This window comes from Pseudidiomarina sp. (assembly GCF_048268165.1).
Taxonomy (GTDB): Bacteria; Pseudomonadota; Gammaproteobacteria; order Enterobacterales; family Alteromonadaceae; genus Pseudidiomarina.
The window spans coordinates 916,619-974,289 of sequence record NZ_JBLWWA010000001.1 but is presented as its reverse complement, the minus strand read 5'-3'; the positions used below and the strand labels follow the sequence as shown (position 1 = coordinate 974,289).

Sequence of the window (57,671 nt, the reverse complement as noted above, 5' to 3'; positions counted from 1 at the left end):
CCAAAGGTAAACACTTCAATACCGGCATGCCCATAATTGCTGCACAAACGCGTGTGATTCGCAGCGCCTTCGTCACCAAAATGTTCGTTGTCAGGTAAATGCAGGTGATGTTCAAAATAGCGGCTATTATTGAACATAGCTTGCAAAATACGTCCACTCGTAAGCGGCTCTAACGAGCGGTGGAATTTGTTGGTCAAGTTGGCCGGGGTAAAGTGTACTTTGCCGTCGGCTGTATCAGCACCAGGCGACACCGTTGCCGCGTTGGCCGTCCACATGCTTGATGCAGAACAAACCGCTTGAAAGATTTCAGGGGCTTGCTGTGCCGCTTTACTCAGTACTTCGCCATCTGATCCACTGAAGCCGAGGCGACGTAACGTTGCAATATCAGGGCGTTCGTGCGGCGCTAACACGCCTTGCACCATACCCATGTCATGCAACGCCTTCATTTTGGCTAAACCTTGCTTGGCAGCAGATTTGGGGCTTGAGCTTGACTTGGCATTGCTTAATGAAGCAACGTTTCCGAACGACAGCCCGGCATAATTGTGGGTTGGGCCAACAAGGCCATCGAAATTAACTTCATAGTGATGGGTGCTCAAACAAACCTCCATTGCAGTTGCAAGCGTTTAATTGTTGGCTATTATACCCACAACTTAGCCTCGGCGTAAGGCCTGAACACCTTGATTTTATTGGTCTGATAACTAGACCTATGAAACAATGCATGGATATGAGGCGAAATCGTATTTTTATGATTTTTGCGTTCGGTGGTTGTTTCGCAGCCGTATAACAGATATATCTAAAAAAAGAATCCCACACCTTACGGATAAAAAGAGAGTCGCATGGCAAAAGCGTTAGTTATTGTCGAGTCGCCCGCCAAGGCGAAGACAATTAATAAATATTTAGGGAATGATTTCGTGGTGAAGTCTAGCGTGGGGCACGTTCGTGACTTGCCAACGCGGTCTACAGCTACTGTCAAAACCAAGCCGCCCGCGGAAGTTCGTAAGATGTCGCCAGAAGCTAAGGAAGCTTACCGCCAAGAGCGTGAGTTCCAGAAACTGGTCGCACGCATGGGCATTGACCCTCAACATGGCTGGGAAGCGCACTACGAAGTGCTGCCCGGCAAAGAAAAGGTTGTCGCTGAGCTACAAAAGTTAGCAGCGAAAGCCGACGCCATTTACCTCGCGACGGATTTGGACCGCGAAGGGGAAGCCATCGCGTGGCATTTACGTGAGCTCATTGGTGGCGACGACAGTCGCTTTCAGCGCGTGGTGTTTAACGAAATCACCAAAAAAGCCATTCAGGAAGCGTTTTCACGCCCAGCCGAACTCAATATCGACCGGGTGAACGCCCAACAAACACGACGCTTTCTTGATCGCGTTGTTGGTTTCATGGTGTCGCCACTGCTGTGGAAGAAGATTGCCCGCGGCTTGTCTGCCGGTCGGGTGCAATCGGTAGCAGTGCGTTTGGTGGTTGAACGTGAGCGTGAAATTAAAGCGTTTGTACCGGAAGAATATTGGGATATTTTCGCCGATTTGAACACCCAAGCCAAAGCTGAATTGCGTATGCAGGTGCAAAAGCATCTCGGCAAGGCATTCAAAGCGGGCGATAAGGGCGCTGCCGAGGCCGCAGTGGCCGCATTGCAGTCAGCCCAGTACAAAGTCATTGATCGGGAAGATAAGCCCACCAGCAGCCGCCCATCGGCTCCGTTTATCACATCAACGTTGCAACAAGCCGCCAGCACCCGTTTAGGGTTTGGCGTTAAAAAAACCATGATGTTGGCACAACGGTTGTATGAAGCGGGGCATATCACCTATATGCGTACCGACTCTACCAACTTAAGCCAAGAAGCCGTTGCTACCTGCCGTGACTATATTGGTAAGAATTTTGGCAATGATTATTTGCCGCCGAAGCCGAATGTTTATGGGTCGAAGCAAAACGCACAAGAAGCGCACGAAGCGATTCGGCCTTCCAGTGTTGGTGTGAAATCTGAACAGTTGCGCGAAATGGAACGTGACGCACAGCGGTTGTATGAGTTGATTTGGCGTCAGTTTGTGGCGTGCCAGATGACACCAGCCCAATACGACGCCAGCACCATTTCCGTGCAGGCTGGCGATTATGAGCTGCGTGCGCGTGGCCGTGTGATGCGCTTTGCCGGTTGGACGAAAGTACAGCCACCGGCAGGTTCAAAGAATGAAGATGCAACCCTGCCTGATGTAAAAAAGGGCGAAGTGCTAAGTTTGCAGCAGTTAGATCCGCAGCAACACTTTACCAAGCCGCCAGCGCGTTTCAGCGAAGCGTCATTGGTGAAAGAGCTGGAAAAGCGCGGCATTGGCCGCCCATCAACCTACGCATCGATTATTTCAACCATTCAAGACCGTGGTTACGTGCGCGTTGAAAGCCGGCGTTTTTATGCAGAAAAAATGGGTGAGATTGTCAACGATCGCTTGGTTGACAACTTCCCACGGTTGTTGAACTACAGCTTCACGGCAGAAATGGAACAGGCACTGGATGACGTTGCCGAAGGTAAACGCAACTGGAAAGCCATGCTGGATCAGTTCTACGAAGAGTTCAGCAAGAAGTTAGCGCAGGCTGAAATGACGCCTGAAGAAGGCGGTATGCGCCCGAACCAAATGGTGCTCACCGATATTAAATGCCCGAAATGTGAGCGCCCGATGGGTATTCGCACCGCATCTACCGGTGTGTTCCTTGGTTGTTCAGGCTATGAGTTACCGCCGAAAGAACGCTGCACACAAACCATGAACCTGTTGCCAGGCGAAGAAGCGGTGCGTGTGAAGGACGATGACGACGAAGCTGAAACGCTTGCGTTGCGCGCGAAGAAGCGTTGTCCGAAGTGTGGCACTGCCATGGACAGCTACTTGATTGACGAAAAACGTAAACTGCATGTGTGTGGTAATAACCCGGCCTGTGATGGCTTTGTGGTTGAGCAGGGCGAGTTCCGCATTAAAGGCTACGACGGCCCAGTACTTGAATGTGACCGTTGCGGCAGTGACATGCAGCTAAAAACAGGGCGTTTTGGTAAGTATTTTGACTGCACCAACAGCGAATGTAAGAACACCCGTAAGCTGTTGAAAAGTGGTCAGCCGGCACCGCCAAAAGAAGACCCCGTGCCGTTCCCAGAGTTACCCTGTGAAGATTCCAATGCGCACTACGTGTTGCGTGACGGAGCTTCAGGTGTGTTCTTGTCGGCTAACACCTTCCCGCGTTCACGTGAAACCCGTGCGGTGAAAGTCAGCGAGCTGAAACGCTTTAAAGATCGGATTCCAGCGAAGTTCCATTACTTAACGGAAGCGCCGGAAAAAGACGACGATGGCAACGAAACCATTGTGCGCTACAGCCGTAAAAACAAAGAACAGTACGTAATTACCGAAGTGAACGGCAAGGCCACCGGTTGGCAAGCGCTGTATCGCGACGGTAAATGGGAAGTACAAGAAGGCAAAAAACGTAAGTAAAAAACCGCCGTTTTATGCTCGATTACCGCCTTGTTAGCAGCCGTGGCTGGGCTAGATTAAATAGTTACTTCAACAATGCTAACAAGGCTCATGGGTGAGTTTGTGGGGCGACCAAAGAAGTCAATTAAGGAAATATACTTGGGCTTGATACTGACAGGGAGTCCACAAGGAAAAGCTGATATCCGCATAGGTATCGGATTGACTAGGCCAGTCATCTAATGGGTGAGTAGCGTGATGGAACAATTTGGGAGACCTAGATTTTCAGGTTGTTGGGACGGAGGCGTTTTAGTAAATTATAACGTTTGCACTGGACTTTCAGTTTTGTGCCAAGAACAGACGGTAACGTCGACAGAATAAACTTGTGACGCGAAGCGTAATAGGTCCTGTATGCCTTCTCTTATTAACTTTCACTTGCTGCCTCGTTTATATATTTCTGTTTTCTTGCCTCTTTTTTCGCATCGAGATCTTCGTAGTATTTACTCTCTCTAATTTCAGGGAAGAAGGTGTTTCTTTTAGCAATGCTTTCTTTTCGGTAAGTTGTCTTAATCTTTTTTGCTTTGGGATATTACCCTCTGGACGCAATGATGTTTGTTCATTGCGGCCTTGACGCAGAGTCGTGCGCGATCGACTGGGTAAGCGTTCAGTGCATTGATATTGGTATAAAAGGTGTTGCCGCACATGGGCTTGAGTGCGATTTATTCACCTGCGCGACATAAATTTCAGCATTATCTCATTCCCAAAGAGGCAATAGCCCTGTGAACTCTAGTAAGTAAATCTTGTAAGTACCTGACACGCTGAGCCTGTGAAGTTGAAGGTAATTCAGCTGAATCACTAGTAAGTCCTGTCTATGATTTTCGATTTCCTTTATAGAGTCGCTGAAAAGTGTCTAGGCAAATAATAATGATTCAGTTCATCTCCGTTTCTTCGGATTCATAGGTGCCACAAGATGAATGATCAGCAAGAGATATCTGAAGTAAAAAGAATTGCGAATTATAATCCAGCAAGGTAAACACCCGCTGTACAGCGTTTGAAAAATCATATACTTTTGTAATTTGTGTGGTTTTTGTAAGTTTTATGATCAGGATTAAAGCTAAGATTATTTATGCATTAAGTTGGTGTTCTACTTTTTAGTCTTCAACTTTCAATGAGTTAGTAGTGTCTTATTAAATAATTAATCCGCTGGATCAGCGTCATCATAACCATACTGAAACTGATGAGAGAGAAGGGATAATTGATGACTGCTAAACGGCAAGAACTTAACGAAACCACGTCATGGAACCTAGTTCCTTTAACTCCTAAATATATAGAAACAGAACATGGGAGTTACGTCGACGCAATAAATCGCGCGCTTGGAGATGAAAAAGTGCGAAATATTGCACTTTCTGGTAGTTATGGAGTTGGTAAAAGTAGCATATTACAAAAAGTGGCTGATCAGCATGGAAAGAAAGCAGTCGAAATATCTTTGTCTACTTTATCTCCTATCAAAGCATCCCAGCTTGATGAAACTGTGCCTAAACAAGCAACAACCTTAACCAATCGCATTCAACAGGAAATAGTTAAGCAACTTCTTTATCTCGAAAAGCCTTATAAAATGCCAAGTTCTCGGTTTCGACGAATTGAGGGACTAAGATTTACCCGTGAGATTGGAATCTCAATTCTTGCGGCCTTGGTGGCGACGATGGTATTTCTTCTCTCTGGATGGACAGATAAAATTGCTTCGGTTTTTATTCCAAGCTTTTACCCAGATTTCTTGGGGCACTTGGCTGTATTCGTTACTTTTATAGTATTAACCATTGGACTGAGATTTCTATCTCATGGGCGAATTCATGTTAGTCAGTTTAGTACAGGCACTGCAACAGTAAAACTTGACGACAAATCTGTGTCTTATTTTGACCAATATTTGGATGAGATACTCTATTTCTTTGAAATGTCAGAGCAAAGTATTGTAATATTTGAAGATATTGACCGCTTTAACGACTCACAAATTTTTGAAACTCTTCGAGCTTTGAATACTCTTTTGAACTCATCTCCGCAAGTTAGTCAAAATGTGCGATTTATATACGCAATTAAAGATAGTATATTTGATCACAGCAGCCTTGCTCGGGAGAACCGCGAGATTCAATCAGAATACTCATCTACGAACGACTCCGCTGAGTCAGAGATTATACGAGCCAATCGAACCAAGTTTTTTGACCTTATAATTCCCGTCGTACCTTTTATCACTCATCGGAGTGCGCGTAATATAGTCGAGCAAATCACGCAGCCTTTGGAACAACGTATCAAGGGCGACCTCATCGATATAGCAAGTCGCTTTGTACCAGATATGAGATTACTCAAGAATGTTCGAAATGAGTTTATAGTGTTTTATAACCGAATTTTTTCTGGCGAGGGTAGGCAGCTCAAACTCTGTGAAACTGAGCTATTTGCAATGATGCTCTATAAGAGTACTTATATATCTGATTTTGAAGCGATACGCACGGGGAAAAGTAACCTAGATAAGCTTTATTATTTAGGTAGACAATTAATTAATCATAACGTTAGATTGTTAGAGCACACGATTCAGAATATGCGGCAGCAGCAGTCTGATGTTAATTCTATAGACATTAATAGTAATAGACTCGGTAAGGCTCTCATAGCACATATCGAGCGCACTGCGACTTCAGCAACCTACAATACCAATAATTACCATTATGCATTCGCAGGTAACGAGATAACCAAGGAAGAACTCTGTCAGGCGAAGTTCTGGGAAGATTTTGTTTCAGCTTCTGAAGAGTCAAAAGTAACCTTTAAATCTGCTTTTGAAAATAAGTCTTTGCAGTTTTCACGTAAACTGGTAGCAGAAGCACTAGATACTAACCTAGATCCAGAACACTGGGATAGAACTAATAAGTTAAAGCTTCAGGAAAAAATTAAAGAGCTAAAAAACAGCTTGATTTTTCTTCGTAGCGCCGACATGGGCGATTTGATTTCAACGCCCGATTTCAAATTTAATTATGAAGGCAATACTTGCACCTTCGATGATGTCGCACGAAAAATACTAAAAGATGGTTTAGCCTATAAGTTACTTAAATCAAAGTTCATTAACCGAAACTTCACATTATATACATCTACATTCCATGGAAATTTAGTTAGTCCTGAAGCCACGAACTTTATAATCCATCATGTAGAACAAAATAAGATGGATGAGCACTTCAAGCTGGACGATGATGATGTAGTGGCGGTTCTTAAGGAATGCGATCCGAAAGCACTAGCGGAGCCAGCTCTTTACAATATTTCGATTCTTGATCAACTTCTGAAAAGCAAGTCAGAACACGCTGTCATTATGGTTAAATCTTTAACAACTCTGGGGCCCGATCAGCGTAGGTTCATTCAAGCTTATCTAAATAATGGGAAAGAACTTTTTGCATTCGTAGCTTTGATGGTTAGGTTCTCTCCCGATACTCTTATTTATCTCAACTCTGATGCGCAACTGGACAATATAAAGCATCTTTCTCTAATGGATCATGCCCTATTAAATCTAAATGGGAATATGGATTACAAAGTTGACTCAGATTTATCTTTATTTATCAAAAATAACTATGACAACCTTACTGCACTTACCTCGGATTCGTTAGATGAATCACAAATAAAAATAATAGCAGAAGTACTCTCGAACTGTGGTATTAAGATCCCGGACTTAAAACTCGTATCAGGGAACGCTAAAAATGTTCTATTAGAAGAAAATTTGTATGAGATTAATCGCTCCAACTTGTTGTTTGCCACCGGACTTGACGAAGATATTTCCTTAGATCTGATGCTTGTGGCTTGTCCAGTCGTGTACCAATATATCCTTGAGAATCTCGACAAATACCTAGAAATACTCGATGATCTAGAAGTAACGATCTCTGATGAGGAATATGTTTATCAGGTGCTTAAGGATGTATTAACTAACGATCCAGAGAAGTTGGAAAAAATAATAGGTAGCGCATCACCAAGTAGCTCGGTTCAGGTTTTAATTGACGCTCCTAAAGAATCATGGCCCTACTTGGCTTCTAACCTTCTATTTCATGAAACGTTAGCTAACATTAAAGATTACTTTGCTCACATCGGTGGCATGGACCACTGCGTTGCCAAACTGCTCGCATCGTCCCAAAAGATTATAGTGTCCGAAGAATCAGATGAAGAGCAAAAAAATGAAATAGCAAAGCAGATATTGACTGCCAATGAATTTTTGCCTTCTGCGTCGATGCGTGTAGCGATTGTATTCAGTATGAACTTAACGTCTTATATAGATGTTGACGAGATCCCTTCAGAGAGGGGGGATTTATTTGCTTTACTTATAAAACACCAAATTATAGAGGATAACGAAGCTGCTTATTCGAAACTAAGCGACACAGACTGGCATACCCGTGAATTATTTATTCAGAACTCTAGTAATTTTAAGCACTATATTTCCCCTAATTTGCTAAAAGACAGTCTCTCAAATATTTTGTTAAGCGAGAAAGTGGACGATGATACGAAATTAATGATAGTAGAGCATGCAGATGATTTCATGCATGGCGCTAGTAAAGAAGATCTAATCCAATTAGCGAGATATACCAATAACTTTCAGCGGCAGGTTTTGGAAGACGTTTTAATACATTTTTCAAATCACGATGTTCCCACACATTTAATTATTAGCCTTCTAGCTAGGTCGTTGCCGTCGCTAGAAAAGGATCAGGTTTTAAGAGTGTTAAATAAACTAGGCGGGAACTACCCGAAAATTACATCAGCTGGGCGAGAGAAGCCGAGAGTTCCAAATACATCGGCGATGCGTTCTATACTGGATAAACTCAAGGAATATGGAGTTGTCAGTAGATATGACGAGGAATTAAAATTTATTAAAGTATTTAAGCATTACCAACCTAGATAATAGTGCGTTTACCAAGCACACTTGTTATGTATTTGTTTAAATGCAAGCATCGATGTAAATCTGTGTTGGTTTTGATATTCCTCCTAAAATAACACCACATTTTCAACGAAGTTTCGGTTTCAATATTCAGTTTTGGCCAGTAGAGTATAAAAAATGATAAAAACACTACTGGGCGTCTAATTGGCTAGAGGCGATTTAGAATTAAGGGACTAATATTATGAGTGCAATCGTAAACCTAGCATTACTTGAGTCATTGAAAGCACATGATTTTAGAGATGAAATTGACCTCTACATACCATTTTTAGCCAATACTATTTTAGATATTGATGAATATCCGTTTAATCCGGCTGCACTCGCCAAGCAGTTCAAAGTAAAGTTTGGTTTTAAACCTCCAGAAGCGGTTATAAAAGTACTATTAGTTAGAGCGAAAAAGAAAAAGCTAGTTAGGGTAGAGAATCATCTGTATGTGCCAGTGTCTGATGCCTTAGCGCCTTACCGCGAAATTTACGAACACAATCGGGAAAAGCTGAAATTAGCACTCGATTCTGTCATCGAAGATCTCATTGAATTTTCTGAGGAGCAGTTTGATAAGAAGATTAGTCAGGTAAAAGCTGAAAGTTTATTGCTTAACTTCATAGAAAAAAACGTATCTTCGTTAATCAACCATAAATCTCCAAAAGAGCGCAATAAGGATGCAATTAAAAATGAAGCGCATCTGATTGCGAGCTATATAGCTTTTGTTTCAAAGTCTAACTCTCGTAACTGGGAGGGCATACAAATACTACTCAAAGGTATCGTGTTAGCAAATTATCTTTTCTTCGCAGACAAAGCGGCTAGCAGTTCAAAAAAGCGCAAGTACTCTAATATATCCGTATACTTAGACACACCATTAATCATCGCTTATTTGGGCTTTAGCGGAAAGCTATCTCAAACAGTTGTACAGGAGCTAATAAGTTTACTCACCAAGCTTGAGGTGAAAATATTTATTTTTGATCGGACGTTGAGAGAGATTGAAAGTTTATTCGACGCATGGATGAGGGATTTAAGCAGAGGGAATACTGATAACTTCAATCCTTCAACGCTGCATCTTTTGATCAGTAAGGGATATGACGCAGCAAGTTTAGAAACAGAGCAAGCTCTTATTGAAAAAAACTTGAAAGAAAGCGGTATTCAAGTTAAGTACAGCAATAGTCTAGATCCGAATTATGTTTGTGACGAAACTGGTTTAGAAAAACACTTAACGAGAAATAAGGCTGTTAGCCAATCCAGAAATGGAATCGAGCATGACGTTATTTGTATTTCAAGGGTTCATAATTCCAGAAAAGGGGAAGTAACAAAATCCCTAAGTGATACGTTTTCGGTGTTTGTTACACCAAATACATCATTGATTAAGTACGCAAACAATTATCTTTCTCCGGATGTTGGAACGGGAATACCAGTTGTTATATCCGAAACTTGGTTAACCACTATATTCTGGTTAAAACATCAGGATGCCTATCGTGACTTACCAACTCAGTCATTAGTTTCTCATGCGTATGCGACTTTAAATAAAGCTGACTCTGTATGGGACAGCTTTTTATCTCGATTTCGTAGGCTTAGCGCCGAAGGAGTTATTGATGACGAAACAGTCGATACAGTTCGTTACCACAAAAACTTATTAAAAGAAGTTAATGATTATTCCGTTGAGATCGGAGATGAATTTACTGATGAAAATGTCTTGGAAATAGTTAAACGCGTTAACGATAAAAATGATCAGGATAAAAAAGATGCAGTAAAACAAGCCGTAAAAGAAGTTGTCGACCAACACGAAATTTCCAAGGCCGAACTTAAACATTTTTCTTCAAAAGTGTCACGTGTTGAGCGAATGATTGAACGAGGTGCTTCAGTATTAGCAGCCATTCTTACAGTAGTGCTAGTTGGTTTCTTTGTGCTAGGCGCTTATTACTCATTGATGGGTATATCCTTTGTTGGCGGGAAAAGCAGTATTGCCTTGCTAATTGCGACTGGAATAACGATTTTAATGAACGTTTTGGGTGCAATATGGGGAATTACATTTATTTCAATATTTAAAAAATCATTTGTGTTTTTTGCCGAAAATTTGAAATCTATGATTCTCGATGAAAAACCAATAGATAAAGCCCGCCTAGAACCGTTTATTGAACCGAAGGATACAGATTAAGAATTAATCGTTTTTCGAAGATTTTCGAAAACGGCGAACAGGAATTAGAAGGAAAAATGGTAGAAAGACATAAAAAAAATACCAGGAAACCAACTACCTAAAATCACTGAATCATTATTTGAATCGCCATTAATTCAGTTTTCAGTTTAGTCTGTGGTCATGTTATGAATGATTTTAATGACTCAATTACTGAGCAGAGAATTAGAAATAGAGCGCTTGGATTATGCATGGGAAGTCCACTTATCAGCGTTAACTTAAAAACGTAGGAGATAGTCACGTAAGCGTGTAGGTTATATCGTAATTTAATACGTAGCGATTTAATTAACTTTGCTTTAGTTATAGTGTTTGAGGGAACCTTTTTTCCGAGAACGAAAATGACACCATACGAAATTAATCGCTGTATCCGTGAGCTAGGGCTCGATCAATCAGTAATTGCGGCAGCATTTGGATGTTCTACAAGCCTTGTATCAAAAACAATTAATAGGACTGCCACTTCTACACCAGTTGCAAGAAAGCTGGCGAAACTAATTCGAGTCCCCTTTTTACAAGTGTTTCCAGATTACGAACATTTACTGAAACATCGGTCGCATTCTAAAGCAGAAAAAATCTTGAAGATAAAGACTTTGCTTGAGGGTGAGGATGACCAATAAAGTTGGATAGATTGAAATTTGGAATCGACCGTTCAACTCGTCATAGCAACATAAATTAGATGTTGATAGAACCATAGTTACGTCTCAATCAATAACCACACATTTCTTATTAATAAAATATCAGAAAATTATAGGGGCGCATGCCACGTATCACAAGCCTGCAAGGTATTTTGCATTAATGTGGCTACGGTCATAGGGCCTACGCCGCCTGGTACTGGGGTAATGTAAGACGCGCGTTGCTCGGCGGCGGCAAATTCAATGTCGCCCACCAGTTGGCCTGATGGTAAACGGTTAATGCCCACATCAATGACCACGGCGCCTGGTTTTACCCAGTCGCCAGGAATAAAGTTTGGTTTGCCAACGGCTACCACGAGAACATCAGCGCGTTGCACGTGTTCTTTGAGGTCACTGGTGAAGCGATGGCATACGGTGGTGGTAGCGCCGGCCAACAACAGCTCAAGGCTCATGGGGCGGCCGACAATGTTTGAGGCGCCAACAACCACGGCATTTTTGCCGTGCAAGTCTAAGCCGATGGAATCAAACAAGGTAATTACGCCGCGCGGGGTGCAAGGGCGCAGGGCTGGGTTACGCTGGGCAAGTCGGCCCATGTTAAACGGGTGAAAGCCATCAACGTCTTTAAACGGATGAATGCGTTCCAGTATGGCCTGTGCGTCAAGCCCTTCTGGCAACGGCAGTTGCACCAAGATGCCGTCAATACTGGTGTCGGCGTTAAGTGTATCGATAAGTGCTTCAAGCTCGGTTTGGGTTGTGCTGGCTGGTAAGTCGAACGCTTGAGAGGTAATGCCTACTTCTTCGCAAGCGCGGCGTTTGCTACCTACGTAAACTTCAGAAGCAGGGTCGCTACCGACCAATACTACCGCTAGGCCCGGTGCACGTGCTCCCGCGGCAAGGCGCTTGGCAACAGCCTGTTTTACTTGATCACGAACTTGTTGAGCTACTTTTTTACCATCGATACGTTGCGCAGTCATTGCTAGGAGCACCCTTAAGATTGATCGCTAAAATAGTGATTTCACAAAGTGCTATTTTCGCATGTTTTTTGCTAAGGTTGTAGCATCTAATGTCGAAGCTCTAAATAACCGTAATGAACAATTTTCCGGCACGCTGTTGGTATTTTCAGCAGTCAGACAATTCGGGCAAAAAAGTGTTTGACGGCATACGGCCCAACAGGTAATATTCGCCCCCGTTGTCAGGCCGCGTCCTGCACCGGTTTTTAGAATTTGTCGGCGAGTAGCGCAGCTTGGTAGCGCACTTGTTTTGGGTACAAGGGGTCGCTGGTTCGAATCCAGTCTCGCCGACCATTTTAAAGCAGGTAAGATATGCGCCCGTAGCTCAGCTGGATAGAGCAACGGCCTTCTAAGCCGTCGGTCGCAGGTTCGAATCCTGCCGGGTGCGCCAATTTAGCCCTGGCAAAACAATGTTGTAAAGTGGTGGCTGTAGCTCAGTTGGTAGAGCCCCGGATTGTGATTCCGGTTGTCGTGGGTTCAAGTCCCATCAGCCACCCCATTTTCTTCGCTGTTCAGCAATATCTCAAAAATAATAATGTCGGCGAGTAGCGCAGCTTGGTAGCGCACTTGTTTTGGGTACAAGGGGTCGCTGGTTCGAATCCAGTCTCGCCGACCATTCTTCATGCAATTTTCCTTTCTGGTCTTTTTCCGTAGATTTCTGGTTCTATATGCGTATACTTTGAGCATCTATTTCAATTGTGCTACATGCTATAACAATTATAAGAGCGTGATTTATGTTAGAGACAACGCCAAACCAGTATGATGCTGTGCACTCTACTTCAACGGATGAAGGGTTTGGGTTGGTGATCTCGGTAATTAGCATGCAGCTGATAAACTCCACACCGGATCAAAGTCAAACACATATTGAGCATGCGTTAGCGTTGTTGGGGCGTGGCGGTAGCAAAGACCGTTGCTATGTTTTTGAGTTTTCCAGTGACCATTCGGAAATGTCAAACACCTACGAATGGACCAACGACGGTATTAAGCCCCATAAAGACGAACTACAAAATATTCCTTCAGAAACCATGCCGTATTTTTTCGAGCGAATGCTTGAAGACGGTCAAGTATTGGTGGATGACGCCTGTAAATTGAGCGATTCAACGGGCGGTTTTCGCGATGAATTATTACGCGAAAACATTCGCTCAATGATGGCTGTTGGTATGTTTTTGGAAGGAAAATTGGTCGGCTTTGTGGGTTGTGATTTGGTGAATCGCCAAACCAATTGGGTTGAACGCGATATTCGACAAATGCGCCTTGTTGCCGACATGATTGCCAACACTATTTCGCGCCACCAAACCGAAGCACGTTTGCGTGCTACTGAAGAAGAATTGTTGCAAGCGAATGCGAAGCTGGCGCAACTTGCGCGGCAAGACAGTTTAACTGACTTAATTAACCGCCGTGGTTTAGATGAATGTTTGGAGCATGAGTTACGTCGAGCGGTACGCGCCAAACATCCGCTAACTTTGATGATGGTTGATGTTGATTATTTTAAGCGGTTGAATGACGAGTATGGTCACTTACATGGCGACGAAGTGTTAAAAGCTGTGGCTGATATTTTACAGAAAAACTTTAAACGCACGGGCGAATATGTGGCCCGTTTCGGTGGCGATGAATTTATGATTGTCTGCCCGCAAACGGAGCTCTCTGAGTTAGCTGCGCAAGCAAAGAAAGTATTAACTGAAGTTCAGAAATTAAAAGGAAAGCTCGGTACACCAGTAACTGTAAGCATCGGTGTTATGTCGAGTATTCCAAAACCAACAACGAATACCGATGATTTAATGCGTGACGTGGATGAAGCTGTTTATTTAGCAAAACAATCCGGACGCAATCGTATGGAATTAAATCCACAACTTTCAACTGACTAATAGAGCGACATCTAAGCAGTCTGTAGCTTAATCGGTGCAAAAGTACCCGTTGACACTCGACGTGAGCCCGTGGCTTCGCTATAATGCGGCGTCATTTTGAAGGGCCCCGTTGGTAGTGGGCTCAGGCCAATAGTGAAGCCGAGGTAACAAAGCAATGCAGGTTTCTGTAGAGACAACCCAAGGATTAGAGCGTCGCGCCACGATCACCGTGCCAGCTGACGTTATCGAAAACGAAGTCAAGCGTCTGTTAAAGGACGAGTACCGTAACCGCCGTATCAACGGTTTCCGTAAAGGCAAAGTTCCACCTAATGTTTTGCAGAAATTGTATGGTAAAGAAGCGCGTGCGCGTGCCGCGTCGAACCTGATGCAAAGCAAATACTTCGAAGCCATGATGCAGGAAAAAATCAACCCAGTGGGTATGCCTGCGATTGAGCCGAAAGTTAACGAAGAAGGCAAAGACCTTGAATTCGTTGCTACGTTCGAAGTGTATCCAGAAGTTAAAGTTGCAGCATTAGATAAGCTGAATGTTGAGAAGCCAGACGTTGAAGTTACTGACAAAGACGTTGACAACATGCTTGATACATTGCGCAAGCAACACGCAACCTGGAAAGAAATTAAGCGTAAGTCGAAAAAAGGTGAGCGTATCACTATCGATTTCACCGGTTCAATTGACGGTGAAGAATTCGAAGGTGGTAAAGCGACTGATTTCGCACTTGAGCTTGGCGAAGGCCGCATGATTCCTGGTTTCGAAGACGAGATTATTGGCATGAAAGCTGGCGAAGAAAGAACCATTAAGGTGACTTTCCCAGACGACTATCATGCTGAAAACCTGAAAGGCAAAGAAGCACAATTCGTTGTGGTTGCGAAGAAGGTTGAAGAACGTGAATTACCAGAGTTAAGTGACGAGTTTGTTACTCAGTTCGGTATTCAAGAAGGCGGCGTTGAAGCGCTTAAAGCTGAAGTTCGTAAGAACATGCAACGCGAATTGAAAAACGCAGTGCAAAGCAAAGTGAAAGAACAAGTACTGAAAGGTCTTGTTGAAAACAACGACGTTAACTTACCGAAAGCAATGATTGACCAGGAAGTAGACGTTCTGCGTCGTCAAGCCATGCAGCGTTTCGGTGGTAACCAAGCACAAATGCCACAATTACCAGCTGATTTGTTTGAAGAACAAGCAAAAGAGCGTGTAAAAGTTGGTTTGTTACTGGGTGAAGTTATCCGTGGCAACGAGCTGAAAGTTGACGAGAAGAAAGTTGACGAGATCATCGAAAACAACGCATCTGCGTACGAAGATCCAGCTGAAGTTATCGCGTATTACAAAGGTAACGAAGAAATGATGCAGCAAATTCGTAACGTTGCATTAGAAGAACAAGCAATTGAGTTCATCCTTGATAACGCAAAAGTTAAAGCGAAGAAAACCAGCTTTGACGAGTTGATGAACCCTAAAAAGTAAAACAGTTGGTGGAACTGTCACAACATCGTTGACGGCGTCCATAACAACTTGGTTTAATGGCTCGTATAACCTTATACGGGCCATTTTTATTTCAGGAGTCGTAAATTATGTCGGATATGGCGCTAGACCCAATGGCACAATTGGTGCCGATGGTAGTGGAACAAACTGCAAAAGGAGAGCGCTCGTACGATATCTACTCGCGCCTACTTAAAGAGCGCGTGATTTTTTGCTGCGGTCAAGTTGAAGACCACATGGCTAACCTGATTGTCGCGCAACTACTATTTTTAGAATCAGACAATCCGGATAAAGACATTTATTTGTACATCAACTCACCAGGTGGTGCAGTGACTGCCGGTATGGCAATTTATGACACCATGCGTTTTATCAAACCGGACGTGAGTACCGTATGTATGGGCCAAGCGGCCAGTATGGGTGCGTTCTTATTAGCGGGTGGCGCGCAAGGTAAGCGTTTTTGTTTGCCAAATTCACGCGTGATGATTCATCAGCCATTAGGCGGGTTCCAGGGGCAGGCGTCTGACTTTGAAATTCATGCACGCCAAATTCTTGATATTAAAGATAAGCTTAACCGTATGTTGGCCGAAAATACCGGCAAGGACATCGAACAAGTGGCAAAAGATACCGACCGTGATTACTTTATGTCTGCGCAAGAAGCTGTAGACTACGGTGTAGTTGATAAGGTGTTGACGCAAAGAGGCGGAGAATAGAATGACTGATAAAACTGAAGGTAACGGCGAAAAGCCGTTGTTTTGTACCTTCTGCGGAAAAAGTCAGCATGAGGTTCGCAAGTTAATTGCCGGGCCGTCGGTATTTATTTGTGATGAATGCGTTGACTTGTGTAACGATATTTTAGAAGAAGAAATTCAGAATATTGCGCCACAAGAAGAGCAGAAGAAGTTACCGAACCCCCATGAAATTCGAGCGCATTTGGATGAGTACGTTATTGGTCAAGATATGGCCAAAAAGGTACTCGCGGTTGCAGTTTATAATCACTACAAGCGTTTATATAACAATGAAGCCACCAGTAAAGACGAAGAGCAGATTGAACTTGGTAAAAGTAATATCCTGCTAATTGGTCCAACGGGTAGTGGTAAAACGTATTTAGCTGAAACGCTTGCGCGTTATTTAGATGTGCCCTTTACCATGGCTGATGCGACCACATTAACTGAAGCTGGTTATGTTGGTGAAGATGTCGAGAATATCATTCAGAAGTTACTGCAAAAGTGCGACTACGATGTAGAAAAAGCACAGCGTGGTATTGTCTACATTGATGAAATTGACAAAATCTCGCGCAAATCGGACAACCCATCCATTACTCGGGATGTGTCGGGTGAAGGCGTACAGCAAGCTTTGTTGAAGCTTATTGAAGGTACGGTAGCAGCGGTGCCGCCGCAAGGTGGACGTAAGCACCCACAACAAGAATTTTTGCAGGTTGATACCTCGAAGATTCTGTTTATTGCCGGCGGTGCATTTGCTGGGCTTGATAAGGTTATCGAGCAACGCATTAGCGTTGGCAGCGGTATCGGTTTTGGCGCTCAGGTGAAAAGTAAAGAACCTAAAGCCGAAGGCCTGACGCTTGCCAGTGTTGAGCCTGAAGATTTAGTTAAATATGGTTTGATTCCCGAGTTTATCGGGCGACTCCCTGTATTAGCAACGTTGACTGAGCTTGATGAAGACGCCTTGGTGCAAATTCTACGTCAGCCAAAGAATGCATTGACCAAACAGTACGGTAAATTATTCTTGATGGAAGATGTTGAACTTGAGTTCCGCGATGATGCACTGCGCGCAATTGCTCGTAAAGCAATGACCCGTAAAACTGGTGCGCGTGGCTTGCGGTCAATCGTTGAAGCTGTGCTACTCGATACCATGTACGACTTACCGACTATTGAGAATGTGGTCAAAGTTGTTATCGACGAGTCGGTTATTAAAGGCGAGTCTGCACCCATTTTGATTTATGCCAACCAACAAGAAGAAAAGCACGCATCGGGTGAGTAATCTTGTTGTTTAGCATGAAATTTATGCAAAAAGGGCCTTTGTGGCCCTTTTTTTGTGCAAAACATTGAACTTTCGCTGGAGAGCCTCATATTAAGAGGTAAGATAGAGTGATTCGAATCACGAACCCGTTACCTGGAGAAGTTTATGAGTGAAGAACGGATTGAACGCTTGAGTATACCGGTGTTGCCGCTACGTGATGTTGTGGTGTACCCCCACATGGTTATTCCGTTATTTGTCGGGCGTGAAAAGTCTATTCGTTGTTTAGAAGCAGCGATGGATAAAAACAAACAAATATTTTTGTCAGCGCAACAAGACGCATCGGTTGATGAACCCGAGCAAGATGACATTCATCGCATAGGTACTGTTGCAACCATTTTGCAGTTATTGAAACTACCTGACGGCACGGTAAAAGTGCTGGTTGAGGGTAGTCAACGCGCCGAAATTGAACAGTTTGAACCGGAAGAGGGCTTCTTTCGGGCGCAGGTGCATTACCTCGATTCAGAAGCGATGGACGAGAAAGAAGAAGAGGTGATGATTCGCTCGGCCATCAATCAGTTTGAAGGCTACGTAAAACTGAACAAGAAAATTCCACCGGAAGTGTTAACCAGCTTGTCTGGTATTGAAGAGGCCGATCGTTTGGCGGATACCATGGCGGCTCACATGCCGTTAAAGCTTAATGATAAGCAAAAGGTATTGGAAATAACCGACGTACGTGAGCGCCTTGAGTATCTGATGGCACTGATGGAAGGTGAAATTGACCTGCTTCAGGTAGAGAAGCGTATTCGCTCACGCGTTAAAAAGCAGATGGAAAAGAGCCAGCGTGAGTACTATCTGAATGAACAAATGAAGGCCATTCAAAAAGAACTGGGTGAAATGGAAGATGGCCCAGATGAGTTTGAAGCGCTGGAAAACAAAATCGACGAAGCAAAAATGCCTCCAGAGGCTGAGAAGAAAACGCGTGCTGAATTGCAGAAGTTAAAAATGATGTCGCCGATGTCTGCGGAAGCCACCGTAGTTCGTGGTTACATTGATTGGATGGTTTCAGTGCCGTGGAAGAAGCGTTCACGCATTAAGAAAGACCTCGCGAATGCGGAGAAAATACTTGATGCTGACCATTACGGTCTGGAAAAAGTTAAAGAACGTATTCTTGAGTACCTTGCGGTGCAACAGCGTACCAGCAAGGTGCGTGGTGCTATTTTATGCTTAGTCGGGCCGCCAGGAGTTGGTAAAACTTCACTGGGGCAATCGATTGCGAAAGCGACTGGCCGTAAGTATGTGCGTATGGCACTTGGTGGCGTGCGCGATGAAGCTGAAATTCGTGGCCATCGTCGTACCTATATTGGTTCCATGCCGGGTAAGCTTATTCAGAAAATGGCAAAAGTTGGTGTGCGTAATCCACTATTTTTGTTAGATGAAATTGACAAGATGGCGTCAGATATGCGCGGCGATCCAGCTTCAGCGTTGCTCGAAGTGTTGGACCCTGAACAGAACGTTAATTTCAACGACCACTATCTTGAAGTGGATTACGATTTGTCAGATGTGATGTTTGTCGCAACGTCAAACAGCATGAATATTCCAGGGCCGCTGCTTGACCGTATGGAAGTGATTCGCTTGTCGGGTTACACCGAAGAAGAGAAACTTAATATCGCGAAGCGTCACTTGCTGAACAAGCAAATAGAACGCAACGGATTGAAAGCTAAAGAAATCAACGTTACCGACGATGCTATTATCGGGATTATTCGCTACTACACCCGTGAAGCCGGTGTGCGTAATCTAGAGCGTGAAATTTCTCGTTTATGCCGTAAAGCAGTGAAGAAAATTGTGCTGGATAAACGCATCAAACACGTTGAAATCACAGGTGAGAACTTATCTGACTTCTTGGGTGTGCAGCGCTTTGACTATGGTAAAGCGGAAGAAAATAACCAAGTAGGTCAAGTAACCGGTCTGGCTTGGACCGAAGTAGGGGGTGACTTGCTGACCATCGAAGCGACCAACGTTGCGGGTAAAGGCAAGATTACTTCAACGGGCTCTCTTGGCGATGTTATGCAGGAATCTATTCAGACTGCACTCACCGTTGTGCGCAGCCGTGCAAACATGCTGGGTATTCCGGAAGACTTTCATGAGAAGCGTGATATTCACGTACACGTACCTGAAGGTGCTACGCCGAAAGATGGCCCGAGTGCAGGTATCGCTATGGTGACCTCATTAGTGAGCTCATTAACGGGCATCCCTGTGCGGGCCGATGTTGCGATGACTGGTGAAATAACCCTACGCGGTGAGGTGTTAGCAATTGGTGGGCTGAAAGAAAAGCTTCTGGCGGCGCATCGTGGTGGCATCAAACATGTGTTGATTCCAAAAGAAAACGAGCGAGATTTGAAAGAAATCAGCGACGAAGTGAAGGGCGATCTTAAGATTCAGCCTGTTAAATGGATAGATGAAGTACTCGCTGTTGCGCTTGAATCGGCACCGAAAAGCTTGGAAAAAACAGCTTAAAAACGCAAAAATGCGGCCTGCGAGGCCATAACTGGTCTACAGGCCGCATTCTTTCGTCAAAAAAATTGTTAAAAAGGGTTCTCAATCCGAAATCTTGTGGTAGCCTAGAGTCAAAGTGATTAGTCAGACTCAAACAAAATAAGAATCTGGCGTGCCACTTGCGTGATGGATTAATAAGGAAGATGTCTGCTAATCTATCACTACTGCTTGAACCGTAAGTTTAAGCTTGTTATAACCTTCGCTGGCCCATTGAAACAAACAGAACGCAATGGAACCATGCAAATCTGATAATAACAATCTAAGGGGATGATACTGTGAATAAGTCTCAGTTAGTTGATAAAATTGCAGACGGAGCAGAAATTTCTAAAGCTGCGGCTGGACGTGCTCTTGATTCTTTCATTGAAGCAGTAACAGAAGCTTTGAAGAAAGGTGATCAAGTTGCATTAGTTGGTTTTGGTACTTTCAGTGTTCGTGAGCGTTCAGCTCGTACTGGTCGTAACCCACAAACTGGCCAAACTATCCAAATCGCAGCTGCTAAAGTACCTTCTTTCAAAGCCGGTAAAGCACTGAAAGATTCAGTAAACTAATAAAAGCGGAGCGGTAGTTCAGCTGGTTAGAATACCGGCCTGTCACGCCGGGGGTCGCGGGTTCGAGTCCCGTCCGTTCCGCCAGCATTTGCTGAAAATAACCCGAAGCTTGTCTTCGGGTTATTTTTTTTCTGCAGAAGCAGATATAATACCCGCCCAACGAATGGGAACAATTGAGGTTTAGTGGATTATGTTGGACAGGATTCGAGAAGGGTCACAAAGCTTAGTTGTGAAAGTGATTCTAGTATTGATAGCGCTGACCTTTGCGTTGGCGGGGATTGGTGGATACATTACGAACCAGCCAGAACCATCGGTGGCTGTCGTAAATGGTGAGGAAATTAGCCGGGTTGAATTTGACCGCGCCGTCGAAAATGAGCGCTCACGTCAAAAAGAGCAATTTGGTGATTTTTATGACACCTTAGCGACCGATCCAGCGTTTAACCAACGTTTACGTAGCCAAGTATTAGATGATTTGGTCAACCAGAAGCTTGTTGAGTTATTTGCTCGCGAGGCAGGACTACGCGTTTCTGATGATCAGGTTAAAGCCGCCATTCGCGAAATTGGTGCGTTTCAAGTAGCAGGCCAATTCGATAATACGAGCTATCAGATGACTCTAAGCGGTTTGGGTTATACCCCTGACGGCTTTGCTGAGCTTATGCGCCGCGATTTAGCGCGCACACAACTGTTACAAGCCATGGTTAACTCTGAGTTTGCATTGCCAAGCGAAACTGCAGCAGTGCAACGTTTAGTGAATCAGAAACGCAGTGGTTCCTATGCCACCATGCCACTTGAGCAGTACCTGAATACCGTTGAAGTTACCGAAGCAGAAATTGAACAATGGTATCAGAACAATCAGCAGGCGTTTGCTGTGCCAGAGCAAGTTAAGGTTGAGTTTGTTGCGCTCGACGCCGATGCGGTTGCTGAATCGGTTGAAGTTGATGAAAGTGTCGTTCGCGAATGGTACGACAACAACCAAGCAAATTACGAAACGCCTGACCGCTACCGTTTTGCGCATATCTTAATTGAAGGCGAAGACGAAGCAGCCCAGCAAGAAGCACAAGAAGTTCTTGCAAAGCTTACTGAAGGCGCGGATTTCGCCGAGATGGCAGCCCAGTATTCGGATGATATTTTTACCGCTGAAACGGGTGGCGATTTAGATTTTATTGAGCAGGGCACTATGGATCCTGCTTTTGATGAAGCAGCTTTCGCATTAAAAGACGTCGGTGAAATGACCGGTGTGGTAAGCACGTCATTTGGCTACCACATTATTAAACTAACTGACTTTGAAGCAGGTTCTTCGACGTCATTTGAAGAAGTACGTGACGAAATTGTTGCTGATATGCGTGAAGATCGTGTCAAGCAAGCCTATTACGAGCTACAGCAGCAGGTGTCTGAGCTAGCCTTTGATATTCCTGATACGTTGAAGCCGGTCGCTGAAGAAACGGGTTTGGCTGTGCGCGAAAGCGACTGGTTTAGTCGCAACAATGCGCCATCTGCACTGAATCATCCAGCTGCCTTGCAACGTGTATTTAACCGGGACTTTATTGATGAGCGCTTAAATAGTGACTTGATTGAAGTTACTGATAAGCAGGCCGTTGTGGTGCGTGTGGTTGACTTCAAAACAGCTTCGATAAAGCCACTTGAAGACGTTCGCGCACAAGTTTTGGATAATCTGCGTACTGAAAAAGCACAAGCTGCTGCGCGTGATGATGCCGAAGCCATTGCGGCCAAATTGCGTGCCGGTGAACCTGTGCAGGTTGAGTTGACAGCCATTGATGCGGTTGACCGTCGTTCAAGCCAGATACCGCGTGCAGTATTGCAAAGCTTATTTGAGCAAGCGGTGCCAGCTGCCGACGCCGTGCAAGTTGCCGTTACGGAGCTAACGAATGGTGATTTATCCATTGTGCAGTTAACAGACGTTGTGGACGGCGAAGTTGACGAAACGATGCAAGCGCAGATGGCTGACCAATTGGTCAATAGTTACATCCAGCAAAGCTACGGTGCATTCATTGAAGCGCTGCGTGAGCAAGCGGATATTGAAGTACGCCTTGATTCAAGCGGTAATATTCGCGAACAAGAGTAACCTTTAGTACTGTTTAAGACTGGTTAGAACAAAAATCCCGGAGCTTGCTCCGGGATTTTTTTATGGGTAACAAATACTATTCATCAGTTAGGGTAAAGCGGCGATAGACTGGGCTTGGCTTTCGGTTGTTGTTTTAAATGCTTCTGCGCTGCCTTTAGCGCACGTAGCAGTGCTTTTCCTTCTAACCATGACTTGTCCGCACTGGCATAGCGACAACGCTGTAAATGGTCGATTTGGCTGTGCAATGGTTGATGTTTAAAGTGCTCAGCAATCTCGCGTAGATCATGAATGGGTAAACTAAGCTGTTGATGTGCCCAATCACGTAATGCTTGCTCGGTTGCAGCAGCATCATTTGCTAACGCTGCGTGCTGCAACTGTTGCCATGTATGACTGGGTTTGTGAACTTGCTCAGCGTTTACGCTGACAGATTTAGTACGTTGCTGGCGTAACCACCACCAAGCCCAGGCAATTAATGTTAATAACCAAAGCCCTGCGAAAACTGCAGCCAAAACGAAGTAGGGAGACTGCAGTGGCGTCAACACGATTGAGGCATCATGTTCAGCAGAAAGTTTGCTGTCAGCATTGATAGGGGATTCAGGCTTCGCTGTTTGTTGCTCAACCGCTGATGACGCATTCGGTGCTGGCTGCACGTTGACAACTATTGGCTGCGAACTGGCTAATTGTTTTTGCTTCAGACGCGTATTAAACCACGCAACATCAAGCGCGGGCAGTGTAAGTTTGCCGCTGCTACGCGGAATAATAGCTACTGTTTGGCTACGCTGGGCAATCACACGGCCATTTCGGGTTGTACTGGCGAATTCTGCTGCTTCGGGATACACCGAAACATCTGTCAGCCCCTCGAAATTAAGCTCAGGCAGCTGCTCTGGACTTACGCCGATAGCGGTTAACCGATACGTTAAAGTTATCGGCTGACCCACTTCAACAGTCGCTTCAGGGGTAGCTTGCTCAACACTCAAACTGACTAACTCGGAAGGCAACCAATGGCCAGTCCAGTCATCAGGACTCGGGAGCACGTTAATTGATTTAGGCGCAGCCGCAGCGCTGACCGGTTGGGTGGTGGCTATTGATGAGAATACCGAGCGTCCAGATTCGCGGGTTATTTGTCCCTCAAAGATGGGACCGCGAATGGTTAATTCACCAGAACGCAGCGGAGTGACTAAATAGGTGCGCTGAAAGACTTGATAGCGCTTGCCGTTAATAATTTCATAGGACTCTTCGTCTTGGCCAAACTGGCTTACTTCGGCTTCATCAAGCTCGGGCGCAACAAGATTACCACTGTGCAAATTAGCACTCAGGTACAGTCGCGCGACTAATTTAAATTGTTGCTGCACATACACTTGATTTGATTCTAATGAAGTACGAATAAACGCAGGGCGTTGCTCAAGTTCATCTGCTGATGTGGCAGCGTCTAAAATAGTGAGTTCAATAGCGTTGCTACTGGCGTCGCCTATTTGCAATGGTGGAATACGCACAATACCCGCCATGTTGGGGGCTTGCAGATTTACGATAAATGAAGTGGTGCGAGTGGTTTCACCATTGATTACGCTGGTGCGCCGCGATGAGCGAACATTGAGCACGCGGAAATCGCGTAACTGTTCTTCGGGCTGCCAAGCCGTTTGGCTAACGTCGTCATTGATGGTGACTGTGAGTGTAAAAGGTTCGCCTTGGATTACGGGGTTTTTATCGACACTAGCAATCACTTCCGCAGTTTGTGCGGCGGCAAGCGGGCTTACAAGAAATAAGAAGGCCGCTAATACAATTGTTCTAACCATACAATTTACCACTGTTTTTCAACTCCTGGCGGCGGACTTTGACGTCTACGCTGTTGCGCTTCATAACGCATTTTATTGCGCAGTAATACGGCTGGATCATCTTCAATTCTATTCAGCCATTGTTGCATTTGCTGCTGCAATTCTTCTTCCGATGCATCACCGAACTCACTTTGCAGCGGCTTTTCTTGCTCGCCTTCAGGTGCGGCTTGCTGCTGCTCTGACTCAGCGCTTTGCTCGGTCGACTCTTGGTCTTGTTCCTGTTGCTGTTCGTCTTGACCAGTCTGTTGGTTTTTTTGCTCAGAGTCGGATTGTTGCTGTTCACCAGATTGCTGTTCACCTTGCTCGCCTTGTTGATTTTGCGAGTTATTATTCTGCGAATCACCTTGCTGGCTGTTTTCAGATTGTTGTTGCTGTTGCTCAGCAAGTTGCTCGGCCAACTCCATGTTCTCTTGCGCTTGCGACCAGTTGGGGCGTCGTTCTAGTGCTGCAGCATAAGCATTTTTTGCTTCGTCGTAGCGTTCCATTTGCATCAAGGTATTGCCTTGATTATAGAAACCTTCCGCATTGTCCAGCTGGGAAAAGTCAACCAAGGCTTGGTCATAATTACCAGCACGATAATTTGCTGTACCACGTTGCCATGCGTCTTCGGCTATCTGTGCGGCGCGTTCATTATTACCAGCGCGTAATGCCTGATCGGTTTGCTGATAAGGTGTTTGCCACAGTTTGTCCTGCCATGATAACGGCTCACGTTCATTGGCGTGAGCCGGTAACCAAAGGCTGCTGCCAAGCACAAAGCAGACGAATACGGGCAACGCACCGCGCCGCGCCAATGGGAGTAATAACAACATGATAATCGGTATCAACCACGGGCCCTGATCTTGCCACTGATCTCCAGCTTGCATGGCACTCTCTTCGCCATCACGTTGCAGCGGCGGTAGGTTGGATAGATATTCGAGGTCTTGTTGATCTGAGCGTATTTCACTAAACCGACCACCACTGCGCGCAGCTAATGTTTGCAGTGCACCGGTTTGCAGCTGTGGAATCACCACATTATTGCTTGCGTCACGCAGTAAACGACCGTCTGGCAGCGTTATGGGTGCGCCGTCTGCCGTACCTACGGCAAGTACACTCAACCGATGTTGGGTGCGGTTGAGGAAGTCGCTGATATCTTGTTGATCACGGCTGTCGATACCGTCGGTTAACCAATAAATGTCTCCCTGCGCGTATCCAGCATCTTGTAGCAGTTGATCGGCGAGGTTTAATGCCCGAATCGGATAACTTCCTGGGGTGGGCATAATGTCTGGGCTTAAGGCACGGATCAGATTGGTTAGGTTGCCGCCGTCACCGGTTAGTGGGCTAATGGTAAACGCATCTCCAGCATAAGCGATTAAACCGATCTCGCCGTCTAGTTTATCGCGTACAAGATCAGTCGCTTTGTACCGCATTTGGGTAAGTCGGTTTGGCGCAAGATCGGTGCTGTAAACAGACAATGACATGTCCATAATAACGACTGAGCCTGCTTGCAACTGAAACACCGGCTGGGGCAATCGTTGCCACGTAGGCCCAGCTAAGGCCAAAGCGGTTACCGCTAAGGCTGCATTGACCAACAGCAATGGCCAGCGTGCTGTGCGGCCCGAGCTTTCAGGTAGTAACAACGGTTTCAAATGAGCTGGTAGCAAGCGTGACCAACCGGTTTGCTGACCGGCGTTACGCCAAGCAATGACCGCTAATACAACAATAGGAATCAGTGTTAATAACCACCACGGGCGCAATAGATGGAAATCAGCCATGTTGCCTCCGAATGGTTCGTATTCTTGCGAATAAAGTGGCGAGCAAAGTAAGCATTAGAACCAGCCAGGCAGCCCCAAGCGGCCAATGGTAAAGTGCCGTTTGCGGACGGCGTAGCTGGTTTTCACCCTGCACCGGCTCGTAACTGTCTAGTTGAGTATAGATGCGCTCAAGTTCTTCGGTGCTGCGCGCGCGAAAATATTCACCACCGGTTTCAGTGGCCAGTTGACGCAGCATGCCTTCGTCTAGATCGCGACTGGGGTTAACGCGGCGTTGGCCAAAGAAGCCATCGACAATAATTTCTTCGGCACCAACACCAATGGTGTAAATTTTAACGTCGTAATATTTAGCAAGCTGCAAAGCCTGCTCAGGTGACACGTTTCCAGCCGTGTTCTGACCGTCAGTTACCAGTACCAGAATCTTGTTACTTTGCTCGCGTTCGGCAAAACGTTTAACACTCAAAGCAATCGCATCACCGATAGCCGTACGTTCACCAATTAGCCGTAACACGGTTTCATCGAGCATATCTTTCACGGTTTCACGATCAAAGGTCATCGGTGCCTGCACATACGCAGTATCCGCAAATAAAACCAAGCCTAATCTGTCGCCTACGCGGCGTTCAATAAAATCGCGCATCACGTGCTTTAACATCGTTAATCGGTCAACTTGTTCGCCCGCAATGGTCATATCAGCAATTTCCATGCTGCCGGACAGATCGACCGCGATCATCATTTCGCGCGCTTCGTTTTTAGCCGCGACGGGTTCACCAAGCCATTGAGGGCGCATCAGTGCCGCCACCAACAGCGTCCAAATGAACAAAGCGAGGTAGCGTGAAAGGCGGCCACTGCTTGGTTGTCGCTGCGTGGAGGCCATAGTTGGTAGATAAGTTACCTGAAGTGGCTGCAAGGGCTGCTTATAGGCTTTGCGGAGGCGCCAGTAAATGAGCGGTAGCGGCCAGGCAAGGATGGCCCAGAACCATGCAAAATCAATCATTGGTTGACTCCTGCAGGGCCTGTATATTTTTGCGCGACGGCGGTAAAGCTTGCCGCAACCAATAGTCAGCAAATTCAGTGTAGGGGCTTAACCACTGCTGTTGCTGCGGGGCTGGTTGGTAAGTGGCTTGGCTAACAGACTCGGCGAGGGCAGCGAAACGTTGGCGTTGTTTTGTCGACAGCTGTTGCAATAAGAAATGCCACCATTGCTGTTGGCTTTGGCTACTCACATGTTCCGCCGGGAAGTAAGCGAGCGCAGCTTGCTTGAGCAATAGCGATACCGCAGCCAGCGACTGCGGTGGGTTTTGATGCAATTGTGTAAGTGCCAAGCGACGTGCATGACGTGCACGGTATGCACGTCGTATTGCGAATAGGCTGGTCACTAACACCACTGCACCGCTAATGATGACAACGTACCAACCGATAGCTAACGGCCACCAGCTAGCCGCTGGTGCGGCAACAATATCGTGCAGTTGAACGGCAGTATCGAGCATGATCATAGCGCTGCTCCCGGCCATTGGCTTTCAAGTGCATCGCCCGCGCTGAATTGGCGTAGTTCGCCCCCCAGTTGTTGCCATTGTTGCACCAAGTGAGCTTGTCGCTGTTGCTGCGCATGCGCATAAGCGCGGCGCTGATGTTGGTCGGCAGGGTCAACGATCACGTGTTGCTCGCCATCGGTCATCGCGAGGTGTTGATGGGCCGCATGCTCGGGTAGTTTTAGTTCCAATGGATCAATAATTTGAAATGGCAGCAGTTGGCAGTGACGCTGTAATGCTAAGCAATGTTGCCAGATGGCAGGATCATCGCTCAGCCAGTCGCTAATAAGATAAATCAAACTGCCGGGCCGAGCCACGTGCTGAATGCGTTCAAGCGCAGTAGCGAACACATTGCTGTTACCACGCTGCTGTTGCCATTGGGTAACTGCGAGTTGCTGTTGATCAATTAAGTGATGAATAACATTCAATACGCCATGATGTCGACCTTGGGGTCTAATTTCCGCGTGGCCTTGACCACTGGTGATGACTGCGCCAATGCGATCGTTGCGGGCCGCAGCAAGCCAAGCCAAAGCACTGGCCAGATGGCAGGCTTGCACAGATTTAAACAATAGTTGGCTGCCAAACTGCATGCTGTCGCTTAAATCGACCACCACAAATACCGGACGCTCACGCTCTTCGCGAAACAACTTGGTATGCGGCGTACCGGTGCGAGCGGTTACGCGCCAGTCAATGGCACGAATGTCGTCGCCAGCTTGGTAATGACGAAACTCGTCAAACTCCATGCCGCGGCCTTTAAATTTGCTCAATAGCGCACCGGTGCGGCCGGGCGGTGGATTCAGTCGACGAAACCGCGCAAAGGCGTTGACCTTGCTGCGATAGTACATGAGCTCGTGACTGGCAACATGCACACCATCACTGCGCCAGGTGCTGAGCCATTGGGACACGTTAGCAGGGGAAAGCATGGTCATTTACGGCGCTGGAACAAGTTGAATAATCTGATCCAGCACGTGATCTGCGTTTATCCCGTCAGCTTCAGCTTGATAACTGAGAATGATGCGATGTCGTAATACCTTGGCATACACCGCGTGAATGTCATCAGGTGTTACAAAATCACGTTGTTGCAGCCATGCGCGCGCACGTGCGCAACGGTCAAGCGCAATGGTCGCACGCGGACTGGCACCATAACTAATCCAGCGGGCTAAATCACTGCTATAAAAACTGGGTTCGCGCGAGGCAATCACTAACTGCACTAGATAATTTTCCACCGCTTCGTCCATATAAATGCTCAACACTTCTTTGCGGGCATTGAAAATATCCTGCTGCTGCAGCGGCTTTGGCATTTCTGCCTGGCCCTGCAACTCTTCACCACGGGTTAAGCGCAAGATGTCACGCTCAGTTTCGGCATTCGGATACCCAAGGCTTAAATGCATGACAAAGCGGTCTAGCTGAGCTTCCGGCAGTGGATACGTGCCTTCTTGCTCAAGTGGGTTCTGGGTTGCGAGCACCATAAATAGTGGCGGCAACGGATAGGTTTTTTGTCCGACAGTAATTTGCCGTTCAGCCATGGCTTCAAGCAACGCAGACTGCACTTTGGCTGGGGCACGGTTGATTTCGTCGGCCAACACAATGTTATGGAACAGCGGACCTTGCTGGAATACGAACTCGCCAGTTTCCGGACGGTAAATATCGGTACCGGTTAAATCAGCAGGTAATAAGTCAGGGGTGAACTGAACCCGATGAAAGCTGCCTTCAACGCCTTTGGCCAGCGCATTTACAGCACGCGTTTTGGCTAATCCCGGGGGACCTTCCACCAGCAAATGGCCATCGGCAAGCAGCGCGATAAGCAGGCTTTCAGTGAAATCAGGTTGCCCCAATACTTGACTGTCAAGGTAGTTGCGTAATGCTTGAAACTGTTCAGCTGCCATCAGAATCCTCTGCTGTTTGTATAATACCGCTATACTATCGTTATACTCTAAGTTCGCACTTTACCGAAAACAACGGTTTAATTCTCGCCAAAGACCCGTTAAAATTTGTAACTATCTATGAGGTCAGACCAGATTAAGGAATGACCATAACAAAACAACAGAGGATAAATCTATGGCCGCACGTCAGAATCTGACCACTGCTTCAGGCGATCGCATTGCGATTGTGGCAGGCTTACGTACACCGTTTGCCAAGCAGGCGACCTATTTTCATGGCGTTCCTGCCTTGGATATGGGCAAAATGGTTGTACAAGAGCTGCTCAATCGTTACAGCTTAGACCCTCGTGAGGTCGAGCAACTGGTGTACGGCCAAGTGGTTCAAATGCCAAAAGCACCAAACATTGCTCGCGAAATTGTTTTGGGTACAAGTTTACCGGTTACAACGGATGCATACAGTGTATCACGCGCTTGTGCCACCAGCTTCCAAACTACGGTAAACGTGTTAGAAAGCATGATGGTTGGCAATATCTCAGTAGGGATTGCGGGCGGTGCTGATTCTTCGTCGGTATTGCCGATTGGTGTATCGCGCTCGTTGGCACATGCTTTGGTTGATTTGAACAAGGCCCGCACGTTAGGTCAGCGCTGGTCAATTCTGAAACAATTGCGATTCAAAGATTTATTGCCGGTGCCACCAGCTATTGCCGAGTACAGCACAGGCTTAACCATGGGCGACACTGCAGAGCAAATGGCGAAAACCCATAACATCAGCCGTGCCGACCAAGATGCGCTGGCGCACCGCTCGCATAGCTTGGCCCATGAGTCGTGGGAAGCTGGCAAGTTGGATGGCGAAGTGATGACTGCTTATGCGGAGCCGTACAAAGATTTCCTCAAGCGTGATAACACAGTGCGTAGCGATTCGAAATTGGATGGCTACGCCAAGTTACGCCCTGTATTCGATAAGAAACATGGCACTGTTACCGCCGCCAATAGCACCGCATTAACCGATGGTGCGAGCGCCATCTTGTTGATGACTGAAAGCAAGGCGAAGGCTTTAGGTTATGAGGTGCTGGGTTACATTCGTAGTTATGCGTTTAGCGCAATTGACGTGTGGGAAGACATGTTGATGGGCCCATCGTATGCAACCCCAATTGCACTTGATCGTGCAGGCATGAAGTTAAGTGACTTAACGGTGATTGAAATGCATGAAGCTTTTGCTGCACAAACACTCGCTAACATGAAGATGTTCGCCAGTAAGAAATTTGCACAAGACAAGCTGGGACGCAGTGAAGCCATTGGTGAAATTGATATGGATAAATTCAACGTGATGGGTGGTTCACTGGCTTATGGTCATCCGTTTGCAGCAACTGGCACACGTTTGATTACGCAAACTTTAAATGAATTGAAACGCCGCGGCGGTGGGGTCGGTTTAACGACTGCCTGTGCTGCTGGTGGTTTAGGTGCAGCAATGATTGTGGAGACTGAATAATGAGCGAACAAAAAGCCTTTACGCTAGAGTTACGCGACGACCACGTGGCGGTCATTCACATTGATGTGCCGAGCGAATCAATGAACACTTTAAAAGCATCTTTTGCAGACGAAGTGGCACAGGTGCTTAATCAGCTCGAACAGCAAAGCGACCTGAAAGGCGTGGTTGTGATAAGCGACAAACCCGGATCATTTGTTGCAGGTGCCGATATCAGCATGATTGATGCTTGCGAAAATGCCGCCGACACCGAGAGTCTGGCACGTCAGGGTCAAGCGATGTTCGATCGCATTGAAGCGCTGAAAGTGCCCGTTGTGGCGGCAATTGATGGGGCCTGTTTAGGCGGTGGTTTAGAGCTTGCGTTAGCCTGCCACCATCGTATTGCAACTGACAGTAACAAGACCATTATTGGTTTGCCGGAAGTTCAGCTTGGTTTGTTACCAGGATCGGGTGGTACGCAGCGTCTGCCACGCTTAATCGGCATTCAAAAGGCGCTTCCATTAATTCTTACGGGCAAACAGTTGCGTGCGAAGCAGGCGAAAAAACTCGGGATTGTTGATGATGTTGTACCGTCGAGCATTTTGCTTGAAGCTGCCGTTAAACTCGTGCTAGCGAGTAAGGCGCGGGTAAAAAAGGTGAAGCACTCGTGGTTAAATAAGGCCCTTGAAGGCACCAGTGTGGGCCGCGGAATTATTTTTAGTAAGGCGCGCGAGCAAGCTCAAGCCAAGGCTAAAGGCAACTATCCAGCTTTGGATAAGATAATCGATACGATTGCATATGGCGCTGATAAAGGCTTCCAAGCAGGGCTGGAATTTGAAGCTCGTGCATTTGGTGAGTTGGCCATGACGCCTGAGTCAAAGCAGCTACGGAATATTTTCTTTGCCACGACGGCGATGAAAAAAGAATCCGGTGCAGGCGATACCAAGCCACGCAAAGTTGAGCGCGTAGGGGTACTCGGTGGTGGCTTAATGGGCGGCGGTATTGCCTATGTAACTGCAGCCAAAGCAGGCCTTACGGCGCGTATTAAGGACATCGCTGAAACAGGCATAGTGCATGCGCTGAAATACAGCTATGACTTAATGAACAAAAAAGTGAAGCGTAAACACATGACACGTACTGAGCTTGAAGCAACCATGTTGCGTTTGAGTGGCAGTTTAGATTACAGCGGTTTTGATCGCGTGGATGTAGTCATTGAAGCGGTATTTGAAGACCTCAAGTTGAAGCAACAAATGGTGGCAGATATCGAGTCTGTGGCAAGTGAGCACACTATTTTCGCGACCAACACGTCGAGTTTGCCGATCACCAAAATAGCTGCGACCGCACAACGTCCGGAAAATGTCATCGGATTACATTATTTCTCGCCAGTTGATAAAATGCCTTTGGCTGAAATCATTACCCACAAGGGTACCTCGGATGAAACCATCGCCACCACGGTAGCGCTTGCCAAGAAACAAGGTAAAACGCCAATTGTGGTCACCGACGGTGCAGGCTTTTATGTAAACCGTATTTTAGCGCCTTACATGAATGAAGCGGCACGATTGGTGTTGGCCGGTGAACCTATTGAAGCGGTTGACAATGCTTTGGTGAAGTTTGGTTTCCCAGTTGGCCCGATGAAACTAATGGACGAAGTGGGTATTGATGTGGCTGCGAAAGTCGCTCCAATAATGGCCGATGAGCTTGGCGACCGATTCCGTGCCCCGGATGCATTTGATAAATTGTTAGGTGATGATCGTAAGGGCAAGAAGAACAAGAAGGGCTTTTACAGTTACTCGGGTAAAAAACCGGGTAAGCAAGTGGATGACTCAGTTTACGGTTTGCTTGGTATTACACCTGCAGCGAAGCTCGGCGCAGAAGAAATTGCGCAGCGCGCCGTATTACTGATGTTGAATGAAGCCGTATATTGTTTGGACGAAGGAATTATACGTAGCCCACGTGATGGTGATATCGGAGCTATCTTTGGTATTGGCTTTCCGCCGTTCCGCGGGGGACCATTCCGTTACATGGATGCTTTGGGCATTAACGAAGTAGTAAGCCGTTTACAGGACTATCAAAAACAACATGGCGATAGATATACGCCAGCACCGTTGTTGCTGAAAATGGTCGAGAATAACGAGCGCTTTTATTAAGCGCTCGTAAGTTACAACATATCTGGAGTTACAATGTTTATTGCGCTGTGTTGTTTGCTGTCTGCGCTGATGTTATACATTCAAGCTTTAACCCATGCGATGGGTGCAAAACGGTGGGGTGTTCTAGGCTTGCTCTTTGGGCCTTTTATTCTGCCGATGTTTTTCACCCACAAACGCATGCGCCTGCTGAAAGCTCAAGGCCAAACTAGTGTATCGATGCTGGTACGCTAATGTGGGCTAAAAACGCGTCGCTACTGAGTGGCTCAGCAAATAGGTAACCTTGCGCAAATTCACAGCTCAGGCGGCTTAATGTAGCTGCTTGAGCTGTATTAACAACCCCCTCAGCAACGACATCCAGCCCCATGTTATGGGCCATTGCCACAATCGAGGCAACCATATTGCGGTCACGATCGGCACCGTTGATGTCATCAACAAAGGCTTTATCGATTTTGAGTGTTTGAATGGGGAAGCGCTTTAAGTAGGCAAGCGACGAATATCCTGTACCAAAGTCGTCCAAAGCTAAATGGATGCCGCAATTATTTAACTCAGTCATGATTTCTATGGCGCGCTCAGGATCTTCCATCACCACACCTTCGGTAATCTCAAGCTCGAGGTATTCGGGCGACAGATTCTCTTCACGCAGTATGGTCATAATCCGTTTCGTTAAATCAGGCTGAACAAATTGTTTGGCTGATAAGTTGACGGCCACGCGACCTTGCACCATGCCTTGTTTGACCCATTGGCACATATCACGACAGGTTTGGCGCAATACTTGTTCACCCATTTCAATAATGAGCCCCGTTTCTTCTGCCAGCGGAATGAATTCGCTCGGATTGATAATGCCAGTGCCAGGTATATTTAAACGCACTAATGCCTCTAAGCCGACGAACTCATACGTGCGTAACGAAACCTTGGGTTGATACATCACTTGAATGTGTTTATTGCGTAATGCCTGGCGCAATTGATTTTCTACCTGCAGCCGCCGCACTGCATTTTTGTTCATGGAGTCATTGAAAAACTGGTAGCTATGACCACCGCGATTTTTCGCGTGGTACATGGCCGTATCAGCATTTTGCAGCAATTCCTGAGACGATGCGCCGTCACTCGGGTAAACCACAATACCGATTGAACTGCCAACTACAATATCGTTGTCATTGATATGGAATGACTCACCAATATGGGCGAGTATTTGGGTGGCTACATCGGTAATCACGCTCAAATCGCTGGTATCTTCAAGCATCAGGACAAACTCATCCCCCCCTAAACGGAAGAATGTATCTTGCGGTCGGCCCACTTCAGCAATGCGTTCAGCAACCTGCAGCAACAGCTGATCACCGATATCATGACCGAGTGAGTCGTTAATTTTCTTAAAGTCGTCTAAATCGAATAACAGCAGCGCATGTTGAATGCGTTTACGCACCAAATTGGCATGGCTAACCTGAAAATAAGAACGATTGGGCAAGCCGGTCAGGGTGTCTGTATTTGATAGCCTGCGCAGTTCCCGTTCTGCAGCTTTACGTTCGGTAATATCGGCAAAGGTTGCGACATAATGTGACACTCGGTCACTGTCGTCACGAATAGCATCTAAGGTCAATTCAACCTGATATAAGCTGCCGTCTTTGCGTAAATCTTCCACCTCGCCACGCCAGCTGCCATGTTGATTCAATAAACGTTTTATTTGTTCAATATATTCAGGACTATATAGTTGCAGCGCGAGCGGTCTACCGAGCATATCTTCACGCGAATACCCGGTTATTTTTGCCACTGATGCATTGGTTTCAATAACGTTGAAACTGGAATCATAAATACATACACCGTCTGAAATGTTCGTGATCGAGGTTGCTAACATTTTCAGTCGCTCTTCTGCGGCAACCAATGGGGTGATGTCTTTTAGAGTTCCGGTCATACGAATCGGTTGATGGTGTTCATCGCGCTCGACCACTTTGCCGCGATCTAAAATAGACATCCAACCCTGATCCGTTTTCACACGGTAGGTCATCTCAAAGTAGTTGGTGCTACCATCTAAATGTTTGCGCAAATTTTGTTGCACTTTACGTATATCAAGAGGATGGATATTGGTAGCGGTGCCGCGCTTACCGGCCCGAATATGATCAATGGGAAACTCATTCAGATTACGCCAACTGTTATGTCGATGAATGGTGCCGTGGGGTATATCCCAGTCCCAAAGCTGGTCACCACTGCCCCAAAGGCTGAGTTTGAGGCGCTCTTCACTGTTACGTAGTTCAACAATGGCAAGATGGCGCGCCCGTATTACAAAAAATACAGCGACCATAGCAGCTAAGAAAATAAGCGCGTAGAGCGCAATCGCCCATGGCGATAGCCAGCCTGGAGCCGCAACATCCAGCATAATTTGGCGCGTACCGGTCCATGTTTTGCCATCATATGACGCCTCAACTTTAAATACATAGTTACCATAACTGAGGTTGGTGTATGTGGCCCGGCGGTATTCGGTATCGGTGTATACCCAGCCACGGTCAAAACCTTCCAACTGGTAGCGGTAGTACAGCATGCGCGCATTGGGCGCATAGGGTGCACCAAACTCAATGCTAAAGGGGTCTTGAATAGCTGGAACGTAGAGAACTTCGGTATTATATAATTGTGGTCGGTTTCTGGGGTCAAGCTGTTGGGCACTGACGGGTTGATTAGCGAGCCTTAAATTGATTAATTCGACTTGCCAGTCTTGAGCCTGAGCTGTTGGGATGAGAATAGCAAGCAAGTAGACAATAACAATTGTCATGATTGTGTTGCGTAAACTGTAATAATGCTGTTGCAAAAGCGACACTGTCATCCCCAAATGAGGCTGTTTTTTGTACAGCTCTTCTATTTGTTATGTTATTCATCAAATTAAACAATTTAGCGGGATCTGTCAAAGTTCATGGGGCTTGCAGAGAGAAACATTTGGCTTGAGCTGTTGTTGAATAATTGTTTTACGCTTATTGAAAAGTGCTCAAAGGTCATTTGCTTAATGTCATCAGAGATACGATTTAAACGCGAAAAATCAAAATCTTGTTGTGTGATTGCACTCCATAAGCGCTGGCTTCGGGAGCGTAAACTTGAGTCTTTTTCGGTCAGTTGTTGCGTTAAGCTCTGCTGCGCTTTGCGGAACTCTTCCTCAGATATGTCAGCCATTGTCTTATCCATGGCGCCGAAGAACTCACGAATTGCCGATTCTATCGTGTCGCCATCGACTCGCGACGATTGTACGTAAAATAGCAGGTGAGGGTGCTCTTGCATCGGCAAATACGTGGTACCAACTAAGTAGCCCAACTGCTGCTCTGTGCGTAACTGGGCGAAAAATTTAGGCTGCAGAACATAGTTCATCAGCATAAATATGCCCTGATTTAGGGTGCTGGTATCCAGAGATTGCACCACAGCAATCACGGCATGGTCTGGGTGCTGTGTTTGAACTTTTAACGGCTGCTGGAGCTTAGACAGTGGTGCGGGTGTCAAATCAGCGACAGGCCGTTGCTCGGTAAGCCCCAACCAGTCCGTAAGTGCACTGTGCACCGGCTCCAATTGGGAATCGTGCAAATCACCATGGGCGAACATCTTGGCAGTTGCCTGTTGGAATAGTGCGCCGTTGGTTTGGTTAAATACAGTAAAGTCCATCTGCTCGAGCTCTTCAGCAAGCTGCAGTACCGAAAAAGTATGTGGCTGCAGTTGCACATTCAAGTATGAAAACAAGAAGTTTAATGGTTTATGTAAGAGAGCTTGGCGCCAATTTGTTAATAGGCGTTGACGTAAATCCATCCAACGCTGTTGACAAAATTTCGGCGCGGCCATGCTATGAATTAACGTTTCAGCTAACTGGGGGACATAATATGCCGGCCCCGAAACGTGCAGCGTAATACCTTGTTGTTGCGGGTAGAGATTGAAATGCAACCCAGCAATTTCCGCGTCGTAGCATTGCTCATTTAGTTTATCGAGCATTAATTCACACCACAATCGCGCTTGCGCGAAGCTTACCGGCGTAGCGATAACTTTAGGCAGTTGCAGGCCTAAATAAAGGTGCGCTTTCGGTTGGCGGAAATCTAAATCATGTAAATGCCAGCTTTCTAATCCGGGTGTAACCAGACTTTTCTCTGGAATTTCAGTAGCCTCGTTTGCTGCAATGGTCTGTAACTGCCAGGGAACTTTTAAATAGATATTGGCATCAGGTAGGCTTGCCGGAATGGGGGCGTGCTTCACGTAAGCTGTTTGACGTTCTATGCTAATGGGTTGTTTGGCGTAGTGCGTGCCATAAATCGGCTCGACTCGGTCTGTTTCCAAAGCCTTATGGATGACCGTTACGCGCATATTGTCCGGTTGCATGCAATCTAAGAATTGACGGAGCTTAGGTTCGAACAATCCATCCATTCGGTAATCACCAAAAATAATATCCTCAGCTAAATAATGGTGCAGGTTAACGGCAAGTTGCGGCGCAAGATCGCTGGCGCGAGGCTGCTCCTGAAAATGAAATGCGTTCATAACGCTAACGCGACGCTCATCATACCGCCAAGGTGTGACACCGGATTCGCGTATGGTTTGAATATAACTAAAGATTGCTGCAATTATTGCATCTCGATTGGCCATGCCTTGGTCGGTTAACTGCATGTTGATATTGAAATCTTTAAAGTTACTGCCACTTATTCCACCCCCGGCAGCTAAGGAGTTGATCCAATGTTGGTCACGCAGGTAGCCGTACAAACTACCAGGGCCTTCGTAGCCGAGCAGGTGGGCAATGTAGCTGGTGGTTTTATTGGCATAATCATCATCAATTCCGGGTAATGCGAAGGTGATAATCAGTCGCCGTGCATCTTTCAACGGTTTTACATGCAGCTCAACCCCTAACTGCTCAGGTAAGTACAAGGGGTCGTTAAGATACAACATATCGGCACAGCCACTTTGGATTGACTGACCATGGCGCTGCGCCATTTCCGCAAGCTGTTCAAGTGACTGCGGGCCAACCAACACTAAGGTCATACGGCGGGCGCAATACCAGCGCTCAAAAAAACGCAGCAACTGCTGCCGCAAGGTTGCTTGAGGCGAGTCTTTCAGAGTTGTGAGATTGCCCACCGAGAACTTACTGAACGGATGCTTCGGGTTCGATGTAGCCTTGTGCACTTGGTAAAGCCGGCGTAACTCGTCCTGGCGTTTTAATTGAAATTCGGACTCAATCGATTGCAGTTCTTTTGCAACCCACTTTTCGTCAAACAGAGGCTGATGAAAGAAACGCATGAAACGGTCAAGTGCTTGATCGAAATAAGCTGCGTCTATGTTGAAGTAATAGTTACTAAATTCGGTACCTGTCCAAGCGTTATGATTGCCGCCATGGCCACTAATAAAGGCTTGATAACTGTTTGCGTCGGGGTATTTTTCTGTGCCTAAAAACAACATATGTTCTAGGAAGTGAGCCAGGCCATGAGCGTTGTTTGGATCATGGAAATGACCAGCAGCAACAGCGAGAGCTGCGCTTGACTGTCGTGCTTCAGGTTCATGCACAAGCACACAACGCAACGCATTATCCAATTCGATAATACGGTAACTGCGTTGGTCTGTTGGGCTTTTCGTGATTGCGTGGTCGTCTAAAATCACGCGTGCCGGAGATTCGACTCCTGAGCTGTCAGTCGCCATCGTGCTCCCTAAATCAAGCTTCCAGCGCGGTAACCAACCAGAGGCCACTGCGCGTTTCGGAAGAACGCTGGCTCAGTTTGGTTATTACTGCTCCAGCGGCGTGTCGAAATTTTCTGGTCGATCGAAATTACCTTCGTAAGCAACTAACTTATCTTGCTCAAAAGTTAGAATTACTTTGTGTTGATAATCTTCGCTCTTGCTTCTACCAGAATTTAAATTAAATACGTAATACCACACATCTTGATCAAAAACATTTTCAGCGACAGGCCTGCCAACAACATAAGCAACCTGTTCTTTGGTCATACCGACGCGAAGCTGATCGATGTCACGCTGCTCAAGGTAGTTACCCTGCGGAACGTCAATCCGATACACCCAACTGTCAAAAACGGAGCATCCGCTAAGAACTAATAAACTACCTGCAATAACTAAAGCTTTCATAACACCTGCTGTTGATTAATGATTCTGTGCTCGATGATAAACAATGGACCTAACCGACCGCAAGTAATTCAGCAGCATTAGCCTTGGTTGTTTCAGTAATTTCGTCACCACCGAGTAGTCTAGCCAGTTCAATAACACGCGCATTTTGGTCAAGGTTGATCATGTGCGTCTCAGTACTGGCACCGTCTGTGACTTTATCCACACGCAGTTGCTGATGCGCTTTCGCAGCAACTTGTGGTAAATGTGTGACACAGATAACTTGATTTGATTCCCCAAGCTGGCGTAATAATTTTCCAACGGTTGCTGCAGTTGCACCGCTTACACCCACATCAACCTCATCAAACATTAACGTTGGCGTGGTTAATTGACTCGATGTAATCACCTGAATGGCTAGGCTGATGCGCGACAGTTCGCCGCCAGAAGCGATTTTGGCCAACGGCTGCAATGGTTGCCCCGGATTCGCTGTGACTGTGAAACAAACTTCATCGGTGCCCAAGCGTGTCGCTGGTGCTTGTGCTTGATGATCAACGTCAATCACGAATCGACCGTGTGGCATATTCAGTTGCTGCATGCTTTTGGCAATGCGTTCACTCAATTCATGAGCTGCCTTTTTACGGCTTTCCGATAGTTTGGTTGCAACTTGACGGTACTTAGCGGCAGCGCTTTCAACACGCGCATCAATATCGACGGACTCGGCTTGGTTGGATTCCAGCTGATTGAGCTCAGTGAGCAATTGCTGGTGATGTTGCGGCAACTGGCTCGGTTCCAACTGATGTTTGCGCGCAAGATGAACCGCTTGACTTACACGGCGCTCAGCTGTGATCAATTGCTCATCATCTAATTCAATGTTGTCTTGATAGTGGCGCAATTCGCGCGCGGCTTCTTCAACTTGTACGCTTGCATCTTTTAGCATGCGCACCGCCTCAGTGAGGGCAGGGTCTATATCTAATTGCTGCTCTAAACGGCTTACGGCGTTTTGCAATAAGCTGAAAGCGTTATTGTGCTCGCCTTCGTAGATGGCGTTCAGAGCAAAACCGGAATCCTCGAGCAATGCAGCGCTGTTCGTCAGCCGTTTATGCTGTTGTTCAAGTTCAACATATTCGCCTTCTGCCAGTGCAAATTCGTTTAATTCGGTTACTTGATAACGCAACAGTTGCAAACGCGATTCAACGTCGCTTTGTTGCTGCAGTAACTGCTTTTGTTGTTTGCGCAGGCCGTACCAACTTTGGTAGGCGCTCTGAACATTATCGAGCAACCCTTGATGGCGCGCATAAGCGTCGAGCAAACTGAGTTGGTGCTCGGGGCGGGTCAGCAGTTGGTGTTCATGTTGGCCGTGAATATTCACCAATAACGGTGCGAGTTGCTTGAGTTGCGACACAGTAACCGGGTAGCCATTGATCCATGCTTTGGAGCGGCCTTCACGAGTAATTAAACGGCGTAAGACACAGGCAGCTGGTTCATCATCTTGCAATTCTTGTTCAGCCAGCCATTGCCGGCCTGGAGAAGTCGGTTCGTTCAAATGAAAGGTTGCAATAACTTCTGCTTTTTCAGCGTCAGCACGAATTAAATCAACATCGGCACGATTACCCAAGCATAAGCCGAGGGCATCAAGCGCAATCGATTTACCTGCACCGGTTTCTCCGGTGATGGCAGTCATTCCAGAACTAAAGTCGACATCAAGTTGACGAACAACCGCAAGGTTGCGGATTTGCATATGAAGCAGCATAGGATACCTCAAGCACTGTTTAAGTATACAGTAGTTATACAGTATTTATACAGTAATGCAAGTGGGCGTAATAAAATTTAAAAAACGCGGCTACCCCAGCCCAGCTTGTTGCGTAATACGCGGTAATAGCTATGGTCTTTGGGATGCACTAAACGCAGTCGTTGTGGGTGTTGTTGAATAACAATATCGTCTTCGGGTTGCACCGACATGCGCACATGCCCGTCACAGCTTAGTTGCAGGGTGTCGTTTTCGGAAGCTGCGCGCAACCGAATAATACTGTGGCCATCCACAACAATAGGGCGACTGCTTAAAGTGTGCGGGAACATGGGTACCATACTTATTGCATCCAGCCCTGGAGTTAAGATAGGACCACCACCAGAAAGTGAATAGGCGGTAGAACCGGTCGGTGTACTGATGATTAAACCGTCGGAACGTTGGCTATATACAAATTCGTCGTTCACATACACTTCGAATTCGATCATGTGGGCAACTTTATCGGAATGCAGCACAACCTCGTTGATGGCGCGGCCCACACTTTTTGACTTGCCATTATGAAATACTTCAGCTTGCAGTAAAAAACGTTGTTCAGTTTGGTATTCGCCCGCTAACACGGCCTTTAACTGTTCAATAACGTGGTCGGGGTCGATATCCGTTAAGAAGCCGAGATTGCCACGATTCACACCAATTACCGCGATATCGGCTTCGCACAAAATGCGTGCGGCGCCGAGCATGTTGCCATCACCGCCTACCACGACCGCAAGGTCGGCGGCCTCGCCTAAACGATGCAACGGCAATATCTGGGCGCGAGTAGAATTAAGTTGCTCCGCCGTACGCGATTCAATTATCACGTCAAACCCTAAGTCGAGCAGGCTGTGTTCTAGTTTTAATAAGGTGTTGCGCGTTGCTTCGTGGTGAACCTTACCAATTAAGGCAATGCGCTGAAATTGTGGTTGTGCCTTGGTCGACATATTTTTTCCTTTTTTCGCCTGCTTTGACTTGAATCGCCAGCAGCTGACCCCATAACTGGCTGCAAGGTAAGTTATATCACAACAAATTATTGTTCATTTGTGAATTTCAACAAGAGTACGCAGTTATGACCAAAAATGATTCAAGCACGTCAGCTCAAGCTGAACAGGAAACGCAAGCGGTAGACACGCAAGCAGAAACGAAAGATCAGCAAGACGATGTGCAAGAAAATAAGCAGGATGCTGCAGCAGATACCGCGCAAGACGAAACACAACAACGTCTAGCCGATCTAGAGCTTGCTTTGAGCCAAGCTGAACAGCGTTCAGAAGATGCCAATGACCGTGCAGTGCGAGCCGTTGCCGAAATGGAAAACGTGCGTCGCCGAGCTGCTTTGGATGTGGATAAAGCGCATAAATTTGCCCTGGAAAAATTTGCCGGTGAATTATTGGACTCGGTCGATAATTTAGAGCGCGCCCTTGAAATTGCAGCTGCCGCTGATGACGTTAATCAAAGCTTCTTAGAAGGCATTGAGTTAACGCACAAAAACTTACTGTCAACGCTGACAAAGTTTGGTGTAGAAGCCGTTGGCCAAGTGGGCGATGCATTTAATCCTGAATTGCATCAAGCAATGGCAATGCAACCGTCAGAAGAGCATGAGAACAATACAATTTTGGCAGTGATGCAAAAAGGCTACACCTTGAGTGGGCGGTTGTTGCGTCCAGCCATGGTGATGGTGGTGAAAAATTCTTAATAACCCTACTTGGGGTGTTGAAAAGCGAAAAAGCTGCCCCATATCTGAGTTATCAAACCTATTTTGGATTATGAAGTTGGAGATGAATCATGGGTAAAATTATTGGAATCGATTTAGGTACTACAAACTCTTGTGTTGCGGTACTGGATGGTGGAAAACCACGTGTTATAGAAAATGCGGAAGGCGATCGTACAACGCCTTCGGTTGTAGCATTCACTGACGATGGCGAAGTGTTAGTCGGGTCACCGGCAAAACGCCAGGCAGTAACCAATGCCAACAAAACCTTATTCGCGATAAAGCGTCTGATTGGTCGTCGTTTTAAAGACGAAGAAGTTCAGCGCGATATCGGCATCATGCCATTCAAAATTGTCGAAGCTGACAATGGCGATGCATGGGTACAAATTAATGACGAGAAAAAAGCGCCACCACAAATCTCTGCAGAAGTTCTGAAGAAAATGAAGAAAACTGCAGAAGACTATTTGGGTGAGAAAGTAACGGAAGCAGTTATCACGGTTCCTGCTTACTTTAACGATGCGCAGCGTCAAGCAACCAAAGATGCAGGTCGCATTGCTGGCCTTGATGTGAAACGTATTATCAATGAGCCGACAGCCGCAGCATTGGCGTATGGCCTGGATAAAAACAAAGGCGACAACACCATTGCAGTATACGACTTAGGTGGCGGTACCTTCGATATCTCAATTATTGAAATTGACGAAGTTGACGGCGAGCACACGTTTGAAGTGTTAGCGACAAATGGTGACACGCACCTTGGTGGTGAAGACTTTGACAACCGTTTAATCAACTATTTGGTTGAACAGTTTAACAAAGACCAAGGCATTGATTTGCGTAAAGACCCATTAGCGATGCAGCGTCTTAAAGAGGCCGCTGAAAAAGCTAAGATTGAGTTGTCATCAGCACAACAAACCGAAGTGAACCTGCCGTATATCACTGCAGATGCGACTGGACCGAAGCACTTGGCCATTAAAGTAACACGCGCCAAGCTGGAGTCTTTGGTTGAAGACATGATTGCAAAAACGCTTGAGCCATTAAAGCAAGCGCTTAAAGATGCAGACCTGTCAGTTGGTGATATCAACGACATTATTTTGGTCGGCGGCCAAACCCGTATGCCGAAAGTACAACAAGTAGTTACGGATTTCTTCGGTAAGGAACCACGTCGTGACGTGAACCCTGATGAAGCAGTGGCTGTAGGTGCTGCGGTACAAGCGGGTGTCTTGCAAGGTGACGTGAAAGACGTGCTATTGCTTGATGTAAGCCCACTGTCGCTGGGTATTGAAACCATGGGCGGCGTGATGACTAAGTTGATTGAGAAGAACACAACGATTCCTACCAAGCAATCGCAAACGTTCTCAACGGCAGAAGACAATCAGTCAGCGGTAACCGTGCATGTTATTCAAGGTGAGCGTAAGCGTGCTGCAGATAACAAATCTTTAGGGCAATTTAACCTTGAAGGTATCCGCCCGGCACAGCGTGGCGCGCCACAGATTGAAGTAACGTTCGATATCGATGCCGATGGTATCTTGCATGTATCTGCAAAAGATAAGGATACTGGCAAAGAGCAGAAAATCACGATCAAAGCGTCATCAGGTTTAAGCGATGATGAAGTTGAAAAAATGGTTCGTGACGCTGAAGCGCACGCTGAAGAAGACCGCAAGTTTGAAGAAATGGTACAGGTACGTAACCAAGCCGATGCGCTTGTACATGGTACCCGTAAACAACTTGAAGAAGTTGGTGACAGCCTTGAAGCCAGCGACAAGGAAGCCATTGAAACTGCGCTTAGCGAGTTAGAAACAGCGATTAAGGGCACTGGCAACGACAAAGCGGAAATCGAAGCGAAGCAGCAAGCGCTTATCGAAGCTTCTGGCAAGCTGATGGAAGCGGCGCAAGCAAAAGCGCAGCAAGAAGGCGGCGACGCTGGCGAAAGCGCGAAGAAAGACGCTGATGATGTTGTCGATGCTGAATTTGAAGAAGTCAAAGACGACAAAAAGTAAAGGCACGCCCACCGGGTGTCTGTAGTTCAACACACGGGGGTTGCCGCAAGGTAGCCTCCGTGTGCTTGTATCAGGCAGGATATAAAGGAACGTGGAAATCACATAATTATGTCGAAACCAGATTTATACGAAGTGCTGGGTGTCAGCAAAGATGCTAGCGAACGCGACATCAAAAAAGCCTACAAAAAAATGGCGATGAAGTATCACCCTGACCGCACCAAAGGCGACAAAGACCTTGAGACAAAGTTTAAAGAGGTTAAAACCGCCTATGAAGTGCTGATGGATCCACAAAAACGCGCAGCCTATGATCAATACGGACATGCCGCGTTTGAGCAAGGCCAAGGAGGCTTTGGTGGAGGCGGTGGTGCCGCTGATTTTGCGGACATTTTTGGTGATGTGTTCGGTGACATTTTTGGTGGCGGCGGCGGTCGGCGCGGGCGCCCACAAGCGCAGCGCGGTGCTGATTTACGCTACAACCTTGAACTGAATTTAGAAGATGCTGTACGCGGCAAAGAAGTTGAACTGAAAATTCCTAAGCTGAGCACCTGTGAAGACTGTGACGGCAGTGGGGCAAAAGCCGGCAGCTCAGCAGAAACCTGTGGTCACTGTCATGGTTCAGGCCAAATCCAAATGCGCCAAGGTTTCTTTGCGGTGCAGCAACCTTGTCCACATTGCCGTGGTCGTGGCAAAGTGATCAAAGATCCGTGCCGCACGTGTCATGGTGATGGTCGCGTAGAGCGTACCAAAACCTTGTCAGTGAAAATTCCTGCCGGTGTCGATACAGGTGACCGTATTCGCTTGAATGGCGAGGGTGAAGCAGGTGAAATGGGTGCTCCATCAGGTGATTTGTATGTGCAAGTACATGTACGTGAACATCCAATCTTCGCGCGCGACGGAAATAACCTATACTGTGAAGTACCTTTAAGTTTTACGCGAGCTGCGCTTGGTGGTGAAATTGAAGTGCCAACGCTTGAAGGTAAAGTGAAATTGAAGGTGCCGGCCGAAACTCAAACTGGCAAGTTGTTCCGCCTGCGCGGTAAAGGTGTGAAGTCTGTTCGTTCAGGCGCGGTAGGCGATTTGATTTGCAAGGTAGTGATTGAAACGCCAGTGAACCTTTCAGAAAGCCAGCGTAATTTGCTCAATGAGCTGGAAGAGTCGATGGGAACTGGTGAAGAAGCCGGTAAGTATCGGCCCAAAGAAAAGGGTTTTTTTGACGGAGTTCGCCAGTTTTTTGACGATCTCCGCTCGTAAGATAAACGGGTACACGGAGGGGTTATGCTGAAATGGACTAAAATTGGATTAATCGCACTGGGCTGTAGCGCAGTTTTAGTTGCTTGTACACAATCGCCGACTGGTCGTAATCAGTTAATGCTGTACTCAAGCGGGCAACTGGCATCACTTGGCGACGACAGCTATGCGCAATTAAAATCCAAGGAAAAAATTAGTACCGATGCGGCAACTAACGCCTACGTGCGCTGTATTACGGACGACTTAATTTCAGTATTACCTACCCCGTGGCGTGATAAACAGTGGGATGTCACGGTTTTCGACAGTGAGCAGGTAAACGCTTTTGCGCTTCCGGGCGAAAACATTGGCGTGTATACAGGTTTGTTGAAAGTGACGGAAAACCGTGACCAACTTGCCGCTGTTATTGGACACGAGATTGCTCACGTGATTGCTGATCATGGTAACGAGCGGATGTCCAATCAAATGGCTGTAGGCCTTGGTTTACAAGTCGGCTCAGTGATTGCGGCAACACAACTGGAAGACGATACTGCGGCGATTGTTATGGCTGCTTTAGGTATTGGCGCGCAAGTTGGGGTGTTGTTGCCGTACTCACGTGTTCACGAGAGTGAATCGGATCAGTTAGGTATGGATTATATGGCCGCGGCGGGTTACAACCCTGCTCAAGCAGCCAATTTGTGGCGTAATATGGCGCAAGTTGGTGGTGCCAGTGGTCCTGAATTCTTATCCACGCATCCATCCCCACAATCGCGCATTCAAGCGATTGAGGCTTACGCACCTAAGCTACAAACCATCTATCAAAAAGCGCGCGCGAATCGTCGCACGCCTTTGTGCTCTATGTAACCCAACGGTGTTATTCTCAATTACAACCCAGCGTTCTGCGCTGGGTTGTTTGTTTATGGATGCCGATAAAACTTCTTGGTTATAAGTCATACCAAATTGAACTAAATCATAGGCGGCTGCGTTAGTACAATACAAAGCAAAGCGAACGTACGAACAACGTACTTACAGAGGTGTTATGTTTAAAGCTTGGTTTGCAATCCCATTTTGGCAGCGTGTGCTTGGTGCCTTTGCTGTTGGTGTGATAATTGGCGTGGTTCAGCCCGAAATTGCGCAATCGTTGCGGCCTTTAGGCACGTTGTTTATCAACGCCTTGAAAATGTTGGTTGCACCATTAATTTTCACCGCTATCGTCAGTGCAATCCTGCAACTGGGTGGGGGCGAGCGTGCTGGGAAAATCGGTATAAAAACCATTGGCTTGTTCTTATTGACCGCCGTAATTGCCAGCTTGATAGGGCTTGCGGTTGGGCAGTTACTTAATGTCACCCCATCGCCAGATCTTGTTGCTGACAGTGGTTATGTTCCCAAAGTTGTTCCGGGGCCAATCGAGGTGTTGCTGAGCTTCGTGCCAACCAATCCTTTCGCTGCGCTAGCCGACGGCAATGTTATCCAAATCGTGGTGTTCGCCGCATTAGTGGGCGTTGCAATCAATCAGCTAGGCGATGTAGCTAAGCCGCTGGGTGATGCGATAAAAGCTGGCGCGCAAGTCATGTACCGAATTACCAAAATGGTATTAGAGCTGACGCCATTTGGTGTTTTAGGATTGATGGCCTGGGTGGTTGGGCATTATGGTTTGTCGAGCTTGACGCCGTTGGCTGCATTCATAGGTGCAATATATTTAGCGTGTTTACTTCATATTGTGTTTGTGTACGGCACGATGGTGCGGTTAGCTGGCATGTCGCCTTGGTTTTTCTTTAAATCGATATTTTCGGCTCAACTGGTGGCGTTCACAACCTGCAGTAGCTTTGGCACAATCCCGGCCGCGCATCAGGCGATAACTGAAAAGCTGGGCGTGAAGAAAGAATATGCGAGTTTCGTGTTACCGCTTGGTGCAACTATTAACATGGACGGGTGCGGCGGTATTTATCCTGCAATTGCTGCTATTTTCATTGCACAAATCTATGGTATTCCTCTTGATTGGGCTGATTACTTGCTCATTACGCTAACTGCAACTTTAGCGTCTGTCGGTACTGCTGGAGTGCCGGGCACTGCCATGGTTATGTTGACGGTAACCTTAAATGCAATTGGCTTGCCACTTGAAGGCATTGCCTTTATTGCGGCAATAGATCGCATAATTGATATGGCACGAACGGCGACCAATGTCACAGGGGATATGGCTGTGTCCGTGGTATTGGGGAAAGAACGTGAGTCGTTAAAGGGTTATAGCTAATCCGGGTGAGCTTCGCTAAACTCTCACTAACGATTAGCGATTAACGACGAGGTTTTATGAATGTAGGAATTCTAGGGGCCAGCGGGCGTATGGGACAGGCCGTTATTGCAGCTGCAAAGCAGGCAGGATTGAATGTTGCTGCTGCAATAGTTAGTGATCAGTCCGAACACCTTGGGCAACCGGTATTCGCTTCACTGCATTATCAAACACTCAGTGAGCTTGTCCCCCAGCAAGTTGATGTGCTGATTGACTTTTCGCTACCGCAGGCACTGACGGGTAATTTGCAGTATGCACAGCGGTTACAACTGCCAATCGTTATTTGCTCCACCGGGCTAACCGCCCAGCAACACCAAGCTATTGATGCTGCGGCGCAGCACATACCTGTTTTATATGCCGCGAATACCAGCGTTGGTATCACCTTACTGCAACAACTGGTGAAACTAACCAGCGCGGCACTGCCTAGTTGCGATATCGAAATTATTGAAGCGCACCATAGTGCTAAACGTGACGCGCCGTCTGGTACCGCATTGGTTCTTGGTGAGAGTGCGGCCGAAGGTCGCGGTAAATCTTTGCATCAAGTGTCGGCGGGGATTCGTGGTGACGGTATTCGTGAACCAGGTAGTATCGGCTTTTCCGTAATTCGTGCCGGCGATATCATTGGCGAACACAGTGTATTATTCGCGCAGCCGGGTGAACGTATCGAGTTAACGCACAAAGTGGGTAATCGGAATATTTTTGCACAAGGCGCGGTGCAAGCAGCACAGTGGCTAGTCAAGCAATCAAGAGGGCGGTATGCGATGGCCGATATGCTGGCTTTGAATACACTTTTGAAACAATTGGCTTAGCTTAAAACAGCGTGATTTTTCAGTTTACCCAAGGCCGTATTTTCTGTAGAATACGATCAATTTGCCGGTAACTTTCAGGCAAGCTGAAACGCGCACTCCACTGGTATTCATTGAATGAATATCCGACGCTGGTGCAAGGTAATCAACGGGGAAGTCATTATTTGATTCACCCGTTTTTTTATGTACGGAGGTTAACCTTGAGTATTCTAGCGAGCCACTCAGCAAGTAAAGCCATTTTGGTGCTTGCCGATGGGACTGTTTTTCACGGCACGGCGATTGGCGCCGGCGGTACCGCAGTTGGTGAAGTTGTCTTTAACACCGCCATGACCGGTTACCAAGAAATTCTCACCGACCCCTCCTACGCAGAACAGATCGTCACTCTTACTTATCCCCACATCGGCAATTACGGTACCAATCACGAAGATGAAGAATCGAATCGTGTTTGGGCGAAAGGTCTGATTATTCGTGACCTGTCGTTAAAGGCAAGTAACTTCCGTGGCGAGCAGTCGCTAGGGGATTATTTACGCCAACGCAATGTGGTTGGCATCGCCGATATTGATACCCGTAAGTTAACCCGTATTTTGCGCGAGAAAGGTGCGCAGAACGGTTGCATTATTGCAGGTAATCTCGCCGGTGAAATTGACGCGGAAAAAGCGCTTGAGCTGGCACAGCAGTTTCCTGGCTTAAAAGGTCTGGATTTAGCCAAAGAAGTTAGCATTCGCACGCCGGTTGAGTGGACCAGCAAGAGTTGGAAACTTGGCCAGGGCTTCAGCGAATTAAGCGACGCGAAATTCCATGTGGTTGCCTATGATTATGGGTGTAAACGCAATATTTTAAGAATGTTGGCGGACCGTGGTTGTAAGGTGACATTGGTACCGGCGCAAACGTCTGCCAAAGATGTACTGGCGATGAAACCGGATGGCGTGTTCTTGTCTAATGGCCCCGGTGACCCTGAGCCGTGCGATTACGCAATCACCGCAATTCAAGAACTGATTGAGGCGAAAATGCCGATATTTGGTATTTGCCTTGGCCACCAACTGTTAGCGTTAGCCAGTGGCGCAAAAACGACTAAGATGAAGCTTGGCCACCATGGGGCTAACCACCCAGTGCAAGACTTAGTCACGCGACGCGTGATGATTACCAGTCAAAACCATGGCTTTGCGGTTGATGAAGCAAGTTTGCCGGAAAATATTAAAGCAACGCACAAGTCGCTCTTTGACGGTACTCTGCAAGGTATTGAACGTACTGATGTGAAAGCATTTAGTTTTCAAGGTCATCCGGAAGCAAGCCCGGGGCCGAACGATGCCGCACCGTTATTTGACCACTTTATTGAATTGATGAGCCAGTAACTATGCCAAAACGTACCGATATCAAAAGCATTCTGATTATTGGCGCTGGCCCGATTGTTATCGGCCAGGCCTGTGAATTCGACTACTCTGGCGCTCAAGCATGTAAAGCGCTGCGCGAAGAAGGTTACCGGGTCATTTTGGTGAACTCTAACCCGGCAACCATCATGACCGACCCTGAAATGGCAGATGTAACCTACATCGAGCCAATTCATTGGGAAGTGGTCGCTAAAATCATCGAAGTTGAGCGCCCTGACGCGGTATTGCCAACTATGGGTGGGCAAACAGCATTGAACTGTGCACTTGAGCTGGATAAGCATGGTGTACTGGAAAAATACAACGTAGAAATGATCGGTGCCAACGCTGATGCTATCGATAAAGCGGAAGACCGTGATCGTTTCGATAAAGCAATGAAAGCTATTGGGCTGGAAACGCCGAATGCAAAAGTTGCACGCAGCTTACAGCAAGCCTTTGAAATTCAGGAAGAATTTGGCTTTCCGCTGATTATTCGCCCTAGCTTCACCATGGGCGGTAGTGGTGGTGGTATTGCCTATAACCGCGAAGAATTTGAAGAAATTTGCCGCCGCGGTTTAGATTTATCACCAACCAAAGAGCTGTTGATTGACCAGTCGTTGATTGGTTGGAAAGAATATGAAATGGAAGTGGTGCGCGACAAAGCGGACAACTGCATTATTGTTTGCGCAATTGAAAATTTCGATGCCATGGGCATCCATACCGGTGATTCAATCACCGTTGCACCGTCGCAAACGCTGTCTGATAAAGAATACCAGTTGATGCGTGATGCAGCGATGGCAGTATTGCGCGAAATTGGCGTTGAAACCGGTGGCTCAAACGTACAGTTTGGTGTCGACCCAGATACTGGGCGCATGGTTATTATTGAAATGAACCCGCGAGTATCTCGCTCATCGGCGCTAGCCTCGAAAGCGACAGGTTTCCCAATCGCCAAAGTGGCGGCGAAACTCGCTGTTGGCTATACCCTTGATGAACTCGAAAATGAAATTACGGGCGGTGTAACGCCTGCGTCGTTCGAGCCTGCGCTTGACTATGTGGTTACTAAGATACCGCGCTTTAATTTTGAAAAATTTGCGGGATGCAACGACCGCCTAACGACCCAGATGAAGTCAGTGGGTGAGGTGATGGCAATTGGTCGTAACCAGCAAGAGTCAATGCAAAAAGCTTTACGTGGTTTGGAAATCGGCGTGTCAGGGTTTGACCCGATGGTTGATCCGAATGACCCTGAAGCGCGCGGTAAAGTTATTCGCGAACTGAAAGAACCAGGCGCCGAGCGTATCTTCTATATTGCTGATGCATTTCGCTTGGGTATGACAGTGCGTGAAGTGTTTGAACTGACGCGCATTGATGAGTGGTACTTAATTCAGATAGAAGAAATTGTGCTGCTCGAAGACGAAATTCAGAAGCTTGGCATGGTTGGCCTTGATGAACACGTATTGCGTTTATTAAAGCGTAAAGGCTTTGCCGACAAGCGCATTGCCGACCTACTTGATGTGGCTGAAACTGAAGTGCGTCGCCGTCGTAACGAGCTGAATATTCACCCGGTATACAAGCGCGTTGATACCTGTGCAGCAGAATTCCGTTCAGACACGGCATATATGTATTCTACCTACGACGAAGAGTGCGAAGCAGCGCCGAGCGACCGTGACAAGATCATGGTTATCGGTGGCGGGCCTAACCGGATTGGTCAAGGTATTGAATTTGACTATTGTTGTGTTCATGCGGCGCTGGCGCTGCGTGAAGATGGCTATGAAACCATCATGGTGAACTGTAATCCAGAGACGGTCTCAACGGACTATGACACCTCAGATCGCTTGTACTTTGAGCCGATTACTCTGGAAGATGTTCTGGAAATTGTTCGTGTTGAAAAACCCAAAGGCGTCATTGTGCAGTATGGCGGTCAAACGCCACTGAAATTGGCTCGTGAGCTTGAAGCGAATGGCGTGCCAATTATTGGTACATCGCCTGACGCGATTGACCGTGCGGAAGACCGCGAGCGTTTCCAAAGTGCCGTGACACGGTTGGGTTTAAAGCAGCCTGAAAATGCGACGGTAACGAAGGTTGACCAGGCATTGCGCGAAGCCGAGCGTATTGGTTATCCGTTGGTTGTGCGTCCTTCATACGTGTTGGGCGGCCGCGCCATGGAAATCGTTTACGATGAAGTTGACTTACTTCGTTACTTAACCGACGCGGTGAAGGTTTCAAATTCAGCCCCGGTGCTGTTAGACCGTTTCCTTGATAACGCCATTGAAGTGGACGTTGATGCCATCTGTGACGGCACCGATGTACTGATTGGCGGTATCATGCAGCATATTGAGCAAGCCGGTGTGCACTCTGGCGATTCAGCCTGCTCATTACCTCCTTATTCGTTAAGCGATAAGATTCAAGATGAGTTGCGTGATCAAATGCGTAAACTGGCATTTGAGTTGGGCGTTAATGGCTTGATGAACGCGCAGTTTGCGATAAAAGATGATGAAATCTATCTGATTGAAGTGAACCCGCGTGCAGCACGTACTGTGCCGTTTGTTTCCAAAGCTACGGGTTTGCCACTGGCGAAGATTGCAGCACGGGTGATGGTCGGTCAGTCACTGGCGCAACAGGGGTATACGGAAGAAGTTATCCCGCCATACTATTCTGTGAAAGAAGTGGTTATCCCGTTCGCTAAGTTCCAAGGTGTGGATCCAATCCGTGGCCCAGAAATGCGCTCAACCGGCGAGGTTATGGGTGTTGGTGAAAGCTTTGAAGAAGCTTATGCGAAAGCCAATTTAGGTGCCGGTGAAGCGCTGGCGAAAGCTGGTAAAGCGTTGTTGTCAGTGCGTGACGGCGACAAAGCTCGCTTATTTGACTTGGCACGTGGCCTTATCGGGCTTGGCTTTAGTCTGGAAGCGACACGCGGCACCGCAAAATTACTCAAAGACGATGGTATAGCGTGCTCTGTGGTCAACAAGCTGCAGGAAGGCCGGCCGAATATTGTTGATGCAATTAAGAACGGCGAGTACAGTTACATTATTAATACAGTTGAAGGGCGTCAGGCGATTGAAGACTCAGTCTATATTCGTCGTGAAGCACTGTTGAATAAAGTAATCTATACCACAACATTAAACGCAGCGTTTGCAACTGTGAAAGCGAATACGGCAGATGACCGTGCACGCGTCAATTCGTTGCAGGCACTGCATAAAAGGGTTTTAGAACGATGAATCAAATTCCAATGACTACCCACGGCGCAGAAATGTTGCGGGTAGAATTGAAACGCTTAAAAACAGAAGATCGACCGCGTATTATTCAGGCTATTTCTGATGCGCGTGAGCATGGCGATCTCAAAGAAAATGCCGAGTACCATGCGGCACGTGAACAACAAGGATTTTGTGAAGGACGGATTCAAGAAATTGAAGCTAAATTGTCCAATGCGCAAATCATTGATGTCACCAAAGTACCCAACCAAGGCAAAGTCATTTTTGGGGCTACTGTGACACTCTATAACACAGTGACCGAAAAGGAAGTTACCTATCGTATTGTGGGTGATGACGAGGCTGACATTAAGCAAAACCTTATTTCAATCAATTCGCCGATAGCGCGCGCACTGATTGGTAAAGGCATTGACGATGTCGCACGAGTCAACACACCAAACGGTGAAGTTGAATACGAAGTGGTGAACGTCGCTTACATTTAACCGTTTGAACGTACTTTCTTAGTATGTGTTAACCCTTCAACAGCGCGACCAGTTCGCGCTGTTTTTGTTTGCGTTGCTCGCTCGTTAAAGGCTTTTGATGATACGCCTCAACATCAGGAAAAACGACTTCAATGTCCTCGCCTAATGCTTTCGAAATTGCCAATGCTACCGGTTGTGAGCGTGCTTTACGGGACGCAACTTTGGACACCAGAGAAGGGCTCTTCCCAAGTGCTTCGGCAATCATCGAAAAATCGAATCCACGCCGCATTAATTCCTTTTTGATTTGTTTACTGTCCATCAGGTATAGTGCTTCTTGTTCAATGGTAGTGAATAATTAATTCACAGAGAGTTCCAAAGTTAACTCATATGAAGGCTTTTTATGTCAAATGACGTAAAAAATAACAATATAGTGTCAAATGGCATAACCGCACAAAATAGACCACAGACAACGCTCAAAAGCAACCTTGATTTACCTGATGTGGATACCTGTATGGCGCGGTTAGCACTGGTATCACAGCAAAAGTCGGCGAGTGCGATCATGCGTTGGTTGGGGCTTCCACCAAGTACGCATAGCAATTGGAAACGCAGAAACTCGGTGAATTATGATCGTGTTGTAGAAGGATTGCTGCGACATAACGTGTCGTTAGATTGGTTTTTCGCGCCCAGCACCGATTTGTTTTACCCCAATGTGAGTTCTGTTGTGAGTGAAACCGGAACCGAGTATCAATCAAATGAAGCCGTGAGCATAACGATTAAGGCTCTCGAGCATGTTGAGCCGATTATGCAGCACTATAAGGTCAAAATGACCGAGCAAAATCGTCAGATAATGGCTGAAACTTTTTTGAAACGGCGAGGCGAAGGGATGTTACTGGACACTGCGCTACGCCAAGTGGCAATTGCATTGGCGACAGCGCAGGGTAATGCAGAGAAGTAGTCTAACCGGTTAGCTGCGTGGCAGTTTAATTTTGCCCGCTGAACTCGGCTTATACAGCGTTAAAATCTTACCAACAACTTGAACTCTGGTGCCGCCCGTATGCGCAACGATAGTTGCGTAGACTTGCTCGCGCAATTCCCGATCTTCATCCGGTACTTTTATTTTAATGAGCTCGTGATGCTCTAGGGCCAGTTCGATTTCTGCCATGACCCCTTCAGTCAGACCATTAGCGCCTAATAAGACGACCGGTTTTAACGAATGAGCCAACGATTTTAGGTGTTGTTTCTGTTTATTGCTTAAGGTTACGGCCGTTGCCATGTAATATATCCCATCAATTGACTTGAATTTTCGCTATTCTACCGCCATCTGGGTAGAAGAAGCCAGTTTGGTAAGAGAAACATGACAAAAAAACGCTCCGCCAGCAGTACGCGCTGGTTACAAGAACACTTTAGCGATCATTATGTACAGAAAGCGCAAAAAAAGGGGTATCGCTCCCGTGCAGTGTTTAAAATAGAAGAGATTCAGCAACGTGACCGAATTTTAAAACAAGGTCAGACGGTGGTTGATCTTGGCGCAGCGCCCGGTGGTTGGTCACAGTTTGTGGTAGACAGCCTACACGGTAATTGCGAAGTTATTGCTTGCGACATTTTACCGATGGACCCAATCGCAGGGGTCGACTTTCTTGAAGGCGATTTTTGTGACGAAGAAGTTTTAGCTGCGTTGTTGAGCCGAATCGGCGGCAAAAACGTAGATGTTGTATTATCCGATATGGCGCCCAATATGAGCGGTAATGACAATGTTGATCAACCGCGCTCAATGTATCTTGTTGAATTGGCATTAGATATGTGTCATCAGGTACTGAAACCAAACGGCAGTTTCGTCGTCAAAGTATTTCAGGGGCAAGGGTTTGAAGAGTTTTTGAAAGATTTACGTGCGGCATTCACCACGGTGAAAACCCGCAAACCTGATTCATCACGAGCGCGTTCTCGTGAGGTGTATCTGGTAGCGACCGGTTACAAACTGTAGTACTCTGTAAGGCGTGCTACAAATGCAAACAAGAGGTAGTCAGCTTTGAGCGATATGGCAAAGAATCTCATACTATGGCTCGTAATAGCTGTAGTTTTAATGACTGTGTTTAACAACTTCAGTCAAAGCGGCAGCACTAGCCAGCAAGTGCCCTACAGCCAGTTTATTAGCCAAGTGCATAACGGTGGCGTAAGCAAGGTTGATATTGATGGGCGGGTGATTACTGCGCAAGGGCGTAGTGGTGAGCCGTTCACTACGGTCGTGCCGACACAATATGATCCGAAACTATTGGACGACTTGCTAGAGAACAACGTTGAAGTAAACGGCAAGCTGCCAGAAGAGCCAAGTATGTTGGCTCAAATCTTCATTTCGTGGTTCCCCATGATTTTGCTGATTGGCGTGTGGATATTTTTCATGCGACAAATGCAAGGTGGTGGCGGTGGTCGCGGCGCGATGTCGTTTGGCAAAAGCAAAGCGCGCTTGATGAGCGAAGACCAGATTAAAACAACATTCGCTGATGTGGCTGGTTGTGACGAAGCCAAAGAAGAAGTCAGTGAGTTGGTTGATTACTTGAAAGACCCAAGCCGTTTCCAACATCTTGGTGGTAAAATACCGACTGGGGTGCTGATGGTAGGTCCTCCAGGTACAGGTAAGACCTTGTTGGCGAAAGCGATTGCCGGTGAAGCACGGGTGCCTTTCTTCTCGATTTCAGGTTCTGATTTCGTAGAAATGTTTGTTGGTGTGGGTGCTTCGCGTGTGCGTGATATGTTTGAACAAGCTAAAAAAGCTGCACCATGCATAATCTTCATTGATGAGATTGATGCGGTAGGACGTCAACGTGGCGCCGGTTTGGGCGGCGGTCATGATGAGCGCGAGCAAACATTGAACCAAATGTTAGTCGAAATGGATGGCTTTGAAGGCAATGAAGGCATTATCGTTATTGCTGCAACAAACCGTCCAGACGTATTAGACCCTGCGTTGTTGCGCCCTGGTCGCTTTGACCGTCAAGTGATGGTCGGCTTGCCGGATGTGCGTGGACGTGAACAAATTCTTAAAGTGCATATGCGTAAAGTCCCGCTGGGCAAAGACGTAGAAGCCTCGGTGATTGCGCGTGGTACGCCAGGGTTCTCGGGTGCTGATTTAGCCAACCTAGTTAACGAAGCGGCTTTGTTCGCAGCGCGTGGTAACAAGAAAGTTGTTGCCATGGAAGAGTTTGAAAAAGCCAAAGATAAAATCATGATGGGCGCGGAGCGTCGGTCAATGGTGATGACTGAAGAAGAAAAAGCCATGACCGCCTACCATGAAGCTGGTCACGCTATTGTTGGGCGATTGGTGCCTGAGCACGACCCTGTTTATAAAGTATCTATTATACCGCGTGGGCGTGCTTTAGGGGTTACCATGTACTTGCCTGAGCAAGACCGTGTTAGTCATTCTAAGCAGCACCTGGAAAGTATGATTTCGAGTTTGTTCGGGGGCCGTTTGGCGGAGCAAATCATCTATGGCGATGAAAA

At 46.8% G+C, this 57,671-nt stretch carries 41 protein-coding genes and 5 tRNA genes (2 of these 46 running past the window's edge); 31 read left to right on the top strand and 15 right to left on the bottom strand.

Going from position 1 to position 57,671, the window contains the following annotated elements; genetic code table 11:
* Nucleotides 1–596 carry the 5' end (the start) of an N-succinylarginine dihydrolase gene (gene astB, locus ACN0UY_RS04725; protein ID WP_417665575.1) on the bottom strand. It extends 748 nt beyond the left edge of the window, so the window shows 596 of its 1,344 coding nt (coding positions 1–596); it begins with the start codon at nucleotides 594–596; the stop codon falls past the left edge of the window.
* A gap of 240 nt (nucleotides 597–836) precedes the next feature.
* Here astB and topA point away from each other — a divergent pair, with 240 nt between their 5' ends.
* The 4 genes from topA to ACN0UY_RS04705 all read left to right on the top strand — a co-directional run bounded on the left by topA (nucleotide 837) and on the right by ACN0UY_RS04705 (nucleotide 11,187).
* Nucleotides 837–3,467: a type I DNA topoisomerase gene (gene topA / locus ACN0UY_RS04720; RefSeq protein WP_417665574.1), complete on the top strand. Its 2,631-nt coding sequence runs from the start codon at nucleotides 837–839 to the stop codon at nucleotides 3,465–3,467.
* 1,234 nt (nucleotides 3,468–4,701) lie between these two features.
* Nucleotides 4,702–8,358, top strand: coding sequence for a P-loop NTPase fold protein (locus ACN0UY_RS04715; RefSeq protein ID WP_417665573.1), 3,657 nt, complete (start codon nucleotides 4,702–4,704; stop codon nucleotides 8,356–8,358).
* Nucleotides 8,359–8,575: 217 nt separating this feature from the next.
* Complete coding sequence (locus ACN0UY_RS04710) at nucleotides 8,576–10,537, top strand: hypothetical protein (protein ID WP_417665572.1); 1,962 nt, start codon at nucleotides 8,576–8,578, stop codon at nucleotides 10,535–10,537.
* A 374-nt stretch (nucleotides 10,538–10,911) separates the two neighbouring features.
* The gene (locus tag ACN0UY_RS04705; RefSeq protein ID WP_417665571.1) at nucleotides 10,912–11,187 is read left to right on the top strand and encodes a hypothetical protein; all 276 of its coding nucleotides are present in this window, start codon (nucleotides 10,912–10,914) and stop codon (nucleotides 11,185–11,187) included.
* A gap of 128 nt (nucleotides 11,188–11,315) precedes the next feature.
* Here ACN0UY_RS04705 and folD read toward each other — a convergent pair whose 3' ends face one another.
* Nucleotides 11,316–12,176, bottom strand: a complete 861-nt coding sequence (gene folD, locus ACN0UY_RS04700; protein ID WP_417665570.1) for a bifunctional methylenetetrahydrofolate dehydrogenase/methenyltetrahydrofolate cyclohydrolase FolD — start codon at nucleotides 12,174–12,176, stop codon at nucleotides 11,316–11,318.
* Between the two features lie 253 nt (nucleotides 12,177–12,429).
* Between folD and ACN0UY_RS04695 the strand changes: the two genes are divergently transcribed.
* The 12 genes from ACN0UY_RS04695 (at nucleotide 12,430) to ppiD (ending at nucleotide 22,706) form a co-directional block, all read left to right on the top strand.
* A tRNA-Pro gene (locus ACN0UY_RS04695) sits at nucleotides 12,430–12,506 on the top strand.
* A 20-nt stretch (nucleotides 12,507–12,526) separates the two neighbouring features.
* Nucleotides 12,527–12,603: transfer RNA gene (locus ACN0UY_RS04690), tRNA-Arg, on the top strand.
* Nucleotides 12,604–12,635: 32 nt separating this feature from the next.
* A tRNA-His gene (locus ACN0UY_RS04685) sits at nucleotides 12,636–12,711 on the top strand.
* 40 nt (nucleotides 12,712–12,751) lie between these two features.
* Nucleotides 12,752–12,828: transfer RNA gene (locus ACN0UY_RS04680), tRNA-Pro, on the top strand.
* A 118-nt stretch (nucleotides 12,829–12,946) separates the two neighbouring features.
* Nucleotides 12,947–14,077: a diguanylate cyclase gene (locus ACN0UY_RS04675; RefSeq protein ID WP_417665569.1), complete on the top strand. Its 1,131-nt coding sequence runs from the start codon at nucleotides 12,947–12,949 to the stop codon at nucleotides 14,075–14,077.
* 154 nt (nucleotides 14,078–14,231) lie between these two features.
* The gene (gene tig / locus ACN0UY_RS04670) at nucleotides 14,232–15,530 is read left to right on the top strand and encodes a trigger factor (protein WP_417665568.1); all 1,299 of its coding nucleotides are present in this window, start codon (nucleotides 14,232–14,234) and stop codon (nucleotides 15,528–15,530) included.
* Nucleotides 15,531–15,637: 107 nt separating this feature from the next.
* Nucleotides 15,638–16,255, top strand: coding sequence for an ATP-dependent Clp endopeptidase proteolytic subunit ClpP (gene clpP / locus ACN0UY_RS04665; protein WP_128351125.1), 618 nt, complete (start codon nucleotides 15,638–15,640; stop codon nucleotides 16,253–16,255).
* A 1-nt stretch (nucleotide 16,256) separates the two neighbouring features.
* On the top strand, nucleotides 16,257–17,543 hold the full coding sequence (gene clpX / locus ACN0UY_RS04660) for an ATP-dependent protease ATP-binding subunit ClpX (protein WP_417665567.1): 1,287 nt from the start codon (nucleotides 16,257–16,259) through the stop codon (nucleotides 17,541–17,543).
* A 144-nt stretch (nucleotides 17,544–17,687) separates the two neighbouring features.
* On the top strand, nucleotides 17,688–20,036 hold the full coding sequence (gene lon, locus ACN0UY_RS04655) for an endopeptidase La (protein WP_417665566.1): 2,349 nt from the start codon (nucleotides 17,688–17,690) through the stop codon (nucleotides 20,034–20,036).
* Nucleotides 20,037–20,350: 314 nt separating this feature from the next.
* The gene (hupB, locus tag ACN0UY_RS04650) at nucleotides 20,351–20,623 is read left to right on the top strand and encodes a nucleoid-associated protein HU-beta (RefSeq protein WP_128351122.1); all 273 of its coding nucleotides are present in this window, start codon (nucleotides 20,351–20,353) and stop codon (nucleotides 20,621–20,623) included.
* Nucleotides 20,624–20,630: 7 nt separating this feature from the next.
* Nucleotides 20,631–20,707 (top strand) — tRNA-Asp (locus tag ACN0UY_RS04645).
* 106 nt (nucleotides 20,708–20,813) lie between these two features.
* A complete protein-coding gene (gene ppiD, locus ACN0UY_RS04640; RefSeq protein WP_417665565.1) occupies nucleotides 20,814–22,706 on the top strand; it encodes a peptidylprolyl isomerase in 1,893 nt (630 codons plus the stop codon).
* Between the two features lie 83 nt (nucleotides 22,707–22,789).
* Here the strand turns inward: ppiD and ACN0UY_RS04635 are convergent, their stop codons facing one another.
* From ACN0UY_RS04635 to ACN0UY_RS04610, 6 genes are read right to left on the bottom strand one after another with little or no spacing between them, the layout of a single operon-like run.
* Nucleotides 22,790–24,499: a BatD family protein gene (locus tag ACN0UY_RS04635; protein ID WP_417665564.1), complete on the bottom strand. Its 1,710-nt coding sequence runs from the start codon at nucleotides 24,497–24,499 to the stop codon at nucleotides 22,790–22,792.
* Nucleotides 24,500–24,504: 5 nt separating this feature from the next.
* Nucleotides 24,505–26,289, bottom strand: coding sequence for a VWA domain-containing protein (locus ACN0UY_RS04630; protein WP_417665563.1), 1,785 nt, complete (start codon nucleotides 26,287–26,289; stop codon nucleotides 24,505–24,507).
* A complete protein-coding gene (locus ACN0UY_RS04625; RefSeq protein WP_417665562.1) occupies nucleotides 26,282–27,280 on the bottom strand; it encodes a vWA domain-containing protein in 999 nt (332 codons plus the stop codon). Before ACN0UY_RS04625 ends, ACN0UY_RS04630 begins: the two co-directional genes overlap by 8 nt.
* The gene (locus ACN0UY_RS04620; RefSeq protein WP_417665561.1) at nucleotides 27,273–27,779 is read right to left on the bottom strand and encodes a DUF4381 domain-containing protein; all 507 of its coding nucleotides are present in this window, start codon (nucleotides 27,777–27,779) and stop codon (nucleotides 27,273–27,275) included. Before ACN0UY_RS04620 ends, ACN0UY_RS04625 begins: the two co-directional genes overlap by 8 nt.
* Entirely contained in the window at nucleotides 27,776–28,744 is a 969-nt protein-coding gene (locus tag ACN0UY_RS04615; protein WP_417665560.1) for a DUF58 domain-containing protein, read from the bottom strand. The genes ACN0UY_RS04620 and ACN0UY_RS04615 overlap by 4 nt, the downstream gene beginning before the upstream one ends.
* Nucleotides 28,745–29,701 carry an AAA family ATPase gene (locus tag ACN0UY_RS04610; RefSeq protein WP_128351115.1) on the bottom strand — a complete coding sequence of 319 codons (957 nt, stop codon included), beginning with the start codon at nucleotides 29,699–29,701 and terminating at the stop codon, nucleotides 28,745–28,747.
* A 172-nt stretch (nucleotides 29,702–29,873) separates the two neighbouring features.
* Between ACN0UY_RS04610 and fadI the strand changes: the two genes are divergently transcribed.
* Genes fadI through ACN0UY_RS04595 form a run of 3 tightly spaced genes read left to right on the top strand, consistent with a single transcriptional unit; the run spans nucleotide 29,874 to nucleotide 33,538 of the window.
* Nucleotides 29,874–31,184 (top strand): acetyl-CoA C-acyltransferase FadI, encoded by a 1,311-nt coding sequence (fadI, locus tag ACN0UY_RS04605; protein ID WP_417665559.1) that lies wholly within the window; start codon nucleotides 29,874–29,876, stop codon nucleotides 31,182–31,184.
* Complete coding sequence (gene fadJ, locus ACN0UY_RS04600; protein ID WP_417665558.1) at nucleotides 31,184–33,307, top strand: fatty acid oxidation complex subunit alpha FadJ; 2,124 nt, start codon at nucleotides 31,184–31,186, stop codon at nucleotides 33,305–33,307. The genes fadI and fadJ overlap by 1 nt, the downstream gene beginning before the upstream one ends.
* Nucleotides 33,308–33,340: 33 nt before the next feature.
* On the top strand, nucleotides 33,341–33,538 hold the full coding sequence (locus tag ACN0UY_RS04595) for a hypothetical protein (RefSeq protein ID WP_417665557.1): 198 nt from the start codon (nucleotides 33,341–33,343) through the stop codon (nucleotides 33,536–33,538).
* Here ACN0UY_RS04595 and ACN0UY_RS04590 read toward each other — a convergent pair.
* From ACN0UY_RS04590 to nadK, 5 genes are all read right to left on the bottom strand, one after another.
* Nucleotides 33,513–36,065: an EAL domain-containing protein gene (locus ACN0UY_RS04590; RefSeq protein ID WP_417665556.1), complete on the bottom strand. Its 2,553-nt coding sequence runs from the start codon at nucleotides 36,063–36,065 to the stop codon at nucleotides 33,513–33,515. The genes ACN0UY_RS04595 and ACN0UY_RS04590 overlap by 26 nt on opposite strands.
* 116 nt (nucleotides 36,066–36,181) lie before the next feature.
* Nucleotides 36,182–38,941, bottom strand: coding sequence for an insulinase family protein (locus ACN0UY_RS04585; protein ID WP_417665555.1), 2,760 nt, complete (start codon nucleotides 38,939–38,941; stop codon nucleotides 36,182–36,184).
* Between the two features lie 84 nt (nucleotides 38,942–39,025).
* Entirely contained in the window at nucleotides 39,026–39,379 is a 354-nt protein-coding gene (locus tag ACN0UY_RS04580; RefSeq protein ID WP_417665554.1) for an outer membrane protein assembly factor BamE, read from the bottom strand.
* Nucleotides 39,380–39,428: 49 nt separating this feature from the next.
* Nucleotides 39,429–41,105: a DNA repair protein RecN gene (recN, locus tag ACN0UY_RS04575; protein WP_417665553.1), complete on the bottom strand. Its 1,677-nt coding sequence runs from the start codon at nucleotides 41,103–41,105 to the stop codon at nucleotides 39,429–39,431.
* Nucleotides 41,106–41,182: 77 nt separating this feature from the next.
* On the bottom strand, nucleotides 41,183–42,073 hold the full coding sequence (nadK, locus tag ACN0UY_RS04570; RefSeq protein WP_417665552.1) for an NAD(+) kinase: 891 nt from the start codon (nucleotides 42,071–42,073) through the stop codon (nucleotides 41,183–41,185).
* A gap of 125 nt (nucleotides 42,074–42,198) precedes the next feature.
* Here nadK and grpE point away from each other — a divergent pair, with 125 nt between their 5' ends.
* The 9 genes from grpE (at nucleotide 42,199) to greA (ending at nucleotide 54,200) form a co-directional block, all read left to right on the top strand.
* Nucleotides 42,199–42,822, top strand: coding sequence for a nucleotide exchange factor GrpE (gene grpE, locus ACN0UY_RS04565; protein WP_417665551.1), 624 nt, complete (start codon nucleotides 42,199–42,201; stop codon nucleotides 42,820–42,822).
* A gap of 89 nt (nucleotides 42,823–42,911) precedes the next feature.
* Complete coding sequence (gene dnaK / locus ACN0UY_RS04560; protein ID WP_417665550.1) at nucleotides 42,912–44,831, top strand: molecular chaperone DnaK; 1,920 nt, start codon at nucleotides 42,912–42,914, stop codon at nucleotides 44,829–44,831.
* 108 nt (nucleotides 44,832–44,939) lie between these two features.
* A complete protein-coding gene (gene dnaJ, locus ACN0UY_RS04555; protein WP_128351105.1) occupies nucleotides 44,940–46,082 on the top strand; it encodes a molecular chaperone DnaJ in 1,143 nt (380 codons plus the stop codon).
* Nucleotides 46,083–46,106: 24 nt separating this feature from the next.
* On the top strand, nucleotides 46,107–46,919 hold the full coding sequence (locus ACN0UY_RS04550; protein ID WP_417665549.1) for a M48 family metallopeptidase: 813 nt from the start codon (nucleotides 46,107–46,109) through the stop codon (nucleotides 46,917–46,919).
* A 175-nt stretch (nucleotides 46,920–47,094) separates the two neighbouring features.
* A complete protein-coding gene (locus tag ACN0UY_RS04545) occupies nucleotides 47,095–48,306 on the top strand; it encodes a dicarboxylate/amino acid:cation symporter (protein ID WP_417665548.1) in 1,212 nt (403 codons plus the stop codon).
* 56 nt (nucleotides 48,307–48,362) lie between these two features.
* Nucleotides 48,363–49,151 (top strand): 4-hydroxy-tetrahydrodipicolinate reductase, encoded by a 789-nt coding sequence (gene dapB, locus ACN0UY_RS04540; RefSeq protein WP_417665547.1) that lies wholly within the window; start codon nucleotides 48,363–48,365, stop codon nucleotides 49,149–49,151.
* Between the two features lie 197 nt (nucleotides 49,152–49,348).
* Nucleotides 49,349–50,500, top strand: coding sequence for a glutamine-hydrolyzing carbamoyl-phosphate synthase small subunit (gene carA / locus ACN0UY_RS04535; protein WP_417665546.1), 1,152 nt, complete (start codon nucleotides 49,349–49,351; stop codon nucleotides 50,498–50,500).
* Nucleotides 50,501–50,502: 2 nt separating this feature from the next.
* Nucleotides 50,503–53,727 carry a carbamoyl-phosphate synthase large subunit gene (gene carB, locus ACN0UY_RS04530; RefSeq protein WP_417665545.1) on the top strand — a complete coding sequence of 1,075 codons (3,225 nt, stop codon included), beginning with the start codon at nucleotides 50,503–50,505 and terminating at the stop codon, nucleotides 53,725–53,727.
* Nucleotides 53,724–54,200, top strand: coding sequence for a transcription elongation factor GreA (gene greA / locus ACN0UY_RS04525; RefSeq protein WP_339878227.1), 477 nt, complete (start codon nucleotides 53,724–53,726; stop codon nucleotides 54,198–54,200). The genes carB and greA overlap by 4 nt, the downstream gene beginning before the upstream one ends.
* Before the next feature lie 28 nt (nucleotides 54,201–54,228).
* Here greA and ACN0UY_RS04520 read toward each other — a convergent pair whose 3' ends face one another.
* Entirely contained in the window at nucleotides 54,229–54,498 is a 270-nt protein-coding gene (locus ACN0UY_RS04520; RefSeq protein ID WP_417665544.1) for a helix-turn-helix domain-containing protein, read from the bottom strand.
* Between the two features lie 81 nt (nucleotides 54,499–54,579).
* On the opposite strand from ACN0UY_RS04520, the gene ACN0UY_RS04515 reads away from it, so the two are divergent.
* A complete protein-coding gene (locus ACN0UY_RS04515; RefSeq protein WP_417665543.1) occupies nucleotides 54,580–55,134 on the top strand; it encodes a helix-turn-helix domain-containing protein in 555 nt (184 codons plus the stop codon).
* A gap of 9 nt (nucleotides 55,135–55,143) precedes the next feature.
* Here the strand turns inward: ACN0UY_RS04515 and yhbY are convergent, their stop codons facing one another.
* The gene (gene yhbY / locus ACN0UY_RS04510; protein WP_417665542.1) at nucleotides 55,144–55,452 is read right to left on the bottom strand and encodes a ribosome assembly RNA-binding protein YhbY; all 309 of its coding nucleotides are present in this window, start codon (nucleotides 55,450–55,452) and stop codon (nucleotides 55,144–55,146) included.
* A gap of 81 nt (nucleotides 55,453–55,533) precedes the next feature.
* Here yhbY and rlmE point away from each other — a divergent pair, with 81 nt between their 5' ends.
* Both rlmE and ftsH read left to right on the top strand, forming a co-directional pair.
* Nucleotides 55,534–56,160 (top strand): 23S rRNA (uridine(2552)-2'-O)-methyltransferase RlmE, encoded by a 627-nt coding sequence (rlmE, locus tag ACN0UY_RS04505; protein WP_128351095.1) that lies wholly within the window; start codon nucleotides 55,534–55,536, stop codon nucleotides 56,158–56,160.
* 45 nt (nucleotides 56,161–56,205) lie between these two features.
* On the top strand, nucleotides 56,206–57,671 hold the 5' portion of the coding sequence (ftsH, locus tag ACN0UY_RS04500; protein ID WP_417665541.1) for an ATP-dependent zinc metalloprotease FtsH. It continues 463 nt past the right edge of the window; only the first 1,466 of its 1,929 coding nucleotides appear in the window; its start codon is at nucleotides 56,206–56,208; the stop codon falls past the right edge of the window.

Coding starts and splice junctions, on each gene's coding strand:
- topA (WP_417665574.1), top strand. CDS start 837: ATGGCAAAAGCGTTAGTTATTGTCGAGTCGCCCGCCAAGGCGAAGACA.
- ACN0UY_RS04715 (WP_417665573.1), top strand. CDS start 4,702: ATGACTGCTAAACGGCAAGAACTTAACGAAACCACGTCATGGAACCTA.
- ACN0UY_RS04710 (WP_417665572.1), top strand. CDS start 8,576: ATGAGTGCAATCGTAAACCTAGCATTACTTGAGTCATTGAAAGCACAT.
- ACN0UY_RS04705 (WP_417665571.1), top strand. CDS start 10,912: ATGACACCATACGAAATTAATCGCTGTATCCGTGAGCTAGGGCTCGAT.
- folD (WP_417665570.1), bottom strand. CDS start 12,176: ATGACTGCGCAACGTATCGATGGTAAAAAAGTAGCTCAACAAGTTCGT.
- ACN0UY_RS04675 (WP_417665569.1), top strand. CDS start 12,947: ATGTTAGAGACAACGCCAAACCAGTATGATGCTGTGCACTCTACTTCA.
- tig (WP_417665568.1), top strand. CDS start 14,232: ATGCAGGTTTCTGTAGAGACAACCCAAGGATTAGAGCGTCGCGCCACG.
- clpP (WP_128351125.1), top strand. CDS start 15,638: ATGTCGGATATGGCGCTAGACCCAATGGCACAATTGGTGCCGATGGTA.
- clpX (WP_417665567.1), top strand. CDS start 16,257: ATGACTGATAAAACTGAAGGTAACGGCGAAAAGCCGTTGTTTTGTACC.
- lon (WP_417665566.1), top strand. CDS start 17,688: ATGAGTGAAGAACGGATTGAACGCTTGAGTATACCGGTGTTGCCGCTA.
- ppiD (WP_417665565.1), top strand. CDS start 20,814: ATGTTGGACAGGATTCGAGAAGGGTCACAAAGCTTAGTTGTGAAAGTG.
- ACN0UY_RS04635 (WP_417665564.1), bottom strand. CDS start 24,499: ATGGTTAGAACAATTGTATTAGCGGCCTTCTTATTTCTTGTAAGCCCG.
- ACN0UY_RS04630 (WP_417665563.1), bottom strand. CDS start 26,289: ATGGCTGATTTCCATCTATTGCGCCCGTGGTGGTTATTAACACTGATT.
- ACN0UY_RS04625 (WP_417665562.1), bottom strand. CDS start 27,280: ATGATTGATTTTGCATGGTTCTGGGCCATCCTTGCCTGGCCGCTACCG.
- ACN0UY_RS04620 (WP_417665561.1), bottom strand. CDS start 27,779: ATGATCATGCTCGATACTGCCGTTCAACTGCACGATATTGTTGCCGCA.
- ACN0UY_RS04615 (WP_417665560.1), bottom strand. CDS start 28,744: ATGACCATGCTTTCCCCTGCTAACGTGTCCCAATGGCTCAGCACCTGG.
- ACN0UY_RS04610 (WP_128351115.1), bottom strand. CDS start 29,701: ATGGCAGCTGAACAGTTTCAAGCATTACGCAACTACCTTGACAGTCAA.
- fadI (WP_417665559.1), top strand. CDS start 29,874: ATGGCCGCACGTCAGAATCTGACCACTGCTTCAGGCGATCGCATTGCG.
- fadJ (WP_417665558.1), top strand. CDS start 31,184: ATGAGCGAACAAAAAGCCTTTACGCTAGAGTTACGCGACGACCACGTG.
- ACN0UY_RS04595 (WP_417665557.1), top strand. CDS start 33,341: ATGTTTATTGCGCTGTGTTGTTTGCTGTCTGCGCTGATGTTATACATT.
- ACN0UY_RS04590 (WP_417665556.1), bottom strand. CDS start 36,065: ATGACAATTGTTATTGTCTACTTGCTTGCTATTCTCATCCCAACAGCT.
- ACN0UY_RS04585 (WP_417665555.1), bottom strand. CDS start 38,941: ATGGCGACTGACAGCTCAGGAGTCGAATCTCCGGCACGCGTGATTTTA.
- ACN0UY_RS04580 (WP_417665554.1), bottom strand. CDS start 39,379: ATGAAAGCTTTAGTTATTGCAGGTAGTTTATTAGTTCTTAGCGGATGC.
- recN (WP_417665553.1), bottom strand. CDS start 41,105: ATGCTGCTTCATATGCAAATCCGCAACCTTGCGGTTGTTCGTCAACTT.
- nadK (WP_417665552.1), bottom strand. CDS start 42,073: ATGTCGACCAAGGCACAACCACAATTTCAGCGCATTGCCTTAATTGGT.
- grpE (WP_417665551.1), top strand. CDS start 42,199: ATGACCAAAAATGATTCAAGCACGTCAGCTCAAGCTGAACAGGAAACG.
- dnaK (WP_417665550.1), top strand. CDS start 42,912: ATGGGTAAAATTATTGGAATCGATTTAGGTACTACAAACTCTTGTGTT.
- dnaJ (WP_128351105.1), top strand. CDS start 44,940: ATGTCGAAACCAGATTTATACGAAGTGCTGGGTGTCAGCAAAGATGCT.
- ACN0UY_RS04550 (WP_417665549.1), top strand. CDS start 46,107: ATGCTGAAATGGACTAAAATTGGATTAATCGCACTGGGCTGTAGCGCA.
- ACN0UY_RS04545 (WP_417665548.1), top strand. CDS start 47,095: ATGTTTAAAGCTTGGTTTGCAATCCCATTTTGGCAGCGTGTGCTTGGT.
- dapB (WP_417665547.1), top strand. CDS start 48,363: ATGAATGTAGGAATTCTAGGGGCCAGCGGGCGTATGGGACAGGCCGTT.
- carB (WP_417665545.1), top strand. CDS start 50,503: ATGCCAAAACGTACCGATATCAAAAGCATTCTGATTATTGGCGCTGGC.
- greA (WP_339878227.1), top strand. CDS start 53,724: ATGAATCAAATTCCAATGACTACCCACGGCGCAGAAATGTTGCGGGTA.
- ACN0UY_RS04520 (WP_417665544.1), bottom strand. CDS start 54,498: ATGGACAGTAAACAAATCAAAAAGGAATTAATGCGGCGTGGATTCGAT.
- ACN0UY_RS04515 (WP_417665543.1), top strand. CDS start 54,580: ATGTCAAATGACGTAAAAAATAACAATATAGTGTCAAATGGCATAACC.
- yhbY (WP_417665542.1), bottom strand. CDS start 55,452: ATGGCAACGGCCGTAACCTTAAGCAATAAACAGAAACAACACCTAAAA.
- rlmE (WP_128351095.1), top strand. CDS start 55,534: ATGACAAAAAAACGCTCCGCCAGCAGTACGCGCTGGTTACAAGAACAC.